The organism is Prevotella sp. SGI.167, from assembly GCF_050313615.1.
Lineage (GTDB): Bacteria > Bacteroidota > Bacteroidia > Bacteroidales > Bacteroidaceae > Prevotella.
The window spans coordinates 1-57,671 of the sequence record NZ_JBNPLT010000019.1 but is presented as its reverse complement, the minus strand read 5'-3'; the positions used below and the strand labels follow the sequence as shown (position 1 = coordinate 57,671).

The following is a 57,671-nucleotide window of genomic DNA, read 5'->3' as shown; positions in this document are numbered from 1 at the left end:
CATTTGATGTACAGGAAATGAAAGTTTCTTTTCGCAAAAAAGCGAGTGTTGGAACGAAAGATATCGAGGCATTAAAGGTGAATATCCAGGATGAAATCGAACGCTATCTTGAGATCGAAGAAATCTTGGGTGATGAAGGTGATTCTTTTGAAGGAATTCCTTGCGAACAAGTGTTGCTGAGCTATAATGATATGGTTAAGTATGCACAATTTGTTCGCAATAAGTGGCAGTTAGGTTCTGACCCTATCGCTAATGTACAGGATATGTTAGAGGCAAATGGGGTTAAGTTCATTACCACAGAAGGACCTGATGGGTTTGATGGCGTGAGTGGAATGATCAATGGGAAATTTCCTGTAATTGTCTTAAACAGTAAAATAGGTACGGCAGAGCGTAAGAGATTTACTGCATTGCATGAGCTTGGACATTTATTGTTTAATGATAAATTCTCAGAGAAATTAAGTACTCGCGAGATAGAAAATATGTGCAATGCTTTCGCAAATGAAATGTTATTGCCTACTTCTGTCATAGCGAAAACACTTGAAGGCAAGAATAAGATATCTCTAAATGAGCTTATCTTTTTGCAGGAAACCTATGGCATATCTATAGATGCTATCATGTATAAGCTCTACCAGAAGGGCATTGTTACGGAGAAAAGATATAAGAGCTTCAGAATCCGTAAAAATGTGGAAAAGGAAACTTTTGGGAAAGATGTTGATAAAGAGCGTTTCCTCGAATTGCAGACGAAAAAGGTTTCTCGTTTCAAGGCAATGGTCTATAGTGCGCTGGCACAGCAATTGATTACGGCTTCTAAAGCAGCTTCTTTGCTGAAGTGTTCAGTTACTACTGTTCGTGATACCGTTAATGTAATATAGCCAATGGAGAAGATAGTCGTAAGTGATACAAATATATTCATAGACTTGATAAGCGTGGATTTGCTTACCGACTTCTTCAAGTTGCCTTGGGAAATCCATACAACAGACATGATTATTCATGAGTTGTTGATTGCCGAGCAGCAAGAGGCTATAAGAGTCTTTGAGGAGGAAGGAAGATTGCTTGTAAAAAAGCATTCTTCGAAAGAAATGGTTGAGCTGGCTGTTATGCGCATGGAAGCTTCAAAAATTTCTAATGCAAGTATTCAGGATTGCTCTGTGTGGAAACTGGCTAAAGATATGGGCTGTTCTCTTTTAACCGGAGATGGTAAACTCCGAAAAATTGTTCAGAAAGATGAAGTGGAAGTTCACGGAATTCTTTATCTGTTCGATAAGTTATTAGACCACGACATCATTGATAGTGAGACTGCCATTGAAAGGATGGAAGCTCTCAAGAATATTAATACTCGTTTGCCAAAAGATGAAATCGATAAGCGAATTCATAGTTGGAAGGCGAAAAAGAAATAGGAGGAATGCTATGGCATAAAAAGAAAGGATAACAAGACGAAAAATCCCTATGTTATTTGGCGATAACATAGGGACATAGAGGTTCAGCTTCCCGATGGTAAAACCTTTAGTCTTACAAAATGCTCGGAAATGCGATTTTTCTTAAAGTGCTGCAAAATTACTAATAATTTGGCAAATCAGCATCCTTTTCCGGAAATCGATAATGTTTTTTGTTTAATTTTAAAAAAAAATAAGATTTCATGAATAAGAAAGATTGTTTTTTGCAGATTTCGTCCAATCCTCCTTCTCTGTTCTCTTCGAAAGAACAGTATCAATTGGACCACACAAATAGAGGGAAAAGTAAGTTGATTGCTCAGTTGTCACAAACTGAGCAGCGTAAATTGACAGTAGATAATATGCATCTATCTGTTGGCATGAAGTTCACATCGGAAAATGAGTTTCCCGTGTTGCAACCTTATAATGGTGATTGTAATTTTGAGATGTGTGCTTATACTAATCGTAAGCAAAGTAATGGTAAAGATACTGCATTACACTTTTTCCTTGATGATTATAAGTTTTGTAAGATTTGGGATAATTTGGAGTTGATAACCAGCAAAATTCAAAAATTTGCGTATGTTTTTGCACCTGATTATTCCCTGTATGTTGATGCGCCTTCTAAACAGATGAACATACAGAACGTATATCGTTCTCGTTTCATTGCAGCTTATTGGCAAAAATGTGGTTTACAGGTTATACCTGTGGCTAGTTGGGGGGATGCGAATTCTCTGAAATACTGTTTTGAGGGACTTCCTGAAAAGAGTATTATTGCCGTTTGTGGCATCGGACATTCGTTTTGTCAGTCAGCTGATATTCTTTGGCATCATGCGGTTAAACAATTGATTGCTCAAAAGCAACCAACAAGGCTTATTGTCTATGGAGGTAAATATCCAGATAATCTCTCATCATTACTTCCAGTTACTTATATACCTGATCATATCACGAAAAATTTTAGAAGCAATGAAAACACAAATTCATGTATTATTGAAGGAAGACAAGAAGCTGTTTAATGGCATGATAGATAACTATCTGTCTAGTCAGGAGCGTGACTTTTTTGAGAAGTTACGTCATAAGCAAGAATCTTGTCCAACTATAGGCAATGATTTGCTTCTTTGGGAGAATGATAATGATGACCATCTCTATATCTATAGATGTATGTATGATGAGTACGTAATTGGGCGAGCAGGACAAACTGAGAAATTTCATTTCATGAGTCTTGCCCAAGCATTGAATGCCAATCTAAAGGATATGGGATTGTTGGATAGTAGTATTACTGTTTTCCAATGGTTGCGGAAGCGTAATTATAACGGGATGCAGTATAATCATAATTTTGATAATTATTGAATGTATGGGAAATCAAAAACTCTATAACTCGACAAATAGATTTTCATCATATTTGTTTGAGGATAGTACAGCTTGGGCTGTTCATGAGATAAATGGCATTATCGGACGGGTTATGGAAATGAATGCAGATCCTGCTGGACAACATGCAGGTCTGCCTATATTTCCTGATTCTTCTGACATGTATTTTTCTACAGATGAAAATGGAGCGGTTATGCAGGCCATTATTAATGTTGGCAATCGAAAAATGTTGATTTTTGATTGGGGGCATATGCATATAAATCCAGATGGAAAGGTTTTTCCTAAGGGAGTTGTTCATGTCCATGTATGCACGATTGATGAAGATGGCCATCTTGTTTTATCTGCCCAAGCTCGTCTGATGACAGAGGCTGAAATTTCAAAATATGGTCCTCTGTTGAAATCATACGATCCAAAAGTAAGGTTTAGACCTTAAATATTTTCTATGAAAGTGCGTGGAAACTAAAAGTTTCTGCGTACTTTTTTAAGTTTCTAGCTTTTTCTTTGAATTATTTCCCATATTTTATGTATCTTTGTGCACTAAATAGATTTCGAAAAGTTTAAAATACAATAGATATGAAACTGATAGACCATGTTCTGAAAATTAGAGGCCTGATACAGCAGGCCATTGACAATAGATTCTCTCGACTGGGATTGCAGGAGGAGGCAATGCCGGTGGAGACGCTGTCGGATGAGCAGCAGCCTAAACGACGTGTGCTCGATACCATCATCGCTACACACCAGGCTGCGATGGGCAATTATGCTGAGGCTCGAAAGGAGGCTATCAAGGAATGTGTCTTTACACTCTTCAACCGACTGGCGGCTGTGAAGGTGATGGAAGACCGTGAACTCTTTCCTGAGGTGATTCGCCGACGTGCAGAACATGGCAATCTGTCTTATTCGCACAAGATGTGGCTCGAAGAGCACCCTGAGGAGAGATCTGCTGAACGAATGGGACTGAAAAACTTCCTGAGAGATAAGTTTGCTGAACTCTTCGATGATTTCGGTATTCCGCTCTTTAAGGCAGACCATCCTTATGCTATCCTGCCTACTGCCGATGAACTCGACGAGATTATCACGGCTTTCAACAGCATCGAACTGGATGAGCAGTGCGGCGAGGATATCTGGAAGGGGGATGATATCCTGGGCTGGATGTATGAGAACTTCAATGCCGTAGAAAAGGTGCAGCTCAAGGAGAGTGGAGAGAAAATAGAATATGATAAGGTTTTTCTCCAGAGTCAGATCTATACTCCTCAGTGGGTAGTCAAGTTCCTGGTAGATAATACCCTGGGCAAGCAATATCTGGAGATGTATCCTGACAGCCGTTTTATGATTGATGAGGAAACCGGCAAGACCAAGTATCTGATAGCCAATGCACCGAAGCAGCAGGTGCGTCATCCTAAGGAGAATGGGGTGCTCGATATCAAACTTATCGACCCTGCCTGCGGTAGTGGTAACTTCCTCATTTATGCCTTCTCCGTGTTCTATGACATGTATGTAGATCAGATGGAGAACTATGGTGCCGACTTCAGTCGCCGTGATATTCCAAAGCTCATCGTAGAGCACAATCTCTATGGTGTAGATTTGGACGAGCGTGCCGTGCAGATTACCCAGATAGCCCTGTTTATCAAGGCAATGCAGCTGAAGGGCCGTCGAGGCAAAATGCCGACATTCTGCAATGTGGTGTCTTCTCATTTCTCCTTGCCTGATTATGAGACGATTGAGGCGACATTTGAAATGGGCGATGCTCATTGGGATGAAAAGCAGCGAGAGGTGATTAAGGATATCTGGAATGACCTCTGCAATGCCCATAAGTTTGGATCGTTGCTCCGATTGAAGGAAAAGATTGAGGCGATGATGCCTAAGCAGGAGCGTAATCTTTTTAATGACTATCAGATTCATGATTTCTTCTCTTTCAAGAACCAGGCGATAGAAATGCTTCGCAAGCAGGTGCAACTGTGGGGTGGAGAGGGCAGCAATGCCTATAGTCTTTCATTGGTGAATGACGCCATGACTTTCCTGGATATTCTTACCACGTCGTTTGATGTCGCCGTGGCTAACCCGCCATATACTGACAGCAGCGATTTCGGTCCGGAACTGAAGGAGTTTGCTGAGGCTAATTATAAAAAGCCGATGAAGTTCAACATCAACCTCTATGCTTGCTTTATCAAGAGATGCTGCGAGTTGACGGATGAATTGGGTAAGGTGGGAATGATTCATCCTATGACGTTTATGTATATCAAAACGTTTGAGGATGTACGCAAGTTTATTCTTAACCAGACTCATATCAATCTCTTTGTAGAATATGGATTGAGTAATCTCTTTGGTAGCGTCATGGTGGATCCTGCTTTCTATGTTCTGGAGAAGGATAAGTCTGAAAAGAATGATTCACTTTTTATCTCTCTTGACCAATATACAAGAACTCCACAAGAAAAGTTTAAGAAGCAATATTGCTTAGAAGCGTTGTCTGATATCGTAGCAGACAATGAGAACAAGCATGTCTATCTCCTTCCGCAAGATAAGTTGAAGGCTATTAAGTCATGGCCTTTTATCTATTGGATTTCTGATGAGTTTAGAGAGAAGTTTGGTTCTGCAAGTCTTGAAGAAATAACCTTTGTACTTCAAGGTTTGGTAACTGGTGACAATATTAGATTTTACCGCTATTGGTGGGAGGTCAATGATATTTCAAAGTGGTTTGATTGTCCTAAAGGTGGACCATATAATAAGTGGTACGGCAATTTTTGGGTAAAGGTTAATTGGGAAGATAATGGTTATGAAATTAAAAACTTCTTTGATGATAAGGGTAAATTACGTTCTCGTCCGCAAAGTGAAAAGTTTTATTTCAAAGAAGGTGTGACATATTGTAGTAGTGGCTCACGTGGATGTTCTTTTAGATATTTGCCTGCAAACCAAATTATCAGTGGTGCTGGACCTGGTATCTTTCCTTCTGAGAAGTATTCTAATATTAATTACTATTTGGGATTTCTTAATACAATATTATCAACCTATTTGTTGGAGAGCTTGAATCCTACGGTAAATGTAACACAGGGAGATATAAAGCGTGTTCCTTTTGCACGTCCAAATGAAAAGAATGAGCAAATGGTAGATGTTTTGGTGCAGAATAATATTGATATCAAAAAGCATCTTTGCACCTATTCTGTCGTAGAGCAGAACTATTCTCACTCACCAATCACCCCAGTCTCATCCCCAGAGTCTGAGCTCACCCGTTACTACAACTATGAGAATGCTCTCTTGACTCAAATCCTCTTGAACGAGGCCATCGTCAACCGTATCGTCTTCGATGTCTATGAGTTGAGTGAGCACGACCGCCAGATGGTATTGGATAAGGAAGGCATTCCTGTGGGTGACCTGAGCGTATCGCAGGCAGCCTTGGAGGCATACAAGGTTTGGTTGAAGGAAGAAAACACCGAGTTCCCAGCCTCAGCAGAAGTTTGGGAGCATCTGGATTCGCTTGCCATCGACAACGAGCAGCCACAAATCACTGATTTCGAAAAGCTCTATCAGAACAATTATGGCTGGGAAGAGTTCTGCAACAGCGACAACCATCGCATGAACCCTATTGAAGTATGGTATCAGTTCCGCCATGCCGGGGTGCTTCCGCCTCAGCGAACCCAAAGCCTCTGCTTTGAGCTGATAACCGACGTAATCCGTGCCATCCTGAAGAAAGATGACGATGGCGTTATCCCACTCTGTGAACGTATGGGTGAGGAGCCATTGGATGTACGCATTGAGCAGGAACTGGTGGAACGAGGCTATAGCGGGGCGCAAATCTCGCAGATAGAGCAGTTGCTCTGCATGAACCTGGGCACCGGTAAGAGTCTGAGAAAGTATCTGTATGAAAAGTTCTTCCAGCAACTCAGCGACCATCTCAACCTCTTTATGTATCTGCCAAAGACACCATTCATCTGGCATCTTACCAGTGGTGACCCGGCAAGCGGTCATTCTGCCATTGACCTCTACGTAAGCATCTACACCTGGAGCCGCGACACCCTCTTCCGCATCAAGAGCGTGTATCTCGCCAACCGGGAGAGCGGTCTTTCCGACCGCCTTGCCGCCATCGACCCAACCACGGCAAACGGCAAGATAGAGGCAGCCGAAATCAAGGAACAGCTGCAGGAACTACATCTGTTTGCCGACAAGATAGATGCCCTCCTTGCCAGCGGCTACGACCCGAAGCTCGACGACGGTGTGGGCAAGAACATAGCCCCACTACAGAAAGCCGGCTTGCTGAGCTACGAGGTGCTCAACAACGGACAGCTGAAGAAATATCTCAATGCAGATTGGTAAAACTAAAAAGAATAAATAACAATGATAGACAAATGGTTCATTGACGATATAAACAAGGCAGCGGCAGGAGAGGGACGAGTCGTAGTGACCGATGCCAGGAAAGAAGGAAAATTCCTCTTGAATTATCTTCCTTCTCAGTTTTTGCTGCTGCCTGTAGCCAGCTCTGACCTGGATGAAATCAAGGCGAAGTATGAGGCAGAGACTCATCATGCTGGCGAGAAAGTGGTGTTTTATACCCAGAGAAGCAAGGGTGAACTGACTTTCCTTCTCGAATATGCCGAGACGCAAGGTTGCATCGTGCTTGATGATATGGAAACTTACATCCGCAAGCATTTGTTTGATGCCATCCAGATCAATACGCAGTTGCCAAAGGCGGAATTGCTGGTGGCTGCCAAGTTGAGTAAGGGAAAAAGCCTGAACTGGTGGAAGGGCATAGTCATGGGGCTGAACAAGCCGATGGAAACCGACAAGCTCCTGATGGATTTGCTGGCCGCACCTGCATCTACTGCCAAGAACATGGACAAGGATGTATGGAAGATATTCACTGCCGAAGTCTTTTCCATGATAGGCAAACCGCAGACGGAACAGCCTGCAGAGGTGCTGGCTCAGACTGTGATGGATGCCATCTTTGATGGTCTGGTCAGCAATCAGATTTCAGCCTCCCTGCTCTCTATCTATCACAGGTGTACCAGTAGGCATGATATGGATGCAATGATGGCAGACTACATCGCCCGATATACCAGGTTGAAGGAGGCTGATCCGCTGAAGGCTCATCCCGACCATCCATTCCTGGCATTAGACCATGCCCTGTTCAAGCGCCTGAGCCATGCCATAGAAAACGGAGAATTTCTGGCGGGCTATACCCAGTATATCGATGCCCGCATCCAGAGCAGACAGGCTGTAAGCTATAAGGCAGCCTGGCTCAAGGATGTAAAGACCATCGTGGAATTCAAGAACGGTGAACTCTACAAGGTGGCTTCCCTACAGGATTTCGCCACTTATTACCGTGCTCATTTTGCGGTACTTGATACGGCTGTGCGCCATCTCTATGCAGCCTGGCTGCACGATGAGAAATGGCTACGCCCTTTCCAGTATCTCTATGAGCAGGCAGAAAAGGAACTCTTGGATAAATGGTTTGCTTTGGCAAAGGATTACCAGCCTTCGCAGCAAGGATTGCTGAAGGAAAAACTCTTGGGTAAGGGCAGAATCGCCATCCTGGTATGCGATGGTCTGCGACTGGAAATCGCCGAAACCATCTATCAGCAAGCCAAATCGAAGAAGTCTAACGACTATGCCTTCGCCATGCTCCCATCCGTTACGGAAAACGGCATGAGTGCCTTGTTTGGCTGTGAAGGCGTGGAACTCTCGGCACAGGCCCGCTATGGCCATCTCAAGACTCAGGTGCCTGATGTTGAGGTGATACAGGCAGACAAACTGAACAGTAGCATCACCGCCCAGCATCTTGTATTGATGTATGGTGATATAGACCAGGTGGGCGAGAAGAAGCAGTTGGCGGCATTGAAGGACATCAATAATTATGAGAAGGAGATAGCCGAAAAAATAGAGAACCTGCTGGATATGGGATATGCCAAGGTGTATGTAACAGCCGACCACGGCTTCGTTATTACGGGCATCCTGGATGAGGCTGACAAGATTCCAGCTCCGCATGGTGACATCCAGAAACTGGATGAGCGATTCTGTCTGGCTAACGATCAGCTGACTCCTTCTTCCGTAAATCTGATAGCCCGACAGGATGATTTCTGCGGATCAGCCTATCAGTATTATGCACAGACCGACAAGCCGTTTGTAACCAAGGGAGCTTACGGCTATGCACATGGTGGCTTTACACCGCAGGAATGCATCATTCCTATCTATGAGTTTGGCAAGGATGCTGGTGTTGAGGCGCTGCAGGTGAATATCGCCAACAAGAAGGAACTGCAGCATGTGGCTGGTCAATACTTCAAGTTGAAGATTCAGGCAGAATCATCTTCTGATGTCTTCAAGCAGGAGCGCCGCATCGAACTGCATCTCTATGAAGGAAGCCAGCAAAAATCGACACAGATTGTTACCATCAAACCGGGGCAACTGCTTGACAATAATGAATTTGAAATGCCATCATCAGGAAACATAAAGGTGGTTCTGGTAGATGCAGCCACCAAGGAGCAGATTGATTTCTGCGAGGTGAAGTCGGCATCATCAAGAGACCTGGATGACTTGTTTTAAAACGTTGCCTGTAAAAGGGCAAAAACATGATAGACAATGATAGAATTAGATAGAAAACTCCTGGATTTGTTCCAAGGCTTTGTGGTAAGAAAAGACATCGTCCGTGCCGTGAAGGTGGGAGCCAACGTACCTGTATTCGTATTGGAATACCTGCTTGCCAACAGTTGCAGTACCGACGATGAGGAAAAAATCAGGGAGGGAGTGGAGAGCGTGAAACGTGTGCTCCAGAAACATTATGTGAATCCGGATGAGGCGAATGTGGTTCAGTCGAAAATCAAGGAGGAAGGTTCCTACAAGGTGATTGACAAGATTTCCGTCCGTCTGGATGCATCGAAAGATAAATATTGGGCAGAACTTTCTAACCTCAATATCCGTGAGGCGAATATCGACGAGAGTCTGGTTATCCAGCACGAGAAGATGATGATGGGTGGCATCTGGGCTATCATCGACATCGACTATGATTCGAGCATGATGATAGGCAACAAGATTTATCCTTTCGTGGTATCCAAGATTCGTCCTATCCAGCTTTCTAATTTCAGCCTCGACCGCATTGTGGAAGCCCGCAGGGAATTTACCAACGAAGAGTGGCTGAACGTGCTGTTGAGAAGTGGAGGCTATGAACCGGAATCGGAGGGAATGACGGAGCGCATGAAGATGCTTCTGCTTTCTCGCTTTATCCCTTTGGTGGAGCCCAATTTCAATATGGCGGAACTGGGTCCACGCAGTTCGGGTAAATCTTTCGTGTTTAAGGAGTTGTCTCCTTATTCCATGCTGGTGAGTGGCGGACAGGGTACTGCTGCCTCTCTGTTTGTGAACAACAGCAATGGTCAGATTGGTGCCATGGGCAAATGGGATGCGGTCTGTTTCGATGAATCTACCGATGAACTGTTTAAGGATAGGGAAGTGGTGCCGCTGATGAAAGACTACATGGAGAGTGGATCGTTCTCGCGTGCCGGTAAGAGTGGCGAGAAATCGGCCAATGCCTCCATCATTCTGAATGGTAACATCAACCAGCCAGTGGAGACGGTGTTGCAGACGAGCCATCTGTTTAGTCCTTTTTCAGACAAGATCAGCGATGATACGGCCTTTCTGGACCGTATCGGTTTCTTCCTGCCGGGATGGGAAATCATGAAGTTTGCTCCAGCCAACTTCACCAACCATATCGGTTTCAGTACTGATTTCTTCAGCGAGATGCTGCATCATCTGCGTAAGGACAACTATACCAATGCGCTGGACGATTATTTCACTTTGGGTTCACAGCTGAGACAGCGTGATACCAAACCGGTGAGAAAGACGGTGTCTGCCCTTATCAAGCTGATGCACCCGGATGGCAACTTCACCAAGGAAGACATCAGCAAGTATCTTAGCTGGGCGATAGAAATGCGCAGAAGAGTAAAGGAACAGTTGAAGCGCATCGGCGGCATGGAGTTTTGGGATACCAATTTCTCTTATATAGACAAGGAGACCCAGGAGGAAACCTTTGTTTCCGTGCCGGAGGAACGTGGCAGCAACCTGATAGAAGATGCACCTTTGGCTCCAGGCACCTGCTATACGGCAACCTGCGATGGTGACAAGGTATCGCTGATTAAGGTTGAGGTGATCACCATGCAGGGCAATGGCAAGTTGACGGTGAGCGGCACTTCTTCTGCTGAGGTGAAGGAAGACATCCGTAACACCTATAACTATATCCGTGCCAACGAGAGCAGTATTCTCTCGCAGAAACATTCGCTGATGCGGCTGGATGTAACGGTGCAGGTGACGGCATTGCTGGGAACCACGCAGGTGGGCGGTATCGGCTCGGCAGTATTTGCCGCCATCGTATCATCGGTATTTGGCAGAAACCTGAAGCCAGCGCTGGGCATCATCGGTAACATTTCTATTGGTGGGGCGATAGTCAGGGCTACCAATTTCTCTGATAGGGTATCATTGCTATCAGAGAATGGAGCCAAGACGGTGCTGGTTCCGATGGATAATCTACAGGAAATGGCCACCCTTCCTGCCACAATTTTGGGTAAGACGGATGTGCCTTTCTATGGCAATGCACAGATGATTATTCAGAAAATCATATAAAAATAGAATAAAAGATATAGATTATGCAATACAAGAATATCATATTCGATTTAGGTAATGTCTTGGTGAAACTCAATCCGGAAGGATGCATCGGGGCTTTCAAGGCGATAGGAATGGGGGAGTTGGCTAATCCGAATCCTCAGAGTGAGGGGATGAAGCTGATGAGCAAACTGGGTGTGGGAATGATTACCACCGAAGCGTTCTGCGATGCAGCCCGCGAGTTGACTGGGACTGATGTGACGAATGAAGAAATCATCGATGCTGCCAACAAGATGCTGGTGGAGATTCCGGATGAGAAAAAGGAGCGACTCCTGCAGTTGAAGAAGGCTGGCTATCGTCTCTTCCTCTTGAGCAATACCATTGATATACATTGGGATTATTGCGTGGATCATCTCTTCCCTTATCAGAACTATGGGATAGAGGATTATTTCGAGCACTGTTTCCTCTCTCAGCGAATGCATCTGGCAAAACCTGATGCCCGCATCTATGAGGAGGTAATCAGGCAGGCGAACATCCATCCCGACGAAACCCTTTTCATCGATGATCTGAAGGAAAACTGCGAGGCTGCCGAGAAGCTGGGCATCCATACCTTCCAGAACGTGAAGTTTGATGATTGGCTTGCACTTCGGTTCTGACGGATATGTCAGAATCGAAGCTTTTATTCGTTAAATAATTTTGTGTTAATTTGCATTTTTTCTGATGAATAATCGCAAGAACTCCACACTTTTTCTAACGAATAATCAACAAATTCCCACACTTTTTCTGACGAATAACTTAGGAAAAGGCTGATTTATTCGCTTTTTCCAACAAAATGTTATACCTTTGTGGGCTAATAATAACTAACTTACAAAATCGAAATGAATTTTTACAAGACATTAGGATTGAAAAACAGCCGTATTGACGTGGCTGATGCCTTGCGAGGATTGGCAGTGGCTGGTATTATTCTCTATCACTCCGTGGAGCATTTCAATATGTATGACGGAAGCCTCGAACATGCTTATACGCTGGGTTGTGATGATTGGATGGCAGATGTGCTGGCATTGCTGCTGTCGGGAAAGATGTATGGCATTTTTGCCCTGCTTTTCGGATTGAGTTTCTTCATCATGAACGATAACCAGCAGCAGCGAGGAAATTGCTTTTCGGGTAGATTCGCCTGGCGAATGTTCCTCCTGGCAATGCTCGGTATTGTGAACACCGCCTTTTTCGATGGCGACATTCTCTTCTCTTATGCCATCTATGGTCTGGTTCTCATCCCATTGAGCTATCTTCCTACCAAATGGCTCTGGTGGGTGGTTGCCTTCCTCTTTATCCAACCGATAGAAATCTATTCCCTCATTACCGGATGGCAGGTAGATGCATCGGCATTGGGAGAGGTGTATGGAAATATGTATCATGGTCATCAGCACGGCAGTTTCCTGGAGAATGCCTATGGAAACCTGCGATACGGACAGGTGGCTACCTATTACTGGTGCATGATGAAGGGAAGACATACGCAGACCATCTGCCTCTTCATACTCGGAATGCTGGTGGGAAGAAAGCGTTGGTTCTACAATGAGAACAACAACCTGGCTTTGTGGAAAAAGGTGCTGGCGGTTTCCATCCTGGTATTGATTGTGGGAGGCATCGCTGATGTGCGCCATATGGAAACATGGAACAGTTGGCTTTATCCTATCTACAACTTCTTCATCCTCTCGTTTGTAGTTTCAGGTTTCGTATTGCTGTGGTACGGTAAGGAATGGTTCAGAAAGGGATTGTCGTTCCTGCGCCAGTTTGGTAAGATGAGTCTGACCAACTACTTCCTCCAGTCTATCATCGGTTGCGGACTGTTTGCTTATTATGGCTTCAATCTCCAGACGAAGCTCGGCATCACCTATGCCTTCTTTGTGGGTATTGCCATGGTGGTAGTACAATGTCTGTTCTCTAACCTCTGGCTCAAGTACTATTCCCATGGTCCTTTCGAGGGAATATGGAAGAAGCTGACCTGGATTAAATTCTAAGTTTTCAAGATGATAAAATAAAAAAGGTGTGTCATGGACTAATGACACACCTTTTTATTTTTTATTGATCCTTTCTGAATATCTTATCCACAACTACGGCAATGGCACCATCGCCCGTTACATTGCAGGCGGTGCCGAAACTGTCCATCGCAATATAGAGGGCTATCATAAGCGCCTGCATATCAGCATTGAAACCCAAAACAGAGGCTAGCGGACCGAGCGCTGCCATCACGGCTCCTCCCGGAACTCCCGGAGCAGCTACCATGCAGATGGCGAGCACGAAGATGAAATTGAGAAAGAGAGGGAGATTGCACGGCATACCATTGATGAGACAGATGGTTAGCGCACAGCAGGTAATCTTCATCATTGAACCCGAGAGATGGATGGTGGCACAGAGCGGAATGGTGAATCCGGCAATGCCATCGGTGACACCGTTTTTCAAGGTCTGCTTCAATGTTACCGGGATAGTGGCTGCCGATGAGGAGGTGCCCAGTGCTGTGAAGTAGGCTGGTAACATATTGAGCAGTAGCTTGAACGGATTCTTATGGGTCAAGCCGCCTGCCAACAGGTATTCGTAAAGTAATATCACGATATGGAGCACGAGAATCACGAGGATAATCTGAGCGAAGACGAGCAGAATATGGTATGCTTCGCCCGAGAAAGTCATGCCCAGGAAAATGCCGAAGATGTAAAGGGGGAGGAGGGGGATGATGACTTTGGCGATGACACCGGAAACGATTTCCTTGAATTCCTGGAATATCTTTTGCATGGTGCGGCTGCCTTTATGGGCAATGCCCAGTCCGGCGATGAACGAGAATACGAGGGCACTCATCACATCTACCATGGCAGGTATCTTGATTTCGAAGAAGGGTTTGAGTTCTTCCACTTTGTCTACTGCCACATGGGCCGAGTTGGCAATCATGTGTGGAAAGAGAGCAGAGCCTGTGCCATAGGCTAGTAGACCTGCCAGGATGGTATCGGCAAAGGCGATGCCCACGGTGGCAAGGAGGAGTTTGCCGGCTCCATGTCCGATATCGGCAATGGCTGGTGTTACGAGACCGATGATAATGAGCGGTATCATGAAGCCAAGAAACTGGCTGAAGATTCCGTTGAAGGTGAGAAACGCTCTGACGGCTGCTTCATTGAAGAAATTGCCGAAGACTACGCCCAGCAGGATGGCAATGATGATTCTTGCCAATAGTGGCATTTTGATTCTTTTCATATCCCTAGTTTTGCTTTTTTGTTTGCAAAGGTACGGCTTTTCTTACTATTTTCCAAGCTTTTGCTCAATAAAAAGCCTATCTCAATAAAAAACATCTCAAAGAAAAAGCTCTTCTCAACAAAAAACGCCCTCCTGCCTCTCAGCAGAAGGACGCCAACCTTTTTTTCTTGTACAATGTATGAATTCAGATACTATCTGTTTTTTACAGATTGTCTTTCTCGATATCCTTGAAGTACTTGTAAGTACTAACCTTCAATTCGTCGGTAGCGCTCTCATCGCAAACGATGATGCCGTGCTTGTGAGTCTGCAAAGCACTGATAGTCCAAGCCTGGGTAACAGGACCCTCGATAGCAGCCTGGAGAGCACGTGCCTTGCTGTGGCCGTTGCAGAGAATCATCACTTCCTTTGCAGCCATAACAGTGCCAACACCTACGGTGAGCGCTGTGCTAGGAACCTTGTTCATATCGCCGTCGAAGAAACGGGAGTTAGCGATACGGGTATCAGTTGTCAAAGTCTTCACACGGGTAAGAGAGTTGAGTGAAGAGAAAGGCTCGTTGAAAGCGATGTGGCCATCAGGACCGATACCTCCGATGAAAAGGTCGATGCCGCCAGCCTCAGCAATCATCTGCTCATAGTGTGCACACTCTTCCTCCAGGTTCTCAGCGTTGCCGTTCAGGATATGGATGTTCTCCTTAGGGCAGTCGATGTGATCGAAGAGGTTGCGAGCCATAAATGAATGGTAGCTCTCTGGGTGAGACTCAGGAAGACCTACGTATTCGTCCATGTTGAAGGTGAGTACATGCTTGAAAGAAACTTCGCCAGCCTTGACAGCCTTGACGATTTCAGCATACATACCCATTGGTGAAGAACCTGTAGGCAAACCCAATACGAATGGTTTCTCTGCTGTTGGGTGGAAAGCCTTGATAGTCTCCACAACGTGACGAGCTGCCCAACGTGACAACTCATCGTAATTCTTTTCGATAATTACGCGCATAATTGCAAAATGTTTTTTGGTTGTTTTTATTTAAATGTTGATTATATTTCCCAAGCCATGGCTGATGCTCCCAAGACGGCAGCCGATGCACCCTTCAGTCCGCTGATAAGGAACTTAGCCTTACCCTGATACAGACTTAGTACGTGCTTTTCGTATGCTTCCTTGATAGGATTCATCAGCAGGTCGCCTGCATTAGCCAGACCTCCGAAGAAGATGAATGCTTCAGGGCTGAGTACGGTAGCAACATTGGCACATGCCTCACCGATCATTTCACCGGTCTGTTTGAAAATCTGCAGAGCGAGCTCGTCCTGCTTCATAGCCTCATTGTAGATATCCAGAGAGGTAAGCTTGTCAAGAGGAATGTTCTTAAGGCTGGAAGTTGTGTCAGGATTGTTGGCAAGCATTTCCTTGGCTGTTCTTACCACTCCTGTTGCAGAGCAGTATGTCTCCAGACATCCACTTCTTCCACATCCGCAAGGACGTCCGTTTACCGGTGTCACAATCATGTGACCCAATTCTCCTGCGAAGCCATCGCATCCGTAGAGCAACTGACCGTTGACAACAATGCCGGAGCCTACACCTGTACCCAGGGTGATTTCTACGAAGTTGTTCATGCCCTGTGCCACACCATACCATTTCTCGCCGAGCGCAGCAGCGTTGGCATCGTTGGTGAGAGCTACTGGAACACCGAGCTTATCCTCGAAGAGCTTTGCCAGAGGTACGATTCCCTTGCCCCAAACCAGGTTGGCAGCGTTCTCTATCGTTCCTCGATAGTAGTTGGCGCTAGGAGCTCCTATTCCCATTGCCTTGATGTTCTCCATGCCACCTGTTTCTTCTACGATAGTCATCACTGCCTGGCATGAAGCAGCGACATACTCTTCTACTGTTGTATAGGCTTGTGTCTTGATAGAGGTAGATGCTTTGATTTCTCCGCTACTGTCAACGATGCCGAACACTGAATTCGTTCCACCCAGATCGAGGGCGATAACAAACGGTTTCTCGTTTTGTTTCATCATGTTTAAATTGTGTAATGAATAGTTGAATAGTTATTTATTTCTTTCTTAAGAATGTCCTTGTAATATTTTGCTTCTTGCCATGAGGCAGGCTCCTATCAGTCCTGCATGGTCTTTTAAGGCAGATGTTACGATTTGTGAGTCTTCACTAACCATATTGAGTGAGAATTTCTTGATACCCATGCAGATAGGCTGGGTAAGATAGTCACCGGTAACCGAGAGGTCGCCTCCGATGACGAGCATTTCCGGATTGAAGGTGTTGATGATTCCTGCGAGATTTGTTCCCAGCTCCACAGCCATTCTCTGCAGTGATTCGATGCTGAGCACGTCTTCCTTCTGGATGGCATCCAGTATGTCCTGGAGGGTGAGTTCCTGGTGCTGTTTCATCACCTTGTCGGTGAGCACGGAGGTTCCTCCTTCCTGCAGCTTCTGGTTCATCTTTCGGAGCAGTGCAGAGCCTGATGTTTCAGTTTCCATGCATCCTGTTTTTCCGCAGTGGCAGATGATGTCATTATTATATATGTGCATGTGACCGATTTCTCCCGAGAAGCCCGACTTGCCCTGGTACAGTTTGCCGTCGATGATGATTCCGATGCCGATGCCCCAGCTCACATTGACGAAGACTACGTTCTTGATTCCCTTGCAAACTCCCTTGAGACTTTCTCCGTATGTCATGCATCGGGTGTCGTTGTCAATACAGAAAGGAAGTCCGAGTTTTTCAGACATTGTCTCAGCCAAAGGTTTTCCTAGGCAGGAGAAGTAATTATAGGCACAGCCTATTTCCGGATTCACTCGTCCTCCAATGCTCATGCAGGCATTCTTGATCTGGCTTTTGTCAATGCCCGATTTTTCAACAAAGCTGTTGATGAATTTAATGAAGGTTTCGAAGCATTCCAAGTTGTCTTTATAGTCAATGTCAATCTTTACCGGGTCTGCAATCATATTGCCGCAGAAGTCGCAGATGCCGAAGGTGAGATTATCTTTTCCGGTATCTATTCCGAGAAAATATCCAGAGGTAGCGATAAGGTCGTATATCTTAGGCGCTCTCTTAGAATAGTTGTCTCTTTTGCCTGTCGTTTGCACCAATCCGATTTCGATGAGTTCGTTCAGTGTCTTGGTGGTATATGGAACGCTGACCCCCAAATTCTTGGAGAGCTCAGCAATAGTTTGCCCACCGTGTTCAATGAATTGGTTGAGGAGGGCAGACTTTGACGCAGACCATTTTTTATGATTGATGATGTCTTTTAACATATAGAGATCTCTTAATTAATTATTTTATGCTGCAAAGTTAAATAAATAAATTCGTTTTATTAATATTTCTAAGTTAATTAATCTAAATATTTAAAAGAAAATGATATTTTAGTCTTTTTCTTGCTGTTTTTACCTTGCTTCCTAGCTACTTTGGATTGATTTCCTGTCTTTTAATAGTTTTTGAACCATACAAGCTCTCTTTTTATATATATAATAAGGTATTATGTAGAAAAAGGATATAATAAATAATTAAACTAATTTATTTAATGATAATAATGAAAATAAGTTTATTGAAATTTGGCAGATAATTAATTTTGTTGTATATTTGCACCCGAATAACAAAACTAACAGTCGAGTAATGAAAAATAAAAAGTTTTATCCTTGGTTGGTTGTAGCTCTCCTTTGGGTAGTGGCTCTCCTCAACTATATGGACCGCCAGATGCTTTCCACCATGCAGGCGGAAATGAAGGCAGACATCGTGGAGTTGCAGCAAGCTGAAGCTTTTGGAGCTTTGATGGCAGTTTTTCTTTGGGTGTATGGTATCGTGAGTCCATTCGCCGGAATCGTGGCAGATAGAATCAGCCGTAAAAAATTAGTAGTAGGCAGCCTCTTCGTCTGGTCTCTTGTGACTTACCTGATGGGTTATGCTTCCAGTTTCAACCAGCTCTACATGCTAAGAGCTTTGATGGGTATCAGTGAAGCCCTCTACATTCCTTCTGCTTTGTCGCTGATTGCCGATTGGCATGAAGGCAAATCCCGCTCTCTCGCCATCGGCGTCCACATGACCGGTTTGTATGTGGGTCAGGCTATCGGAGGATTTGGTGCTACAGTGGCTGCTGCCTTCTCTTGGCACACTACTTTCCACTGGTTCGGAATTCTCGGAATCGCTTATTCTGTAGTGTTGCTCCTTTTGTTGCATGATAAGGATAAGGATGCGGTGAATGTAGCTCCTGTGCAACAGGCAAAACCTGCCAAGGGTGGACTGTTCCAGGGTTTGTCGGTAGTACTTTCTACCTGGGCATTCTGGGTTATCCTCTTCTATTTTGCAGTACCTTCTCTCCCAGGTTGGGCAACCAAGAACTGGCTCCCTACCTTGTTTGCTGAGAATTTGGGCATCCCAATGTCGCAGGCGGGTCCGATGTCAACCATCACCATCGCCGTATCTTCATTGCATGGTGTACTTTTCGGAGGTGTGCTTTCAGACAAGTGGGTACAGAAGAACATCCGTGGCCGTGTCTATACCAGTGCCATCGGTTTGGGTATGACCATTCCTGCGCTCTTCCTCCTCGGCTTCGGTCACAGTTTGGTAGCCATCGTAGGAGCAGGCTTGCTCTTCGGTATCGGTTTCGGTATGTTTGATGCCAACAATATGCCAATCCTCTGCCAGATTATCTCGGCAAAGTACAGAGCCACAGCATACGGTATCATGAATATGGTGGGCGTATTTGCCGGAGCCATGGTTACACAGGTGATGGGTAAGTGCTCTGATGGCGGCAACCTGGGCTTTGCCTTCGCCGTACTCGGCATCGTGGTGATAGCTGCACTGACACTCCAGCTTGTCTGCCTGAAACCAAAGACAGATAATCTGGAATAAATCGAAAGCATCTGCCAACGGCAGATCATTTAGAATAAAGAATTAAGAATCATATAATTAACGTATAAAATATTTTTGATTATGGAAAAAATCATTGGACTCATTGATGCACCGTTCACTCCTTTTTATGCCAACGGTGATGTGAACTTGGAACCTATCGAGGCTTATGCCAAGATGCTTCAGAAAAATGGTCTGAAGGGCGTGTTCATCAACGGCTCTTCTGGTGAGGGTTACATGCTGACCACCGAGGAGAGAATGCTTCTCGCCGAGAGATGGGTAGCGGTGGCTCCAAAGGACTTCAAGATTATCGTTCATGTGGGCAGCTGCTGCCTCCGTGAGAGTCGTCGCCTTGCAGAGCATGCTCAGAAGTTGGGTGTTTGGGGTATCGGTTCAATGGCTCCTCCATTTCCACATATCGGTCGCATCGAGGAACTGGTGAAGTATTGCGAGGAGATTGCTTCTGCAGCACCAGAGCTTCCTTTCTACTACTACCACATTCCTGCATTCAATGGCGCTTACCTGCCAATGCTCGACTTGCTGAAGGCTGTAGATGGACGCATTCCTAACTTCGCTGGTATCAAATATACCTTCGAGAGTCTCTACGAGTATAACCAGTGCCGCCTCTACAAGGATGGCAAGTACGATATGCTCCACGGTCAGGATGAGACCATCCTCCCTAGCTTGGCTCAGGGCGGTGCACAGGGTGGCATCGGCGGAACAACCAACTACAATGGTAAGGAACTGGTTGGTATCATCGATGCTTGGAAGAACGGCGACATCGAGACTGCACGCGAGAAGCAGAACTTCGCTCAGGAGGTTATCAACGTGATCTGCCACTACCGTGGTAACATCGTGGGCGGTAAGCGTATCATGAAGCTGATGGGCTTCGATTTGGGGCCAAACCGTACTCCATTCCGCAACATGACCGATGAGGAAGAGCAGGCAATGAAGAAAGAGTTGGAAGCTATCAACTTCTTCGAGCGTTGCAATAAGTTTTAATTTCAATCATCTCCACTAAATCAATAAGAATGAATATTAAAGAATATATCAAGCAGTGGGCTGAATCCTACAAGAACGACTTAACTCAGAATATCATGCCTTTCTGGATGGAGCATGGATGGGATAAGGTGAACGGTGGTGTCTATACTTGTGTGGATAGAGACGGAAGTCTGATAGACTCCACCAAGTCGGTATGGTTCCAGGGTCGATTCGCCTTTATATGCTCCTATGCATATAATAATGTAGAAAAGAACCCGATGTGGCTGGAGGCTGCGAAGAGCACCCTCGACTTCATCGAGAAGCATTGTTTCGACGAGAATGGAAGAATGTACTTCTCTGTTACAGCCGAGGGCAAGCCATTGCGTATGCGCCGCTACGTATTCTCTGAAACCTTCGCAGCCATTGCGATGTCAGAGTATGCCCTGGCTACAGGCGACCAGAAGTATGCCGAGCGTGCCCTGCAGATTTTCAAGGACACCCAGCGCTTCCTCACCACACCAGGCATCCTGGCTCCAAAGTTCGAGGAATCAGTGCAGTTGCAGAGCCACAGCATCATCATGATTCTCATCAACGTGGGTTCATGCATCCGCAAGGTTATCAACGACCCTAAGCTCACCGAGCAGATTGATGAGTCAATCGCCAAATTGAAGAAGTACTTTATCCACCCGGAGTTCAAGTGTCTTCTGGAGACGGTGGGCATGAACGGTGAATTTGTGGATACCTGTATGGGCCGCACCATCAACCCGGGTCATTGCATCGAGACTTCATGGTTCATCATGGAAGAGGCAAAGCAGAGAGGCTGGGACAAGGAGATAACCGATATGGCGCTGCAGATCTTCGACTGGTCTTGGGACTGGGGCTGGGACAAGCAGTATGGCGGCATCATCAACTTCAGAGACTGCAGGAATCTTCCTTCGCAGGATTATTCACAGGATATGAAGTTCTGGTGGCCACAGACCGAAACCATCATCGCTTCTCTCTATGCTTATCTGGCAACAGGTGATGATGAGTATATATACAAGCATCAGCGCATCAGCGAGTGGACCTACGCCCACTTCCCAGATGCCGAGTTCGGCGAGTGGTATGGTTATCTGCACAGAGACGGAACCGTGGCACAGCCTGCCAAGGGTAATCTCTTCAAGGGACCGTTCCACATTCCGAGAATGATGATCAAGGCATACTCTCTGTGCCAGGAGATTTTGAACAAAGAATAAAAATATGAACAAGAACTTAGATTTGTGTATATCGAATCTGGGCACCGTAAGAAACAATCAGTATCAGATGGCGATCCTGCCATGGGGAGCAACAGAGCCTCATAACCTGCATCTGCCATATCTTACTGATTGTATCTTATCACATAGCATCGCAGTGGATGCTGCCGTACAGCTTGCTGCCGACAAAGGCGTGAATTGCATGGTGCTTCCTCCTGTGGCTATGGGTGCCCAGAATCCCGGACAGCGTGATGTGGCTTTCTGTATCCATTACCGATATGAGACTCAGAAGGCAATTCTGCAGGATATCGTAGAAGCGTTGCAGCATCAGGGAATCAAGAAACTCCTCATCGTGAATGGTCATGGAGGAAACACCTTCAAGAATATGATTCGTGATCTGGCTGTGGATTTTCCTGATTTCATCATAGCTTCCAGTGAGTGGTTCAAGATGAGCAATCCAAAAGATTTCTTCGAACAGCCAGGTGATCATGCTGATGAAGTGGAGACTTCTGTGATGATGCATTATCATCCTGAGTTGGTGAACTTGAAAGAAGCTGGCGAAGGTGCAGCCAGGGGATTCAGAATTCCTGCATTGAATAGCGGAAAGGTCTGGATTCCTCGCAACTGGTCGATGGTATCAACGGATACCGGTATCGGAAATCCAGCTTTGGCTACAGCCGAAAAGGGCAAGATGTTTGCAGAAGCCGTTGTTCGTGAATATGTTGAATTCCTCTATCAGTTCTCTCTGGCAGAAACAGTATCTGATTTGTATTAAATATAAGTAATAGAAAATCTAAATAGTAAAAATATGATTTTTTCAGCAAATATAAGCAAGGCATTGTGTCTTGCTACCATGGGTATTTCCCTGATGATGCCTGCACAGGTTGCTGCTGCAACCCCTGCTATGGCTGTTGAGACACAGGCTGTGAACGCTCAGGGTGGCATCACCGTCTTCTCTAACAAGGATGCACAGTATCGTATTCCTGCCATCGTGGAGTGCAAGTCGGGTAAGTTGATTGCGTTTACCGATCATCGTTATCATAATAAGGATATTGGAGGTGGCCGTCATCTCGACATCGTGATGAAGACCAGTATGGACAAGGGCGCTACCTGGAGCTCTCCAGAGCAGATGGTGGCAAAGGGTGGAAATGGTATTGCTACCAGTTTCGACTGCGCCCATGGCGATGCGGCTGTCGTAGTAGATAAGAAGAGCGGCAGAATCCTCCTGATGTGTGCATCGGGCGGCATCGGCTATTGGGAGTCAAAGCGTGGCAATCTCCTGATGATGGGTAGATACTATAGCGACGACGAGGGTAAGACATGGTATGGCGAGGAAGTGACCAAGCAGATTTACGACCTCATCCCAGAAGTGGAATCAGCCTTCTTTACCAGTGGTAGAATCTGTCAGAGTAAGCAGATCAAGGTAGGCAAGTATTATCGTGTCTATACCGTGTTGTGTACCCGCAGCGGTAACCGCATTCTCTATAGCGATGACTTCGGTCAGACTTGGAGTGTTTTGGGCAAGAATGTAGCTGAGGCTGCTCCTCACGGAGATGAGGCTAAGATCGAGGAATTGCCAAACGGCAATGTATTGCTCAGCAGTCGTGCGATGGGCGGACGCCACATCAACATCTATACTTATGAGGATAAGAAGACTGCCACAGGCTCTTGGGGCAAGGTAATAGCTTCTGATGCCAAGAATATGGGTGTTGCTGCCCATAAGAACTCTTGCAATGGCGAGGTTCTCATAGTGGATGCCAAGAAGAATGGCAAGAAGGTAAAGCTGTTGCTTCAGAGTGTTCCGGTAGGTCCAGGCCGTAACAACGTAGGTATCTACTACAAGGCATTGGAGACTCCTGCTGATTACGCTACCCCAGAGGCGATTGCCAAGAACTGGGAAGGCTGCTATCAGCTGAGCAATACCACTTCAGCCTATTCTACCATGGTTCAGGGCAAGGATGGCAGCATCTTCTTCCTCCTGGAGGAGAATGCTTTCAGAAAAGATCCTAAAACCCAACCTGATGACTATTACGACATTCGATTTATGAAATTGAACGTTGGCCAAATAACGAACAATAGATACAAATAATAATATTAACTAATTATCAACTTATAAACATGAACTCAGATTTGAAGCAATTAGTCATGGCCGTATCTTTGGGATGCATGGGCGCTTCGCCAGCATTCGCAGGTACTAACAGCTTGGCAATGAGTGCCACGCAGCAGACCTCTACCTGTACAGGTGTGGTAGTTGATGACTTTGGAGAGACCGTAATCGGTGCTTCAGTACTCGTGAAGGGTACATCCAATGGTGTTGTTACCGACTTGGACGGTAAGTTCTCTTTGAGCAACGTGAAGAAGGGCGACATCATCGTCATCTCTTATATCGGATTCGATACTCAGGAGATCAAGTTCGAGGGTCAGCCTCTCAACGTAACAATGAGCGAAAACAAGCAGGTGCTTGCCGAGGTAGTGGTTACAGGTTACGGTGGTCAGCAGAAGCGTGCCACATTGACCACTGCTATCTCAAAGATGGATAATAAGGTATTGGAGAAGGCTGCTGTCAGCAACGTAGGTAATGCGTTGCAGGGTACAGTAACAGGTCTCCGCGTTATCAGCGAGTCTGGTCAGCCAGGTGCAAGCCCTAACATCACCCTGCGTGGTGGTGCTTCTATCACGGGTGGTCATAATGGTGCCCTCATCGTTGTGGATGGTATTATCCGTGAGAGCTTGAGCGACATCAACCCTTCAGACATCGAGTCAATCCAGGTTTTGAAGGACGCAGCTTCTACCGCTATCTACGGTGCTCGTGCTAACGGTGGTGTAATTTTGGTTCAGACCAAGAATGGTCAGGCTGGTAAGACCACAGTTAACTACAAGGCTAAGCTCGGTATGAACTTCTCCCGTCAGGGTTACGATTTCCTCAATGCACATGATTACATCTACTACAACCGCTTGGGTTACAAGCGTTATACCAATAATGCTCCAAGTGCCGCTTCTGTAGATAACCAGATGGGTTATGGTATAGGTAACAAGTTGTTCGATATCCGTTATCTCAATGATGATACCAAGCATCTCCAGAGCGAGGGCTGGCAGTTAATGGACGACCCATACTACGAGGGCAAGCAGATTCTCTATAAGGATTACAGCGGTCAGATGGAAGATGCAACCTTCCACGATGTAGCGCTTACACAGGATCACTACCTGAGCCTTTCTGGCGGTAACGACAAGGGTACCTTCTCTGCAAGTCTCGGTTACTACAACGAGGATGGTGCTGTCAAGGGTACAGGTTACAAGCGTTTCAATGGTGCTTTCAACGGTTCTTACTGGGTACTTCCTTTCCTGAATGTAAAGGCTGGTACTACCTATAGCTGGGCTAAGCAGCCTTCTCTGTGGATTGGTACATACGAGTTCTTCTATCGTTCCCGTTCACAGCGTCCTACCTGGAATCCATATTTGGAGGATGGCACTCCAGCTTCAGGTTGGGGTACAGGTGACGGTAACCCAGAGTACTACCGTTCTCGCCTCACAAGCACAGACGGTACACGTAAGCAGACCTACAACTTGGGCTTCGATTTGAACATCATCCCTAAGAAGTTGGTCTTCACAGGAAACTCTTCATTGTATCACTACGATTACCAGTACGAGAGCTTCAACAAGTCTTACCAGCAGCAGAACCAGGGTTCTCCTAATACAACCCGCGAGGCTTCTGCCAACATTACACGCTTCACTCAGATTCAGTTGAGCGGTACCTTGAACTATCACGATACCTTCTTCGAGAATCACAATGTAGATGTGATGGTGGGTGGTGAGTACTTCGACTACCAGTACTTCAATTTCAATGCCAAAACCAGGAACTCTCCATTCGATAGCATCCATACATTGAATGTAGGTGCCGACCGCACTGCTACAAGCAGCAGCAAGACAGGCTATCGCATCGAGTCTCTCTTCGGTCGTGTGAACTATGACTTCAAGCAGAAGTATCTCTTCTCTTTCACCTATCGTTACGACGGTATCTCTAAGTTGAAGGACAACCGTTGGGGTTTCTTCCCAGGTGTATCTGCAGGTTGGAACATCATGGAGGAGGATTTCTGGAAGAACTCTAAGATTTCCAGCGTCATCAGCAACTTGAAGCCACGTGTAAGTTACGGTATCAATGGTAACGTAAACGGTATAGGTAACTTCGATATCTATGGTCTTTACAAGAAGTATGGCAACTATGGCGGTCAGACTGGTTACTATAACTCAACCCTTACCAACACTGCGTTGAAGTGGGAGCAGAGTAAGTCGTTCGAGGCAGGTCTCGATATCGGTTTCTTCAACAACCGTCTGGGCTTTATCCTCGACTACTATAACCGTACAACCGACAACTTGCTTACTGATATCAGTTTGCCAGGTTACACCGGTTTCTCTAGCATGAAGACCAACCTGGGTAAGCTCCGCAACTCTGGTTTTGAGATGGAGGTACGTGCCAACATCATCAACAGCAAGGACTTCAAGTGGGATGTTACAGCTAACCTCACTTCTGTAGCCAACAAGGTTCTCCAGTTGCCAAGCAGCGATAAGCCAAACAACCAGATTGGTGGTTACGAGGTAGCAGCAGGCAAGGTAGATGCCAACGGCAAGACCCCAACCAAGTGGATTGGTGGATACCGTGAAGGTGGCAAGTTGGGCGACCTGGTAGGTTACCAGCAGCAGCATATCTTCAGAGATTGGGACGATGTAAAGGCAAATGCCAACGAGCGTGTTGACGACATCGCACATCTTTATGGTCCAGGTTTGGCAGACCAGATCAACCCTGCAACCGGTAAGACTTATAAGGAGTCTAATGGCTGGAAGCCAATCGAGCCAGGAGACGTATGCTGGGAAGACGTGAATGGTGATGGCCATATCAGTCAGCTCGACCGCGTGGTAGTAGGTAATATCTTCCCTAATGTGACTGGTGGTTTCACCACAACATTCGGTTACAAGAACGTATCTCTCTATGCACGTTTCGACTACTCATTGGGACACACCATCTACAACGACCTCAAGGCTCGTTCTTTGGGACAGTATCAGGGTTCGTTCAACCTCATCGACAAGGTAAAGGATACATGGTCTGAGACCAACCGCGATGCAGACCTTCCAGTATTTACATACGCTGACCAGTTGAACAAGATGAATATCACCCGTGAGAACAATGGTTACACCGCAGTCAACGGTAACAGCTCCCGTTTCTACGAGAAGGGCGACTACCTGGCACTGCGCGAGATTACTCTCAACTGGAACTTGCCAAAGACATGGATCAGCAGAGTAGGCATGCAGAATGCTTCCCTCTATGTAACAGGTCAGAACCTGTTCTACATCACTGGTTATGATGGAGCTTCTCCAGAGCCAGCAGCGTATAATGGCTATGGTGCAGGTATTGACAACGGTCGTTACCCTACACCACGCACATTACTCTTCGGTTTATCAGTAACATTCTAAAATTCGACGAAAAATGAAAAAGTTTTTGAAATATTTTGCAGCTGGCTGCATGGTCTTCTCAATGACTAGCTGTCTTGATGTAGAACCACAAAGTGAGATTACTGATGCTGGCTACTGGAAGGAAGAAGGCCAGTTCAGTTCTGCCAATACCGGTCTCCAGGCAATGTTCCGCGACCGCACTTTCAACCTTTACCTTTGGGGTGAGATGCGTACTAATCTCTATGGTGGCAGTCCTTTCTCTGGTGAGGCAAGTAGTGGATATGAGTTCATGTGGAACAACCTCTTGAGCCAGGCAAGTCCAGCCATCAGCAACTATGGCGGCTGCTACGGACTTATCAACCAGCTCAACCTGATGATTGCCAAGACTGAGAACACCGACCTCATCAAGGAAGCGGCCAAGAAGAACTATCTGGGTTCTGCATACGGTATGCGTGCCTTCATATACTTCCAGCTGTTGAGAACCTATGGCGACGTCATCGTAGTGACCGACTATACCAAGGGTAGTGATATCAGCATCGGTAACATGGGTAAGGCTGCTTCTCCTGCAGCAGAGGTAATGGCTCAGATCAAGAAGGACATCGAGGCTTCTGAGAAGGCTTATGGCGACAATTACAAGTTTGCCAGCGGCAGAAACTACTGGTCTCTGGCTGCTACCAAGATGCTCAAGGGTGAGGCTTATCTCTGGAGCGGTAAGCAGATGGGCGGCGGCAACGCTGATTATCAGACTGCCAAGGCTGCTTATGAGGATGTGAAGAAGGCTGACGTTGCTTTGCAGAACGACTTCACCCAGGTATTTGCTTTTAACAACAAGAAGAACAAGGAGATTATCTACGCTGTTTATTACGGCAAGGATGAGAAGACGATGTGGAATGATAGCTTCCGCTTGACTTTGGTGATGGGTTCTATGTTCTTCAAGAACTACTATGAGGCTGATGGTACTTCTCTGGCTGAGTCTGCCATGGGTAATATGGACGGTGTAATGCGTATATCTCTCAACAAGGATATGTGGAAGGAGCTTTATCGTGACGGTGATACCCGTAAGGCTGGTAGCTTGAAGGATATCTATGCCAAGAACGAGGATGGGTCGCTCAAGTATGTTGGCAACATCCAGTATAAGTTCCAGGGTACCTTGCCGGAGGGTTACAACCAGCGCCAGTGGCTCGATGATTACCCAATCTATCGCTATGCTGACTGTCTCTTGGGCTTGGCTGAGGCTAAGGCTTTGCTGGGCGAGGATCCTGCTGCTGAGATCAACGAGGTAAGAAAGCGTGCTTACGGCGAGGAGTACTTCAATGCTCATGAGGCTGAGGTGGCTTATCCTAACGATACTGACGCTTCTTTCTATGCCAACAACTCTTTCGTAGGCAGCGATGCTGATGTCATCGAGGCAGTATTGAAGGAGAGATGCCGTGAGTTCCTCTTCGAGGGTAAGCGTTGGTACGACCTCCGTCTGATGGGTACAGAGTATGTTACCAAATATACTTCTGCTCAGGCAAGCAAATTGTTGTGGCCTATTGACGAGAATACTCTTGGCTTGAACAGCCAGTTGCACCAGACTCCTGGTTACGAACAATAAGGGTATATGGAAGTGTCGATAAGACACATCATCTTGTTTGATTATAAAAGTGAGAAGAGAGGGATTCGTTCCCTCTCTTCTTTACAATTTTTTCTCTCTTGAATCAACTTTGTAAATCATCATATATCATCAACAAAATCAACCTAAATAAAATATGAATCGACTCTTGCTTTTTGTGCTATCTATATTTTGGTGCATGGCTGGCATCTCTGCCAATCATCCTTCTTCATTGTTGCCTCTGCCTCAGAAGTATCAGTTCAACGGCAAGAAATCCAGCGGCGAGTTGACAGTGGAGGAAAAATATGTGAGCCAGATTGAAGGAGCTAAATTCCAGGAAGAGGCTTACCATCTATTGATTACCAAGAAAGGCATCCTTCTGGAGGCTACCACCCCAAAGGGTATGTATTGGGGACGACAGACGCTGGAACAGCTGAAAACCACTAAGAATAAAAAGATATATTTGCCACAGTGTGAAATCACCGACTGGCCTGCCTTCCGCATCCGCGGCTTCATGCACGACGTGGGCAGAAGCTATATTCCTGTAGAGGAACTGAAGCGTGAAATTAGTCTGCTGAGCAGATACAAAATCAATGTTTTCCATTGGCATCTCACAGAAAACCAGGCATGGCGCCTGGAATGCAAGAAATATCCGCAGCTCAATGCTCCAGAGAATATGGAGCGTGAGAAAGGAAAGTATTATACATTAGAAGAGGCCCGACAACTCGTGGAATTCTGCAAGCAGCACCAGGTGCTCCTGATTCCGGAAATCGATATGCCGGGACACAGTGCTGCCTTTGAGCGTACCTTCAAGACTGATATGCAGAGCGAGAAGGGCACTCAGATTCTGAAAGACATCATCGATGAGGTATGCGCTACGTTTGATGTACCTTATCTCCATATAGGAACCGACGAGGTTCAGTTCACCAATCCGGATTTCGTTCCGATGATGGTGAAATACATCCGCGACAAGGGCAAGAAGGTTATTTCCTATAACCCTGGCTGGAACTACAAGCCGGGCGAAATCGACATGACGCAGCTCTGGAGCTATCGTGGAAAGGCACAGAAGGGCATCCCTGCCATCGACTGCCGCTACCACTATGCCAACCATTTCGATACCTACGCCGACCTGGTGGCGATGTTCAACAGCCGCATCTACAACCAGCCTGAGGGAAGCGACGATCTGGCTGGCAGTATCGTAGCCTTTTGGAACGACCGATACATTGACAATACACCTCAGTTGTTGGCAGAAAACAACTTCTATCCTTATATGCTCACCCTGGCAGAGCGTGCCTGGCGTGGAGGCGGCAACTGCTATTTTGATGGCAAGGGCACCCTGCTGTGGGAAGACGAGCCGGAGCAGTTGGCTGCTTTCAAGGAATTCGAAGACCGCCTGTTGTGGCAGAAGAATACCTGGCTGAAGGAGGTTCCATTCCCATACGTCCGTCAGACCCAGAGTGAATGGCAGATTACCGATGCCTTCCCTAACGGAGGCGATTTGAACAAGGTCTTCCCTCCAGAGGAGAAAGAAGATTCCGTATATCAGTATGAGGGTAACACCTATCACAGCCGCAAGATTATCGGCAACGGTATCTATCTCCGTCATGTCTGGGGTACATTGGTTCCTGGTTTCTATGCCAATCCGCAGGAAAACCATACCGCTTACGCTACCCGGTGGATTTATTCTCCAAAGGAAAGAAAGACCCAGCTGATGCTGGAATTCCAGAACTACAGTCGTTCGGAAAGCGATTTGGCTCCCCGTCAGGGTACCTGGGATTACAAGTGCAGTCGTGCCTGGCTCAATGGAAAGGAAATTATGCCTCCTGTTTGGGAGAATACGAATACCGAACGCTCTAACGAGATTACGCTGAAGAATGAGAACTACATGTCTCGTCCGGCGATAGATATCACCCTGAAGAAGGGTTGGAACAAGCTGATGCTGAAGCTTCCTGTGGGCAAGTTCTCTTCTAAGGAGACCCGCCTCGTGAAGTGGATGTTTACGGTAGCACTTGTAGATGAATAAAAAAGAAAGAAAGGTTATGTTGTATGATAAATTAATTTTTCCAAAAAGAACATTGACAGTCATTTTGCTGTCGATGCTCTCAATGGGCTTCCTCTCAGTAACGGCAGCCCGAAAGAAACCTGTACAGAAAATCAAGGTGGCTTGCATAGGCAACAGCATCACCTATGGTACGGGTATCCAGGACAGAGAGCATTTCTCCTATCCCGTACAACTGCAGAAGATGCTGGGTGACAAATACCTGGTAGGTAACTTCGGAAAGCCGGGCGCCACCCTGCTGAACCACGGGCACCGTCCTTATATGCAGCAGGAGGAGTACAGGCAGGCAATGGCATTCAAGAGCGACATCGCCGTCATCCACCTGGGCATCAACGATACCGACCCGAGAAACTGGCCTAACTATCGTGACGAGTTCGTGAAAGATTATCTTTCGTTGATGGACTCTCTGCGTTCTGCCAATCCAAAGGTAAGATTTATCCTGGCTTGCATGACGCCGATAGTTCATCGTCATCCCCGATTCATTTCGGGCACCAAACAATGGCATGATGAAATACAGGAAGCCATCAAGGTGGTGGCTCGGGTGAGTGGGGCAGAACTCATCGATTTCCATGCGCCTCTCTATCCATATCCTAACCTGTTGTCGGATGCCATTCATCCGAATGCAGAAGGTGCAGGTATCCTGGCTAAGACCGTTTATGGTGGAATCACCGGAAACTATGGCGGCTTGAAACTGTCTGATCTCTATACAGATTATATGGTGTTGCAGCGCAACACACCGCTTGATATTCATGGAACAGCTAATACCGGTGAACAGGTAGTGGTGAGCATTGCCGGTCAGAAGGTTTCTGCCATTGCCAATAACCGTGGCGAATGGAATGTCACCTTGCAGCCATTGGCGGTAGGTACGGATTATACGCTCACCATCCAGGCGGACAAGCAGAAAAAGGAGTTCCGTCATGTGGCTGTAGGCGAGGTGTGGCTGTGCTCAGGTCAGTCGAACATGGCGTTCCGGCTCAACCAGGCTGCCACTGGCAAGCGTGATATCGCCCAGGCTAATGACCCCGACCTGCGACTCTTCGACATGAAGGGAAGATGGGAAACTTACGATGTGGCATGGCCGGCATCCTGCCTGGATTCGCTGAACCATCTGCAGTATTACAGGAATACCACCTGGAAGGGTGCTACCCCAGAAACTGTAGCCCAGTTTTCTGCCGTGGCTTATTACTACGGCAAGATGCTGCGCGACAGTCTGAAGGTGCCTGTGGGATTGATTTGCAATGCCATCGGAGGTGCTCCTACTGAGGCTTGGGTAGATAGAAACACTCTGGAGACCCAGTTTCCGGCAATTCTGCGCAACTGGTTGCAGAACGACTTTATCCAGGATTGGGTAAGAGGTAGAGCAGCCCGGAATCTGACCAATGATGCCACCCGTCTGGGCCGTCATCCTTATGAGCCATGTTATCTTTATGAAAGTGGTATCTTGCCTTTGCAGCAATATCCTATCAAGGGTGTTATCTGGTATCAGGGTGAATCGAATGCACATAATATGTATGCTCATGAACAACTCTTCCGTCTCTTGGTAGATAGTTGGCGTAGCAACTGGAAGAACCCTGAAATGCCATTCTATTTTGTGCAGTTGTCGAGTCTGAACCGTCCTTCATGGACCTGGTTCCGAGACAGTCAGCTCAGATTGATGAAGTCTATCCCAAATACCGGAATGGCTGTTTCTTCTGATCAGGGTGATTCTCTTGATGTGCATCCTACCCATAAGCAGCCTGTTGGCGAACGTCTGGGCCGCTGGGCATTGAACCAGACTTACGGACATGCAGTTACTCCTTCGGGGCCTATATATAATAATGTGGTAAAAGAGGGGAATCATCTAGTAGTGTCCTTTACTTATGGCGATGGCCTCCGCACATCGGACGGCAAGTCTCCTTCCTGCTTCGAGATTGCTGAGGAGGATGGTTTGTTCTATCCTGCCCTGGTAAAGATAGAAGGCAGCAAGGTAAGATTGAGTTCTCCGGAGGTCAAGGCTCCAAGATATGTAAGATATGCATGGCAACCTTTCACCCGTGCCAATTTGGTCAATAAGGAAGGATTACCGGCATCTACATTCAGAGGAGAGGTCAAATAGCCAACTCAATAATCACTGTTAATAGCATCAGAATATGAAATGTATTAATTCGCTTTTAGCATTATCTATCATTATTATAATAAATAGTTGTAGTACAATGAAATCAAATTTAAAGACACAATTTACAAATATCAGTTCAATGTCTGGCTTCCCTTCTGGGGAGGCTGGATATGAACTCGGTGTTTCTGCTTGTTATGCAGGTTTCATCGGCGACTACCTGGTAGTGGCTGGTGGATGTAATTTCCCGGAGCCAGGAAAGAAAAAGTATTATTCCAGCATCTATGCTGCAAAGGTTACTGGTAATGAGGAAACTTTGCAGTGGGAGATGATAGGCAATCTGCCTGAGCCTGCTGCCTATGGTGGTGTGGTTGCCTCTGGTGATAGCTTGATTCTGGTAGGTGGATGTAATACGGAGCATAGTTTGCGAACCGTTTTGAGCATCCATCTGGACCAGGAAAACGGCAAACCTATATTGAAGTCTTTGCCAGACCTGCCTTGTACGGTGGATAATATGGGAGTATGCCTCCTGGATACTCGTCTCTTCGTGGTGGGTGGTAATCAGGACGGGCGACCATCTGCTTCCGTCCTGACAATGGAAATCGGAAAGGATGAGAAGTGGACCCCGGAAACAGAGTTGATTGGAGAACCTCGAGTTCAGCCGGTATGTGCAGCCTACAACGGCGAACTCTTTGTTTGGGGCGGATTCTATGAGAATGGCAAATCCAGTATTGTGGCTACATCCGGATTGCGCTATCAGCTGATGAGTAAGAGCTGGACTTCGCTTCCTGCACCTGTCAACTTGCAGGGTAAGGAACTCACGCTTACTGGAGCCACAGCCATACTAGAGGTTTCAGCCAAAGGAAATGCTCAGATTGTCTGTGCCGGTGGTGTGAACAGAGAAATCTTCAGGGATGCTATCAGCGGTACCTATTCGATGGTAGCCAAGACGGATTATCTGAAAAAGGATATTTCATGGTATAAGTTCAATAATAGTCTCTTGATTTATAACTTGAAGACAGAACAATGGGAAATCCCATCCCCTGAAAACGCTCTTTTGGCTAGAGCGGGTGCCCAAGTTGCTTTGCGAGGACATACCTTATATTATATAGGTGGTGAATTGAAGCCTGGACTTCGTTCACCTGGTATTGTGAAGGTAGATTTACGTTAATAATGATTCGACCTGTATGTTTTCAGTGCCTGTTGAGGCTTCTGACCATACAGGTCTTTTTTGTTTTGTGTTTGTGATGGCAAAATGAAAGTGAAGATGTGTGATTTGCTTTCATTTTGTGTTTTAATTTTTAATTTGTTTTATCAAATAGTAAGTAAATGAAAATAAATAAAACAAAAAGTAAGTAATATGAAGTTTGTTTAAGCAAAATGTCGTACCTTTGCACTCGTAAACAAACAAAATGTAATTTAAAGAATAGGAGAGATTAATATGAAAAAGATCGAAGCTATCATCCGTAAGACTAAGTTTGAGGATGTAAAGGAAGCATTGCTTGCCGCCGACATCGAGTGGTTCTCTTACTACGATGTAAGAGGAGAGGGCAAGATGAGACAGGCTCGTATCTATCGTGGTGTCATGTATGATACCAGTAGTATTGAGCGAGTGTTGCTGAATGTTGTCGTGCGCGACAAAAACGTAGAGAAAACGATTAATGCCATCCAGGAGGCAGCCCGTACCGGCGAGATTGGTGATGGTCGAATTTTTGTAATTCCTGTAGAGGATACCGTGAGAATCCGTACAGGTGAAAGAGGCGACATCGCACTTTATAATGCGGAGCAGGAGAAGTGATACTTTGAACTTGGAACATGGAACATTGAACTTTATGATATGCCTTTTAGGTCTTGTCTTGATACTAATCATAAAGTTCAAAGCTCAAAGTTCAAAGTTCAACGGAAAAAAAGTTCAAAGTTTAAAGTTTAAAGTAAAGAGATTATGAGTGTACAGGATTTAGGAATTTCAGTAGATACCGTATGGATGCTCTTGGCAGCCATGTTGGTCTTTTTCATGCAGCCGGGATTTGCCCTCTGCGAGGCGGGCTTTACCCGTAGTAAAAACACCGCGAACATCTTGTTTAAGAACTTTGTCGATTTCATGGTCGGTTCCGTTCTTTTCTGGTTCGTTGGTTTTGGATTTATGTTTGGTAGCGATGGCGCCGGATTCATCGGCATGCCTAACTTCGGCGATTTGTCTTTCTATACGAATGCAGCCGGTCTTCCTACAGAAGGCTTCCTGATGTTTGAGACAGTTTTCTGCGCTACTAGTGCTACCATCGTTTCTGGTGCTATGGCAGAACGTACCAAGTTCTCCATGTATTGCATCTATTCTTTCTTCATCTCATTGATCATCTACCCAGTAGAGGGTCACTGGACATGGGGTGGCGGTTGGCTTTGCAACGCTGATGCTGGTTCATTCATGATGGAGACATTCGGTGCTGCCTTCCATGATTTCGCAGGTTCTGCTATCGTACATAGTGTTGGTGGTGTACTTGCTTTGGTGGGTGCTATCTGCTTAGGCCCTCGTTTGGGTAAGTATCGCAATGGCAAGAGTACTGCTATCCCTGGTCACAACCTGATGGCTGCTGCCCTGGGTGTATTTATCCTCTGGTTCGGATGGTTCGGATTCAACCCTGGTTCTCAGCTTGCTGCTTCTGGTGAGGTTAACCGTGTTGCTATCAGCCACGTATTCCTGACAACCAACCTGGCTGCAGTTTGTGGTGGTCTCGGTACTATGTTCACCTCTTGGATCAAGTATGGCAAACCTTCATTCTCATTGACATTGAACGGTATTCTGGCTGGTTTGGTAGCCATTACTGCTGGTTGCGACTTGGTTAGTCCATTGGGTTCTGCCATTATCGGTCTCTTGGCTGGTATCATTCTGGTATTCTCTATTGAGTTCATCGATACCAAGCTTCATGTTGATGACCCTGTAGGTGCAAGTTCAGTTCATGGTGTATGTGGTATCTTCGGTACCGTGATGACAGGTCTCTTCGCCCTTGATGGTGGTGCCTTCTATGGTGGCGGTTTTGGTTTCTTCGGCGCACAGTGCTTCGGTATCCTCTGCATCGACCTTTGGGCAGCTGCTACAGGTATCATCCTCTTCTGGGGTATCAAGAAGATAGCTGGCCTCCGTGTTGATAAGCGAATCGAGGAAGAAGGTCTGGATATCTACGAGCATGGTGAGAGCTGCTACAACTAATGGCACTTTCATATAGACGTAAGAGAGATAATAGACAAAAGTTTTGGTGAGCAAAATTATTATTATTAATTTTGCAGCCGAAACTTTTAAAAGAAAAATGTATCACATAAAAAGAGAGAATATGAAGCATTTAGATATGAAGAAGATAGGTGCGTTGGCACTCGGTTTGATGGCATTTGCTCCTGCTGCTATGGCACAGGACAAGGTGGAAACATCTATGGGTGCTGATATCGTGAGCCAGTACTACTGGCGTGGTCAGGATTTGGGAGCAATTTCTTTGCAGCCTACTCTTGGCATTGGATATAAAGGCTTGTCTCTTACAGCATGGGGAAGTGTTGGTATTTCTCAGCCAGAAGATACCAAAGAGTTCGATCTTACCATGGCATACGAGACTGGAGGTTTCCATATCGGTGTAACTGATTACTGGTTCAATTCTCCTAATGAGAAGTATTTTGCTTATTCTGCTCATGAGACTTCTCATGTATTCGAGGCAAATGTAGGTTATGATTTCGGTCCGCTTGCCTTGAACTGGTATACCAACTTTGCAGGCAATGATGGAGTCAACAAGGATGGCGACCGTGCCTATTCTTCATACGTTGAGGCTACAGCTCCATTCAAGTTAGGTGGCTGTGATTGGGAGGCAAGTGTAGGTGCTGTTCCGTTTGCTACATCCTTCTATGGTGAAGCCAATGGTTTCGCTGTTACTCATGTAGGTGTGAAAGCAACCAAGGATTTGAAGATTACAGATTCTTTCTCTGTTCCAGTCTTCACTCAGGTGGCTGCTAACCCTAGCACCGAGAAAGCCTTCCTGGTAGTAGGTTTCACCTTGCAACCATAATATATAGTTTTTTAGTTTTATAAATAACAAAAGAGGGTGTGTCATAAGTTCATGACACACCCTCATTTGTCTCTTCTGTCCGTACTTGAATTACATGCGAAACTTCTGTTGGGAAAATATCTCTGAGATATAAAATATTATCTCTGTGAGATAAAACTATATCTCTGAGAGATAAAACTATATCTCTGAGAGATAAAATAATAGCGTGTTGAAAAATCTTGATTCTTTGGAAAAAGAGGAAAAATAAAAAAATAAGACATGAAAACTGAAGGAACTGAAGGCAAAGTTTTTTGGAGTGTTAAAATAGGGCTAGAAAGTAAGAAGAATGGACAAAAATGTTGGCTGAAGGACTGAAGGCACTTTTTTAAAATAATAATTTCATGTCAAAAACTGCATTTTAAAACTTGGCTAAATATATTGCAATTACCTAATAATCATATAATTACATATTTTTTTACTCTACGCTGCATATAAAAATGATTTTTAATTTCAGATTTCAGTTTTTTTTGTGACCCTTCCTTCACAACCTTCAGTTTTTCAGAGGGTATCCTTTACTTGTAATTCTTTACAAATTCAAAAATCCTAAATCTGCGTTATCTGTGAAAACTGTGGGACGATTAATGAAACGAAAAAGAGGATGTGCCATGGACTCATGACACATCCTCCTCTCTCTCTATATATAATAAGGTGTATTATAAGTTGTTCAGCAAGTCTGCCTTGCCATCGTTGATCAGCTTAATCACTAATTCTCCAAACAGCGTGTTCTGCCATGCAAACCAAGGACGGGTAAACTTTGATGCATCATCCTTGTGGAATGACTCGTGGATGAAGCCCATGCCCGCATCCGTGTTCAGCAACATCTTCATGCAGAAACGAATCTCGTCGTCGCTCTGTGCCGTGAAACACTTCATCATGATAGACATAGGCCATGGCATGTCGTATCCGATGTGAGGACCACCGATGCCCTCGCCAGCCTTGCCACGGAAGAAGCAAGGATTGTCCTCGCTCCATACAAAACGGCGGGTGTTCTGATAGATAGGGTCGTTCATCGGCACATCACCCATATAGCCCATACCCAACAGGGATGGCACATTGGAATCATCCATCAGAAGCTGATTGCCGAAACCATCTACCTCGTAGGCATAAATCTTGCCGTATTTAGGATGGTTGTAGATGGCATACTTCTGCAAGGCTCCCTGAACCTCATCGGCAAGACTGCTGCAATCCTTGGCAATCTTCAGAGCCGCTTCCTTCTTTGCCGCATCCTTCTCTGCCACATGCTTCAGAATTTCGGCAGCCTTGTTCATAGATGATACTGCCATGAAATTGGAAGGAATCAGGAATGGAAGAATCGTGGCATCATCCGATGGACGGAACATGGAGGCAATCAATCCCACTGGTTTCACCGGAGCACCGAAACCGTCCCAGCCGATGGTATCGAAGGCACGGTCGGAAACACGGGTAAAGTGATATGCCTTGGCGGTTACCTTGCGCTGCTGCTCATGGAAAGTCTTCAGAATGTTCTCTACTGCCTGCATCCATACTTCGCCAAAGATGGAGTCATCGCCTGTCACCTTCCAGTACTCATAAGCCAGGCGAATAGGGTAGCAGAAGGAGTCTATCTCATACTTGCGCTCGAATACATCCGGCTGCATCTTGGTGCGGTCTTTCACCCATCCGGCACCCGTAGGACCATCGTTGAAGGCATTGGCATAGCGGTCGATGTTGATGCATTTCAGCTGGCGCAGAATCACGCCCTTCAGCATCTTCTTCAACTTCTCGTCCTTGTTGGCGAGGGCTACGTAAGGCCAAACCTGTGCTCCCGAGTCGCGGAGCCACATAGCTGGGATGTCGCCTGTATATACAAATGTATCATCGTCACCGTTTTCTAGCACACGGTAATGGACGGTGCTCTCCAGGGTGTTAGGATAGCAGTTGGCAAACATCCAAGCCAACTTTGGGTTCTTCTTCAGCAGTTTCTGTACTTCCTTGATCTTCTTCTCCACGGCGGTGGAGGTGAAGAGGCGGTCCTCTACTGGCGGACGCTTAGATTCGTACTTGCCATCCACCGGTGTCACCACCTTGGTATAGCGTGCGTGGACATCCACCTTGGCGTTCTCCTGAGCCATCGCTGTCATGGAGGCAAGAAGAGCCATTGCTAAAATAGTCTTTCTCATTTTCTTATCTTTTGTTAGTTAGTTCATATTATGGTCGGTCGGCAGGACGTGTTCCCCACTTGGATGGCTGGCTGCCCATCTGGAGTTCCAGGGTGCCACCCTTCATGATGTCGTTATACATGATGTACGACTTGGTGTATGGCTTGCCGTTCAGCTTGGCATGCTGGATATACATGTTCTCCTTGCTGTTGTCCTTGCAGATGATGCTGAAGGTCTTGCCCTTGCCTATGTTCAGCGATGCCTTGTCGAAGATAGGACTGCCGATGATATACTTGCCGCCGGCTGGCTCTACCTGATAGAGACCTAAGGAAGAAAGAATGTACCATGCCGACATCTGACCCACGTCTTCATTGCCGCTCAATCCGTCGAAATCGTCCTTATACATCTCGTCCATGGTCTGGCGCAGCAGGCGGGCTCCCTTCCAAGGCTGGCCCACATAGTTGTACATGTAGAGCACCTGGTGGCTAGGCTCATTGCCGTGAGCATACTGACCGATGAGACCTGAGATATCAGGAGATGCATTATCGCCCATGTTTCCGGTGACGATGAAGAGCGAATCGAGCTTGGTTACAAACTTCTGCTCGTTGCCGAAGAGCTTTACGAGTCCGTGAACATCATGTGGCACCAGCCAGGTGTATTGCCATGCATTTCCTTCGGTGTAGTCATCGTCACGATGTTCGGCAGAGAATGGGTCGAATGGAGTACGGAACTTGCCGTCGGAACCGATGCCGCGCATGAATCCGGTTTCCTTGTCGAAGTATTTGCTGTAAGATTTAGATCTCTTCTCGAAATATTTGGCATCTTCCTTCTTGCCTAACATGCGAGCCACCTTTGCCACGCAGGCATCAGCCAGAGCATATTCCAGACCCTTTGCCACGGTTTCCTTGGTCTTTTCCTTGTCGTAAGGCAGATAACCGTATTTCTTGAGCAGACCCAGACCACGGTCTTCGCGCAGAGCCGATTGCTTCAGTGCCTCGTAAGCGCCTTCCTTATCCTTTACATAGCCCTTCAATACCATGTCGGCAAGCACAGGAATGCCTGGGTTGCCCACCATGCAGTTGGTTTCGTTACCCATCAGATGCCATACTGGCAACTGGCCCTGCTGGCGATAGATGTTGATGAAGGTGCTTGCCATATCTGGCAGCATATCGGTGTGAATCATCGTCATCAGCGGATGAGCCGCACGATAGGTATCCCAGAGTGAGAGGGTGGTGTAGTTGGTAAAGTTGCCGTCATGCACCTTGCCGTCGGCACCACGATACTGTCCGTTGATATCTGAGAACACGGATGGAGCGGTCATGCTGTGATACATCGCAGTGTAGAAGATGCGGCGGGATACGGAGTCGTTGGTCTCGATGTTCACCTTAGCCAATTCCTTGTTCCATGCTTCGTCAGCGTCAGCCACCACCTGTCGGAAATCCCAGCCTGGAATCTCCTTCTGCAAATTCTGTTTGGCGTTCTCGGCGCTTACAGCCGACATGCCCGTCTTGACCAGCAATGGTTTGGTAACATCTGCTGCAGTAATCAACCATCTTCCGGTTCCCAATGGCTTCACGGTGACAGGCTGTGAGAATTCAGCGAAGAAGAATGCCTTCTGGTCGTTTGCCCAACCCTTGGAGAAGCGATGACCTGCCATAGTGGTAGATGTAATCTTGTCTACGTTGTACTCCTTTGCCGCATCCCATCCGATGCCCTGCTTCAGGTCGAGCACCAGCTGTGCCTGCTGTGCATCTGCACCGAAGGTGTAGCGCTGGAATCCGGCACGCTGGGTGGCAGTGAGCTCTACCCATACGTTAGGCTGCTGCAGTTTTACGGCATAATAGCCCGGGCGCACATTCTCGTTGGCATGACTGAAGAGGATTTCCTTCTGGTTGGCATCGGTTACAGGCAGGAATGCCACGTCGCCCAGGTCACCGATACCGGTACCGCTGAGGTGTTGGTGACCGAAACCGATGAGTACGGAGTCTGAGTGATGATAACCGGAACACCAGTCCCAGCCACGGGATGGTTCGGTAGGACCCAGCTGTACATATCCGAACGGAACGTTAGCTCCGAGGAATACGTGACCGTGACCACCCGTTCCGATTCTAGGGTTGACAAACTGTGTGAGATTGCTTGATTTTGCCTGTTGAGCAAAGGATGCCTGTGTGAAGCCACCAGCTATCACGCAAGTCATCATGAATAGGTTTATAAGTTTCTTTCTCATATTGTTATAGTAACATCTACGGAATAATTGAATAAATTAGGTTATTTGTAATAAAACTAATAATACTGCAAAGATACGAAAAAAATGGGAAAAACGGCACAATCCTATATATTTTTTAACTAAACTTTCATCGTATTGATATGGATTGCAGTATGATGTTTGTCCCTACGCCCTGCCCTTTCAGAGCGTAGGGATTTCTGTTGAATTAATGCTTTTATCTTATTTTTCTCTCTTTGTGTTATTCTGTAATGATTGGCGTGATTTACGCTTTCAAAATAAAAGATTAAATAGGTAGTTATGTGTAAAAATGTAATTGAGTTTCTTTTCTTAAGACAAAAGGTAACGAAAATCTTTTGTATATTATCAAAAAGTAGTAATTTTGCACCCGAAACTTAGCAAAATGATATTGAAAGCGAGTTTCTGATAAGAATTAGAGTTATAAATAACCGTAAAAGAAAGGAAAAGATATTATGTGTGGAATCGTATCTATCTTCAATATTCAGGAGCAAACTCCTGAATTGCGACAGCAAGCGCTTCGTATGAGCCAGAAGATCCGTCACCGCGGACCAGACTGGAGCGGCATCTATTGTGGTGGTTCTGCTATCCTGGCACATGAGCGTCTGAGTATTGTTGACCCGGAAAGTGGTCGCCAACCTTTGTTTGCACCAGACAAAAAACAGGTGCTTGCCGTAAACGGTGAGATTTATAATCATCAGAATATCCGTGCCCGTTTTGCTGGCAAATACCAGTATCAGACCGGTTCCGACTGCGAGGTGATTCTTTCTCTCTATCGTGAGATGCGAGCAGATTCCGACTTTGATACCTTAATATATAAAGGTGAGGATGCGCTCCACGCCCGTATCTCCAAGATGCTTGAAGAGCTGAACGGTATCTTTGCCTTCGCTCTTTACGATGCAGAGCGTGATGAGTTCCTCATCGCCCGAGACCCAATCGGTGTGATTCCTCTTTATATCGGTTATGATAAAGATGGAAAGGTGCTGGTGGCAAGTGAGTTGAAGGCATTGGAAGGTCAGTGCGACCACTATGAGCCATTCCTCCCAGGTCATTATTATTATAGCAAGAATCCTGGCATGAAGCGTTACTATACCCGCGAGTGGTTTGAGTATGCTGCCATGCAGAAAAAATATCAGATTGATGATGCCAAGAAAGCTGAAGAGCAGTTGAAGGGTGCTGAACCTCAGGAGAAAGCTGCGGTAAAGGAAATCCACGATGCACTCGAAGCTTCTGTCAAGCGCCAGTTGATGAGCGATGTACCATACGGTGTACTTCTCAGTGGTGGTCTTGATTCTTCAGTCATCTCTGCCGTAGCCGAGAAATTCTCTTCTACCCGTGTAGAGAACGGTGGCGAGACCAAGGCCTACTGGCCACGTCTGCACTCCTTCGCCGTAGGTTTGAAGGGTGCGCCTGATTTGGCAAAGGCACGACTGGTAGCCGGGCACATCGGAACCGTGCATCACGAAATCAACTACACCATCCAAGAAGGATTGGATGCCATCCGTGATGTCATCTACTTCATCGAGACCTACGATGTAACCACCGTGCGTGCCTCTACCCCGATGTATCTGCTGGCGAGAGTCATCCGCAGCATGGGTATCAAGATGGTGCTTTCGGGCGAGGGTGCCGACGAGGTGTTCGGAGGCTATCTCTACTTCCACAAGGCACCGGATGCCAAGGCTTTCCATGAGGAAACCGTACGCAAGCTCGGCAAACTCTATCTCTACGATTGCCTGAGAGCCAACAAGAGTCTGGCTGCATGGGGCATCGAGGGCCGTGTGCCTTTCCTCGACAAGGAGTTCCTGGATGTAGCGATGGGCATGAACCCGGTATTGAAGATGTGTCCGAACAAGACCATCGAGAAGAAGGTGGTTCGTGAGGCATTCGCCGATCTGCTTCCTGAAGAAGTGGCATGGCGACAGAAGGAGCAGTTCTCCGATGGAGTGGGCTATTCATGGATTGACACCCTGAAGCAGATTACCGCTTCTGCCGTAAGCGATGAGCAGATGGCGCATGCTGCCGAGCGATTCCCTATCAATCCTCCACAGAACAAGGAGGAGTACTATTATCGCTCTATATTCGCCGAGCATTTCCCAAGCGACAGTGCTGCCAAGAGCGTGCCTAGCGTTCCTAGCGTGGCATGTTCTACAGCCGAAGCCCTTGCCTGGGATGCTTCTTTCAAGAATCAGAACGACCCTAGCGGCAGAGCCGTTGCGGGAGTCCATCAAGAAGCTTATAAGAAGTAAAGTGAATTATCAGGAAGATTTATTCGAGATTATTTTTTAAAGTCAAGAATTAGAGAATTTTTTCTCAGTCTTGAAATTCTCATTGTTATCTTTATGAGAAGCAAGAATGAAAATTCTCTAATTCTTGATAAAAAGAATAGTCTTGATAAAATGAGTATTAAGTTATAGAAATAACCGATATAAAACGAACAAGAAATGGAAAAAGGATTGTACAGTTCTGCCTATGAGCACGATGCGTGTGGCGTAGGTATGGTGGTGAATATCCACGGTAACAAGAGTCATGAGCTGGTCGATAATGCCTTGAAGGTACTCGAAAACATGCGCCATCGTGGTGCCGAGGGTGCCGATAACAAGACGGGTGACGGTGCCGGTATCATGCTCCAGATTCCACATGAGTTTATTCTTCTTCAGGGTATCCCTGTGCCTGAGAAGGGAAAATACGGAACGGGTCTCGTCTTCTTGCCTAAGGACGAGAAGAAACAGCAGGATATCCTCTCTATCATGATCGAGGAAATTGAGCGCGAGGGATTGCAGCTGATGCACCTGCGCAATGTGCCTACCAACCCAGACTGTCTGGGTGAGGCTGCATTGAGCAACGAACCTGCCATCAAACAGGTGTTCATCACGGGTGTTACCGATGATAAGGTGCCTGTCTTCGAGCGCACCCTCTATCTCATCCGTAAGCGTATCGAGAAACGAATCAGCGATCCTGATTTCTATATCTGTTCGTTGTCTAATTCGAACATCGTATATAAGGGTATGTTGAGCAGCCTCCAGCTGCGTCAGTACTATCCTGATTTGACCAATAATTATTTTACAAGCGGTTTGGCATTGGTTCACTCCCGCTTCTCTACCAACACCTTCCCAACATGGAGTCTGGCTCAGCCATTCCGTCTCCTTGCACACAATGGTGAGATCAACACCATCCGTGGTAACCGTGCCTGGATGAAGGCTCGTGAGAGTGTGTTGGGCAGTGAGGCTTTGGGCGATATCCGTGAGATTTCTCCTATCGTTCAGCCTGATATGAGTGATTCGGCAAGTCTCGACAATGTATTCGAGTTCTTCGTAATGAGCGGTCTGTCATTGCCTCATGCCATGGCTGTGATGGTACCTGAGAGTTTCAACGACAAGAACCCTATCTCTGAGGATCTGAAGGCTTTCTATGAGTACCACTCTATCCTGATGGAGCCATGGGATGGTCCTGCCGCCCTGCTCTTCAGCGATGGCCGTTATGCCGGTGGTATGCTCGATAGAAACGGTCTGCGCCCTGCACGCTACACCATCACCAAGAACGATATGATGGTTGTGGCTTCTGAGGTGGGCGTGATGGATTTCGACCCAACCGAGATTGCCGAGAAGGGCCGTCTGCAGCCTGGTAAGATTCTCCTGATTGATACCCAGGAAGGCAAGATTTACTATGATGGCGAAATCAAGGAGCGCCTGGCTGAGCAGCATCCTTACCGCCAGTGGCTGAACACCAACCGTATTGAACTGGAAAAGCTGCGTAGCGGACGAAAAGTGGAAAACGCTGTAGAAAACCTCACTCGCAAGGAATTGGAGTTCGGTTTTGGCGAGGAAGACATCGATGGTACCATCATCCCGATGGCTACTAAGGGTCAGGAGCCTACTGCATCCATGGGTAATGATACTCCGCTTGCCGTGCTTTCAGACCAGCCACAGATTTTCTTCAACTACTTCCGTCAGCAGTTTGCTCAGGTTACCAACCCTGCTATCGACTCTATCCGTGAGAACCTCGTGATGAGTCTTACCGAGTATATCGGTAGAGTAGGTTCCGGCATTCTGAACCCAGACGAGAGCAACTGCAAGATGGTTCGTCTGCCACATCCTATCTTGACCAATACCCAGCTGGATATCCTTCAGAATATCCGCTACAAGGGATTCAATACGGTGAAACTCCACATGCTCTTCGAAACCGCCAAGGGCGAAGAAGGACTGCATGAAGCTCTGGATGAGCTCTGCAAGCAGGCTGCCCAGAGCGTGGATGATGGTTACAACTACATCATCTTGAGCGACCGTGGCGTGGATGAGACCCATGCCGCCATTCCATCTCTGCTCGCCGTGAGTGCCGTACATCATTATCTGATTGATGCCGGCAAGCGTGTGCAGACTGCCCTCATCGTTGAGAGCGGTGAGATTCGTGAGGTAATGCATGCAGCCCTGTTGTTGGGTTACGGTGCATCAGCCCTCTGTCCATACCTGACATACGCCATCCTCGACGACCTGGTAAAGAAGGGAAAGATTCAGGAGGATTACCATACAGCCGAGCAGAACTACATCAAGGCTGTGAAGAAGGGCTTGTTCAAGATTATGGCTAAGATGGGTATCTCTACCATCCGAAGCTATCGTGGTGCCAAAATCTTCGAGAGCATCGGCTTGAGCGAGAGTCTGCTGAAGAGCTACTTCGGAACAGAGGTGAGCACCATCGGCGGTATCGGACTCGAAACCATCGCCCGTGATGCCATCCGCCTGCACGACAAGGCATTCGAGACCAAGAAACTCGACTTCCTGCCAAGTATGGGACAGTTCCACTATCGCAAGGATGGTATCAAGCACGCTTGGAACCCAGAGACCATCGCCACCCTGCAGCTCGCAACCCGCAAGGGCGATTACGATCTCTTCAAGAAATATACACATCTCGTTGACGATAAGCAGGAGCCTATCTTCATCCGCGACTTCTTCAGCTTCCGCAAGAATCCTATCTCTATAGATAAGGTGGAGCCAGTAGAGGAAATCGTGAAGCACTTCGTTACCGGTGCGATGAGTTTCGGTGCCCTCTCTAAGGAGGCTCACGAGGCAATGGCACTCGCCATGAACGCCCTGGGCGCTCGAAGCAATACCGGTGAAGGTGGTGAGGATAACGAGCGATTCCATTCTACACAGGATGGCATCAGCCTCTCCAGCAAGACCAAGCAGGTGGCTTCCGGTCGATTTGGTGTGACAACAGAATATTTGGTAAATGCAGAGGAAATCCAGATCAAGGTGGCACAGGGTGCTAAACCGGGTGAGGGTGGTCAGTTGCCTGGCTTCAAGGTCAACGAGGTCATCGCCAAGACCCGTCACTCTATCCCTGGCATCAGCCTGATTTCTCCTCCACCTCATCACGATATCTACAGTATCGAGGATTTGGCTCAGCTCATCTTCGACCTCAAGAATGTGAACCCTAAGGCGGCTATCTCCGTGAAGTTGGTAGCTGAGAGTGGTGTGGGTACCATCGCTGCCGGTGTGGCTAAGGCGAAGGCTGACCTCATCGTTATCTCTGGTGCTGAGGGTGGTACAGGTGCCAGCCCTGCATCTAGTATGCGTTTCGCAGGTATCTCTCCTGAAATTGGACTTTCTGAAACCCAGCAGACTCTTGTGAAGAATGGTCTTCGTGGTCAGGTTCGTCTGCAGGTAGATGGTCAGTTGAAGAGCGGTCGTGACATCATCCTGATGGCTTTGCTCGGTGCTGAGGAATTCAGTTTCGGTACGGCAGCCCTCATCGTTTTGGGTTGTGTCATGATGCGTAAGTGTAATCTGAATACCTGTCCTATGGGTGTTGCTACACAGGATCCTAAGCTCCGTGCGCACTTCCGTGGCAGCTACAAGTACCTCATCAACTACTTCCGCTTCCTCGCCGAGGAGGTTCGTGAGTATCTAGCTGAGATGGGTTATACCTCATTGAACGATATCATCGGTCATACCGAGCTCATCGTCCGCAAGAAGGATGAGGAGATTGTTCCTACCGAGGGTGCTGATGCCGTAGAGCCAGAGGTGGCCAAGAGCATCGAGGAGAAGGCAGACTTGCTCGATTTCTCTCGCTTGCTGCATCGTGAGACAGGTCATTGCTCACTCTATCATACTACTGAGCAGATTCATGACCTCGACAATGTACTCGACCAGCAGATTATCCGTGGTGCACAGCGTGCCATCGAGAACCAGGAAGAAGTGAACCTCGACTTCGCCATCAAGAATACTGACCGTGCTGCCGGTGCGATGCTGAGCGGTATGATTGCCGAGAAATATGGTGAGGCTGGTCTTCCTGACAAGACCGTAAACGTGAAGTTCAAGGGTTCTGCAGGTCAGAGCTTCGGTGCCTTCCTGGTCAAGGGAGTGGATTTCAAACTCGAGGGTGAGACCAATGACTATTTTGCCAAGGGACTTTCAGGAGGTCGTATTTCCATCCTTCCTCCTATCCGCAGCAACTTCTCTGCCGAGGATAATATCATCGCCGGTAACACCGGTCTGTATGGTGCCACAAGTGGTGAGTTGTATATCAATGGTAAGGTAGGCGAGCGCTTTGGTGTTCGTAACTCCGGTGCCATCGCCGTGATTGAGGGTGCTGGTGACCACTGCTGCGAGTATATGACGGGCGGTAGAGTAGTAGTTCTCGGTGAAACCGGCCGTAACTTCGCCGCTGGTATGAGTGGTGGTGTTGCCTACGTATGGGATAAGAACCACAACTTCGATTACTTCTGTAACATGGATATGGTGGAGATCAACCTCGTGGAGGATAGCACCTATCGCAAGGAGTTGCACGAGCTGATCCGTCAGCATTATCTCTACACCGGCAGTAAGCTCGCCCGAACCATGCTCGATGACTGGAACCACTACGTAGAGGATTTCATCCAGGTAGTGCCAATCGAGTACAAGCGAGTTCTCCAGGAGGAACAGGTAAAGAAGTTGCAGCAGAAGATTGCGGATATGCAGCGAGACTATTAATAAAAGGTAAAAAGGTAAAAGGGTAAAAAGAACCTTATCCCCTTTCCTTTGCCTTAAGTCCGGTAAAATGCGAGTAACAAATAAATTAATAATAAAGGTAACATAAGGTTTAAGTAAATAGCAACAAGCAGCAAGCAAGAATGTTCTTTTTACCTTTTTACCTTTTTACCCTTTTACTTTTAAAAAGATGGGAAATCCAAAAGCATTTTTGACTATACCTCGCAAGGAAGCAGGTTATAGACCAATTCACGATAGAATCCTCGACTTCAGCGAGGTAGAACAGACATTGAATAGCAACGACCGCCGACAGCAGGCTTCCCGTTGCATGGATTGTGGCGTGCCTTTCTGCCACTGGGCTTGTCCGCTGGGCAACAAGGCACCGGAGTGGAACGATGCCCTCTACAAGGGCGACTGGGAGTTGGCTTACCGTCTCCTCAATTCCACCAACGACTTCCCAGAGTTCACAGGACGCATCTGTCCTGCACTCTGTGAGAAGGCTTGTATCCTGAATCTCATGGATCATGAGCCAACCACTAACCGTGAGGATGAGTGCGCCATCGTGGAGCACGCCTTCTCTGAGGATTATGTGCATGTTGAGATTCCTGAGCGTAATGGCAAGACGGTGGCTGTCATCGGTGCCGGTCCTGCGGGACTGGTAGCTGCCAACCAGTTGAACCATAAGGGATATAAGGTAACTGTATTTGAGGCACGTGAGAACGCAGGTGGCTTGTTGCGTTATGGTATTCCTAACTTCAAGCTCAACAAAAGCATCATCGACCGCCGTCTCCGTCTTCTCGAAGAGGAGGGAATTGAATTCAAGTATAACCAGCAGATTGATGTTACCAAGTTGCCAGAAGGCTTCGATGCCTATGTGGTATCTACCGGTACGCCGACAGCCCGCGACCTGAAGATTCCTGGACGAGAGCTGAAGGGTGTTTATTTCGCCCTCGAACTGCTTTCTCAACAGAACCGTATCCTTGCTGGTATGGAGTTCTCTAAGGATGAGCTGGTTAACTGCAAGGGCAAGGATGTATTGGTAATCGGTGGTGGTGATACGGGTTCCGACTGTATCGGTACCGCTCATCGCCAGGGTTGCAAGAGTGTAACCCAGATCGAGATTATGCCTAAGCCGGTAGAGGGTCCTGAGGATCCTAAGAATCCTTGGCCAAACTGGCCTCGCACCCTGAAGACCACCTCCAGTCATGAGGAAGGTTGTACCCGTCGCTGGAACATCAACTCTCTGGAGTTCCTGGGAAAGAACGGAAAGCTGACAGGTGTGAAGGTTCAGCCTATCGACTGGAAGCCAAACCCTGAGGGTGGTCGTCCGTTGATGGTAGAGGCTGGTGAGCCGGAGATTATCAAGGCAGAGGCTGTATTCCTGGCAATGGGCTTCCTGAAACCTCAGCAGCCAGAGTTTGCTGAGAATGTCTTCGTGGCAGGTGATGCAGCCAGCGGTGCCTCTTTGGTAGTACGTGCCATGGCAAGCGGCAGAAAGATTGCTGCCCAGGTTGACAAGTTCTTAAACAAGTAATTTCCGGATATTCACGAAGTAAGCTTCATTGGCAAACGCAAGTATTTGCAATGATCATCGTAAGTACTTGCATTGAGATGAATCAAATAAATCGGTTATTTATAACTATAAGTAGGGGAGACGGACCTTGTGATGAGGTTTGCCTCCCTTTTTCTCGTCCTCCCTTTTCCTCGTTTCCCTTTCTTCGTCCTCCTTTCCTCGTCCTCCTTTCCCCCCTTTCGCCCCCGTTCCAGGAGATTCCATCGCCTGTTCCCCCGAGCATAAATCGTTCAAAAAGGAGTATTTTCCGATAAAACTATAGCTCTGTAGCCTTCTTGATTTGGTAGTCTCAAATAAAAAGTGTAATTTTGCACCCAATAATTCGACTAATAATAATTAAACTAAGAAGATCAAGAAATGAAGAAGAAATTATCAAACGTTCTCTTGGCGTTGGCTGCCTTCATGCCAATGACCGCACAGAATCTTGTAAAGGGAGATTATGGCTATCTCTACTGTCACATGAGTGATAAGGGTGAATGGACAGCCTATGCTGTTTCTCGTGATGGCTACAACTATCAGGATATCAACGAGGGTAAACCTATCTTCGACCCAGAGGAGCATGCCCGTATCGAAGGCGGTACCCGCGATGCTTACATCACCCGTACCCATGACGGCAAAGGCTATATTATGGTTACTACTGATATGTGCGTTCGTAAGAGCCACAAATGGGACAATTATGGCATTGACCTCCTGAAGAGTAAGGACCTGATTCATTGGACCAGCGTTACCTTCGATTATCGTAAGGGTATGCAGAACTTCTGCGATGCTGCCACTGCTCAGTCTCCTTATAAAGACTGGAGTACTATCAACCGTGTCTGGGCACCTCAGATTTTTTGGGATTCTGATTATCGCTGGGAAAATGGTGAGAAGGGTGGATACATGATTTACTATTCTATGCTCAACCGTGCAGAGGAAAAGTACGACCGCATGTACTACAGCTATGCTGATAAGACTTTCACCAAGATTACCACTCCAAAGTTGCTCTTCGACTGGGGATATGCTACCATCGATGCTGATATCAACTATCTCAAGAGCGATGGTCTCTTCCACATGCTTATCAAGAAAGAGGGAGGAAAGCCGGGTATTTATACCGCTACAAGCGAGTATTTGAATCATGGTTGGGGTGAGCCTGTAGAGAATGATTATGTCAGCTTCGAGGGCCGCAAGAATTGCGAGGGCAGCTCTGCCTTCCAGTTGATGGGTGATGATACCTGGCGAGTGGCTTATATCCAGTATAGCGACAACCCTAAGCACTATCGCATCTGTAAGGCTGATAAGTATCTCCGCAATTTCTCTGACCCTGTGGATATCAAGGGCGTAACAGGTCCTCAGCATGGTAGTTTTATGCGAATTACCAAGAAGGAATATCTGAATCTGCTGAAATGGGATAAGAAATTGAAAGAGCAGAAGTAAAAGAATATTAAGATATTTTTCATATCATCAATAAAAAACGCTAGAGTTTACGATTGTGAAACTCTAGCGTTTTTATGCTTTTATTGATATGATTCTTTATTTTAAAAACTGATTCTGCGGCTTAATCTCAATTCTAATACAGGATAAACCTTGAATCCTTTGAAGAACTTCACGTAGTCGCCTACCTTGCCCGGAATATTGTATACATCCTTTGCAAGGTTGACTCCTGGTTCAATCGTTTCGTTCTTGATAGCTTCCGTATAGTCCTCATTAGGTGAGAAAGTGACCTTGTGGATATCATTGGTTGTGATTCTTGGTGTGCCTCCCCAGAATAAAATACCGGCATCAAAAGAGATGTGGTAGATGTCATTGTCCCTGAAGAGTCGTCCACCGTAACCAAAGCCAAGATAGGGCTTGAAACTGTTTACACGGATGGTAGCTGAAACATTGTTGTTGGCATCTGGCTCCAGGCGGAAGATCGAGCCGTCTGTACGATTTCCCAAGCGAACACCCATTCTTCCGTAGCTCATAAACTTGTCGTACAATTCCTTACCTGCATAGAGATACTGGTCACCAATGTTCATGTAAGGAATGAAATTCTCGTAGGATGACTTCACGCGCTCATAGAGGTTGTTATACATGCTTACTGCTACTAGCGAGGTACCATCATAGATGGCATTCTCTGCCTTGGCTATTTTGGATGGTCCCCAATAGAAACCTGCTGTAATGTGCCAGTTCCTGTCTTGGAAAGGATGAACGTCCACCAACAGTTTGAAGTTGTTCATGGTGGGTGTTCCTGCCATGTCGATATCGCTGTCAACTCTGGTTCCTGTATATTCTTCCAGCATATTCGCCAGGTTGTTGAACTTTGCGGTTTCTTCTTCCTGAGATAACTTTTCATCACCCACTTGTACGCCAAAGTTCATGGTGACATGTGTGCGGGGCATCCAGGAATAACCGGTACGCAGGGTGACCATATCATTCACAGGTACAGCCACGTCGAAACCTATACCTGTTGTACCTGTAGTGATGGAGGCGTCTATGTTCTTGATCCATTTCTCTGCAGTTTGCTCCTTGCCAAGGTTCTCTGCGTTCTGCGCCATTGTCGTGAGAGATGGCAGCAATCCTACTGCCAAAGCTATCGAATATTTCTTCATAAATTATTGATTACATTAAATGAGGGTGCAAAGTTATGCAAAAAGCCCCAAAGTGGCAAGTATTTGGGGCTTTTTTGTTTCTTAAAGGGCTATTTTCTTGCCATTGACGATATATATTCCTTTTGGAAGGTCATCGATGGACTCTGCATTCTTCTTTACCAGTACTCCTGTCAACGAATAAACGGTGTATGTCGTCTTGCCAGGAGTGGTGCTGATGGTAGTGATTCCAGTAGCATATTCTGCTTCAGTCAGCAGGTTAAACTCCTTAGGGGCACTGTTTGATACAGGAAGATACCAGCTGTTGGCTGGAATTGCCAATGTGGTGAGATTATCTCCATTGGCATCTTCTTCTTTCCGCATGACGGTAGGGAGTTTATTGGTAGCTGCTGTTAACGACAACTTGCCTTCTGAATTGATATTCAGGGTGCGCATTTTTGTTGCGTCAAACTTGACAGAGTTAAATTTGCCACTCCATGGGTTGCCTACGCAGAAGTATACTCCTTTCAGCTTGTTGTCTTTAGGAGTTGCAGTCGAGCTGACAACAGGAGTGATTTGATTCTTGCTGATATCGGTAGAGGTGCATTCGATGATTACAGGAGTCTCGGCTGGAATAGTTCCTGTTAACTCTTGATAGGCTGCATTGCCCTTACCTTCATCAAACTTTGTGATGTAATAAGCCTTCATTCCCTGACTTAGGGTGTAGGCGAAACCGGTAAAGAGGGCTGCGTAATGCTTGTTGCCTACAGTTACGGTTGGTTTTACTCCCAGATAGTTGTCACTGTTGTTGATCGGAGTAACAATCCAGTTACTCTGTTTACCATTGGTAACTACCCAACTTTTGTCTTTAGAACTTTCTTTATCAGCCAACAATGCTTTTTGCCCCTTGAGTTCTTGCCAGGCTGTGTAATATTCACCTCTTGGGGTGATATAGATGTAGTAGTTTATCAATTCTTTGATGCTTGTACCTTGCGCTCCGATGTTGTAGCTTTCACCTCCTTTAGGATCCAGATAGAAGATACTTCCCGGGTCGCAGGAAATCTCATCCCAAAGAGCGTTGGTAAGCAAAGCGCTGCAGTCAGCGCTGGTACTTTGGTAATCGATACCTTTACTATCATTATCACTCAGTGACATCCATCTGGCTGAACTTGCATTTTTTATTCTGTAGAAACCGCTACCTGTAATCTGAGCTTGGGTGCTGAACATTACAGAACTGGCAAGCAGAAACATGTATATTCTCTTTTTCATTCTTGTTAGCTTTCTTGAAATTAGAAAATAACCGATCTCCATTGCTTACATGATAAGTATGAAGACCGGTTATAATTATTGCTTATTAATGATTATCTGATGGCTAATTACTTAGCAATACAGATTGTTACACGGTTCATGGCATTCTTTTCGAATGGCTGAACGCGTGAACCCATAGACTTCTTGATCATGCGGTTCTTAGCAACACCCTTAGCTGCAAGTGTGTTGTAAACAGTCTGAGCACGGCGAGCAGCAATCTTATCGTTGATTGCTGCGCTACCTGTTCCCTTGTCTGCATAACCTGTCAAAGTAATCTTTGCGTCTGGGTTCTCCTGCATGTAAGTAACAATCTCAGAAATCTTGTTTCTCTGAGACTTTGCGATGGTAGAGTTGCCGATTGTGAAGAAAATATCACGACGGAAGTTCTCTTCTGCAACCTCCTTAACCTCTTCCTTAACAGGAGCAACAACTGGCTTCTCGATGATGCGCTCGATAATCTTCTCTACTGGCTTTGGAGCAGGAACTACCTTAGTAGTATAGGTCTTGCCGAGAGCAATCTTAGCACCTACCAATGCGTTGAAATACCAGTCTGGGTTACCAGCCTTCTTTGAGTTGAAACGGTCGCTCAATGTGTTGGCTGAAAGTTCAACACCAATCTTTACTTTTTCGCTTACGCGGAAATCTACGTTAGCACCCAAACGTGCAGCGAAATGAGCTTTTGAACCATCCCAGAGATACTCCAATGGAGCATGTACGCCAACTGATGTAGCGTTGCTGACAGTCTTGTTAGCAAGGATAGCCTTCTGAGCGTCTGCTGCCTCGTCGTTACCCCAAGCGATGTTGGCACCGATACCTCCGAATACACCGAAATCTACTACGCGGTTAGGGTCGAAACCACAGAAGAGGTTAGAAAGGTTGAATGTAGCGTCAACCATAGGAGCTACATAGTTCCACTTCCACTTGTAGGTAGTGTTCTGAACCTTCTGACCAGCCTTGCTCTGCCATGTGTTGAGAGAAAGACGGGCACCTACAACCTTGTTGAAGTTGTAACCTAAACCAAGCTGAGCATTTGGTGACAACAATTTATCGAAAGAAATCTCACCCAAAGTGTACTGACCACCAACCTGTGCCTGTACATACCAGTGTGGATTGAAGACATTTACAGTCTTATCAGCTTCCTGGGCTGATGCACTGATGCAACCCATAGCTACTACACCTGACAGTAATATATTCTTGATTTTCATAATCTTTTCTTATTAATTTAATTGCCTATTATCGAATGTTTTATTACTTAACTGTAACGTAGAAGTTCTTCTCTACTACCTTACCAGAGTAATCGATAGCCTTGTAAACGATGGTATAGTTACCTGCCTTAGAAGCATTGAATACTACCTTCTGGATCTGACCGTTGAAAGCAGACTTTGTTGCCTTACCGTTTACCAGAATCTCAGCACCAGCCTCCTTAACGTACAACTGCTTCTTGTAAGCAGGAGCCAAAAGTTCAGCAGTGTAAGAAGTAGCAACCAATGGAGTTGCACCAACACCTACGAAACTTGTTGCGAAGTGACTACCTGTGCTGACGAAGTTCCATGAACCATTATCAGCCTTGAACATGATGGCTGGCTGCAAGTACTTGTTGACGTTCTTGATAACACCCTCTACCTTCTTGATCAAGTTGTTTACCGTAGCAACATTCTGGTCATACTTACCTGCTAATGTGTTAGCCCAATCGAGAGCTGTCTTCACAGGACCCAATGTTGTTGACAAGTTTTTGTTGAGGTCTGCGATAAGATCCTTCATGGTATCATCCTTCACCTTGATCTGATAGATGTATGTTTCCAAAGTTGTGCTGCCAGATGCGCTACCAGCCTCACCGTTAACTTCAATTGAGATGTCCTGGCTAGCTTTTTCCCAGCTTACGATATAAGCGTTCTTGATGGTGTTAAGCTTCTTGCCGTCAGAAATCTGGATGATGTCGAGATCTGTGCCATTAGCAACAATCTTTACACCAGGTACAGCTACTACTGTAGCAACCTCGATTGTCTTACCTGTTGATGGGTCGATAATGTTATTGAAGTCAAGACCACTGATACCTTTCAGCTTCTCTGACAAATTAGTTGGCAACATGAAACGGTCGAGGCTGAGGTTGTCGAGCTTGCTGTTGTTTGCCAAGAAATCGAAACTCAATGGCTTAACAGCAAATGCAGCCAGTTTGATCTCAGATGTAACAACCTTCTCTACTTCATTGCCATTCTGATCCTTCTGCTTCCAAGAAGCCTGGACACCGTATGCTGTCAACTGGTTGTTGAGGTTGCTATACAAAGCAGAAGCAAGACCAGAGAGGTTCAAGCTTGTTGACTTAGGATCCTGCAACTTAGCAAGTACATTCTTTGCAGCTTCCTTCAACTGCCCCTTGTTCATATCCAAACCGTCGTTCTGAGGATCTGTGCACTCAACAGGGATTGCATAGAAGCCATTAGCTGATGTAGCACGGGTGATACCATACTTCAGCACCTTGTCTGTAACAACTGGTGCGCCCAACTTGAAGCCTGGAGCGTCGTTGCCCTGACTGTCAACCAATCTGAATGTGATATTAGATGGGTCTACGTTTGCTGGGTTGATATTGATGTAGATGTTACCTGCGTCAGACTTGATAAGCTTGCCGCCTTTTACCTCAAAATCCTCATCACCTGAAGCTGGAACGCCCCAGTATGCAGAAAGGATATTAGCCTGTGAACCCAGGAATGCGGCATTCTCGTAACCTGTAACAGGGCAATCTGTTGCCTGGATTACGATGCCTGAAACGTTGTTATTCAAGATAGCATAGATAGCATCAAGCTGTTCACTCATGGTCGTCAACTGATCATTGATAATATCTATGGCATCCTTCAAAGTGCTGATGTCGCCCTCACCAGCCAATTTGCCATAGAGCTTTTCGTTGAGTTCATCAAGCTTTTTCTGCAACTCATCAACCTCTTTAGATTTAGTCTTGAGCTCAGCGATATCCTGAATAGCCTGGTTCAACTTTGCAAGTTCAGTAGGAAGCTGACCGTTAATTTTGTTAACTGCTTCCTCCAATGCTGTAGCTCTATCTCCAAGCGCACCAATTGATTCATTAAGTTGTGTGTTGAGTTTTTGGAACTTCTCAGTCCAAGTTCCGTTCAAGTTCTCGATAGCAGCCTTATTTGCAGCAACCTGTGCTTCAAGTGCATCAATCTTGTCCTTGTTGGTTGCAACATCGCTCTTCAGGTCGTCGATGTTTGCCTGCAACTGCTGGTTTGCCAACTTCAAAGCGTCAAGCTGCTTTGCAACTGCATCTGCAATAGAAATGCTAGCGTTATAAGCATTGTCGCTTTCGTGGTCTGTACAAGACACAAAAGTGCTAGCTCCACCCATCAAGAGGGCAGAGAAGAGCAAAATACTAGTTAATTGTCTTTTCATTTTTTATTAAAAATTTAATTAAACTTATGTTGTCTAACTCTAAATATGTCGTTCATGACCCTCTTATACAATAGCATTTAGTTGCTTTGTTGTTTTAGGTCACGCTTTGACATTACATTCTTAGCTCGTTATTTTTTTCTTATTAAATTGTATATATACCGCTGCAAAGTTATAGTTTTTTTTTCAATTGGAAAGATTTTCAAGCACTTAATTGCGGAAAATGTGCTATTTTTTATATTTTTTAAGCATTCAAGCCGCCCATGTCTGCTATTTTATGGCGAGTTGCCTGTTAATAGGTAAAATTATGTTTTAGAATAGTTGATTTAGTTCAATTCGTATCCTGGCATCATTTAAATCAATTTGTCTATATACCTATTATAAAAATATACGTGTTAAAGTATAGGTGTATAATGAAGTTATTCTTGGTGGCTTCATTCCCCTTTTCAAATACGGTGTGTACAAGCACATGTTTTGCGTAATATAAAAAGAGGTGTAATACGGATAAGGCATGTTTTAAGTATTTATGAGTGTTAAAATATATCTGTTTATCGAACTTTTTTGCCGAAGAATTTGGT

Annotated in this window: 37 protein-coding genes (1 of these 37 running past the window's edge); 27 read left to right on the top strand and 10 right to left on the bottom strand. The window is 46.2% G+C overall.

The window, feature by feature from the left end; translation table 11 throughout:
• The 10 genes from ACQRBJ_RS10665 to ACQRBJ_RS10620 form a co-directional block, all read left to right on the top strand.
• Positions 1–872: the 3' portion of a helix-turn-helix domain-containing protein gene (locus ACQRBJ_RS10665; protein ID WP_445303596.1), read on the top strand. The gene continues 217 nt to the left of window position 1, outside the view; the window shows 872 of its 1,089 coding nt (coding positions 218–1,089); its start codon lies off the left edge, out of view; it ends in the stop codon at positions 870–872.
• 3 nt (positions 873–875) lie between these two features.
• On the top strand, positions 876–1,397 hold the full coding sequence (locus ACQRBJ_RS10660) for a hypothetical protein (protein ID WP_445303595.1): 522 nt from the start codon (positions 876–878) through the stop codon (positions 1,395–1,397).
• A 239-nt stretch (positions 1,398–1,636) separates the two neighbouring features.
• Positions 1,637–2,443, top strand: a complete 807-nt coding sequence (locus ACQRBJ_RS10655; RefSeq protein WP_445303594.1) for a DUF4417 domain-containing protein — start codon at positions 1,637–1,639, stop codon at positions 2,441–2,443.
• A complete protein-coding gene (locus ACQRBJ_RS10650; RefSeq protein ID WP_445303593.1) occupies positions 2,394–2,777 on the top strand; it encodes a hypothetical protein in 384 nt (127 codons plus the stop codon). Before ACQRBJ_RS10655 ends, ACQRBJ_RS10650 begins: the two co-directional genes overlap by 50 nt.
• Before the next feature lie 4 nt (positions 2,778–2,781).
• Positions 2,782–3,228, top strand: coding sequence for a hypothetical protein (locus tag ACQRBJ_RS10645; RefSeq protein WP_445303592.1), 447 nt, complete (start codon positions 2,782–2,784; stop codon positions 3,226–3,228).
• 140 nt (positions 3,229–3,368) lie between these two features.
• A complete protein-coding gene (gene pglX, locus ACQRBJ_RS10640) occupies positions 3,369–7,100 on the top strand; it encodes a BREX-1 system adenine-specific DNA-methyltransferase PglX (RefSeq protein ID WP_445303591.1) in 3,732 nt (1,243 codons plus the stop codon).
• Between the two features lie 21 nt (positions 7,101–7,121).
• Positions 7,122–9,323, top strand: a complete 2,202-nt coding sequence (locus ACQRBJ_RS10635) for a PglZ domain-containing protein (protein WP_445303590.1) — start codon at positions 7,122–7,124, stop codon at positions 9,321–9,323.
• A 36-nt stretch (positions 9,324–9,359) separates the two neighbouring features.
• Entirely contained in the window at positions 9,360–11,393 is a 2,034-nt protein-coding gene (gene brxL, locus ACQRBJ_RS10630; RefSeq protein ID WP_445303589.1) for a protease Lon-related BREX system protein BrxL, read from the top strand.
• Positions 11,394–11,416: 23 nt separating this feature from the next.
• Positions 11,417–12,028: an HAD family hydrolase gene (locus ACQRBJ_RS10625; RefSeq protein WP_445303588.1), complete on the top strand. Its 612-nt coding sequence runs from the start codon at positions 11,417–11,419 to the stop codon at positions 12,026–12,028.
• Between the two features lie 222 nt (positions 12,029–12,250).
• Positions 12,251–13,390, top strand: coding sequence for a DUF418 domain-containing protein (locus ACQRBJ_RS10620; RefSeq protein WP_445303587.1), 1,140 nt, complete (start codon positions 12,251–12,253; stop codon positions 13,388–13,390).
• 61 nt (positions 13,391–13,451) lie between these two features.
• On the opposite strand, the gene ACQRBJ_RS10615 is transcribed toward ACQRBJ_RS10620, so the two are convergent.
• The 4 genes from ACQRBJ_RS10615 to ACQRBJ_RS10600 all read right to left on the bottom strand — a co-directional run bounded on the left by ACQRBJ_RS10615 (position 13,452) and on the right by ACQRBJ_RS10600 (position 17,870).
• The gene (locus ACQRBJ_RS10615) at positions 13,452–14,612 is read right to left on the bottom strand and encodes a dicarboxylate/amino acid:cation symporter (RefSeq protein ID WP_441937168.1); all 1,161 of its coding nucleotides are present in this window, start codon (positions 14,610–14,612) and stop codon (positions 13,452–13,454) included.
• A gap of 202 nt (positions 14,613–14,814) precedes the next feature.
• A complete protein-coding gene (gene nagB, locus ACQRBJ_RS10610; protein ID WP_153122475.1) occupies positions 14,815–15,606 on the bottom strand; it encodes a glucosamine-6-phosphate deaminase in 792 nt (263 codons plus the stop codon).
• Positions 15,607–15,647: 41 nt separating this feature from the next.
• Entirely contained in the window at positions 15,648–16,619 is a 972-nt protein-coding gene (locus ACQRBJ_RS10605; protein WP_420377616.1) for an ROK family protein, read from the bottom strand.
• Positions 16,620–16,667: 48 nt separating this feature from the next.
• A complete protein-coding gene (locus ACQRBJ_RS10600; RefSeq protein WP_445303586.1) occupies positions 16,668–17,870 on the bottom strand; it encodes an ROK family transcriptional regulator in 1,203 nt (400 codons plus the stop codon).
• 358 nt (positions 17,871–18,228) lie between these two features.
• Between ACQRBJ_RS10600 and ACQRBJ_RS10595 the strand changes: the two genes are divergently transcribed.
• From ACQRBJ_RS10595 to ACQRBJ_RS10535, 13 genes are all read left to right on the top strand, one after another.
• A complete protein-coding gene (locus tag ACQRBJ_RS10595) occupies positions 18,229–19,464 on the top strand; it encodes an MFS transporter (protein ID WP_294969454.1) in 1,236 nt (411 codons plus the stop codon).
• Between the two features lie 81 nt (positions 19,465–19,545).
• Complete coding sequence (locus tag ACQRBJ_RS10590; protein ID WP_294969457.1) at positions 19,546–20,463, top strand: dihydrodipicolinate synthase family protein; 918 nt, start codon at positions 19,546–19,548, stop codon at positions 20,461–20,463.
• A gap of 29 nt (positions 20,464–20,492) precedes the next feature.
• Positions 20,493–21,677 carry an AGE family epimerase/isomerase gene (locus tag ACQRBJ_RS10585; RefSeq protein ID WP_294969460.1) on the top strand — a complete coding sequence of 395 codons (1,185 nt, stop codon included), beginning with the start codon at positions 20,493–20,495 and terminating at the stop codon, positions 21,675–21,677.
• 4 nt (positions 21,678–21,681) lie between these two features.
• Positions 21,682–22,449 carry a creatininase family protein gene (locus ACQRBJ_RS10580; protein WP_294969463.1) on the top strand — a complete coding sequence of 256 codons (768 nt, stop codon included), beginning with the start codon at positions 21,682–21,684 and terminating at the stop codon, positions 22,447–22,449.
• A 33-nt stretch (positions 22,450–22,482) separates the two neighbouring features.
• Positions 22,483–23,763 carry a sialidase family protein gene (locus tag ACQRBJ_RS10575; protein WP_294969465.1) on the top strand — a complete coding sequence of 427 codons (1,281 nt, stop codon included), beginning with the start codon at positions 22,483–22,485 and terminating at the stop codon, positions 23,761–23,763.
• A gap of 77 nt (positions 23,764–23,840) precedes the next feature.
• Positions 23,841–27,140, top strand: coding sequence for a SusC/RagA family TonB-linked outer membrane protein (locus tag ACQRBJ_RS10570; RefSeq protein WP_445303603.1), 3,300 nt, complete (start codon positions 23,841–23,843; stop codon positions 27,138–27,140).
• A gap of 13 nt (positions 27,141–27,153) precedes the next feature.
• Positions 27,154–28,716 carry a SusD family outer membrane lipoprotein NanU gene (gene nanU, locus ACQRBJ_RS10565; RefSeq protein WP_445303585.1) on the top strand — a complete coding sequence of 521 codons (1,563 nt, stop codon included), beginning with the start codon at positions 27,154–27,156 and terminating at the stop codon, positions 28,714–28,716.
• Positions 28,717–28,870: 154 nt separating this feature from the next.
• Complete coding sequence (locus ACQRBJ_RS10560; RefSeq protein WP_445303584.1) at positions 28,871–30,736, top strand: family 20 glycosylhydrolase; 1,866 nt, start codon at positions 28,871–28,873, stop codon at positions 30,734–30,736.
• Positions 30,737–30,788: 52 nt separating this feature from the next.
• Entirely contained in the window at positions 30,789–32,867 is a 2,079-nt protein-coding gene (locus tag ACQRBJ_RS10555) for a GDSL-type esterase/lipase family protein (protein ID WP_445303583.1), read from the top strand.
• A 97-nt stretch (positions 32,868–32,964) separates the two neighbouring features.
• A complete protein-coding gene (locus ACQRBJ_RS10550) occupies positions 32,965–34,035 on the top strand; it encodes a cyclically-permuted mutarotase family protein (RefSeq protein ID WP_445303582.1) in 1,071 nt (356 codons plus the stop codon).
• Between the two features lie 270 nt (positions 34,036–34,305).
• Positions 34,306–34,662: a P-II family nitrogen regulator gene (locus ACQRBJ_RS10545; protein ID WP_006848366.1), complete on the top strand. Its 357-nt coding sequence runs from the start codon at positions 34,306–34,308 to the stop codon at positions 34,660–34,662.
• A 144-nt stretch (positions 34,663–34,806) separates the two neighbouring features.
• Positions 34,807–36,069 carry an ammonium transporter gene (locus ACQRBJ_RS10540; RefSeq protein ID WP_441933082.1) on the top strand — a complete coding sequence of 421 codons (1,263 nt, stop codon included), beginning with the start codon at positions 34,807–34,809 and terminating at the stop codon, positions 36,067–36,069.
• Between the two features lie 121 nt (positions 36,070–36,190).
• Complete coding sequence (locus ACQRBJ_RS10535; RefSeq protein WP_445303581.1) at positions 36,191–36,907, top strand: hypothetical protein; 717 nt, start codon at positions 36,191–36,193, stop codon at positions 36,905–36,907.
• 692 nt (positions 36,908–37,599) lie between these two features.
• On the opposite strand, the gene ACQRBJ_RS10530 is transcribed toward ACQRBJ_RS10535, so the two are convergent.
• The gene (locus ACQRBJ_RS10530; protein ID WP_294969484.1) at positions 37,600–39,084 is read right to left on the bottom strand and encodes a glycoside hydrolase family 125 protein; all 1,485 of its coding nucleotides are present in this window, start codon (positions 39,082–39,084) and stop codon (positions 37,600–37,602) included.
• A gap of 28 nt (positions 39,085–39,112) precedes the next feature.
• Positions 39,113–41,290, bottom strand: a complete 2,178-nt coding sequence (locus ACQRBJ_RS10525) for a GH92 family glycosyl hydrolase (protein ID WP_295345992.1) — start codon at positions 41,288–41,290, stop codon at positions 39,113–39,115.
• 470 nt (positions 41,291–41,760) lie between these two features.
• Between ACQRBJ_RS10525 and asnB the strand changes: the two genes are divergently transcribed.
• The 4 genes from asnB to ACQRBJ_RS10505 all read left to right on the top strand — a co-directional run bounded on the left by asnB (position 41,761) and on the right by ACQRBJ_RS10505 (position 51,253).
• Positions 41,761–43,551, top strand: a complete 1,791-nt coding sequence (gene asnB, locus ACQRBJ_RS10520) for an asparagine synthase B (protein ID WP_445303580.1) — start codon at positions 41,761–41,763, stop codon at positions 43,549–43,551.
• 195 nt (positions 43,552–43,746) lie between these two features.
• The gene (gene gltB / locus ACQRBJ_RS10515; RefSeq protein WP_445303579.1) at positions 43,747–48,270 is read left to right on the top strand and encodes a glutamate synthase large subunit; all 4,524 of its coding nucleotides are present in this window, start codon (positions 43,747–43,749) and stop codon (positions 48,268–48,270) included.
• Between the two features lie 187 nt (positions 48,271–48,457).
• Complete coding sequence (locus ACQRBJ_RS10510) at positions 48,458–49,801, top strand: glutamate synthase subunit beta (RefSeq protein ID WP_294969493.1); 1,344 nt, start codon at positions 48,458–48,460, stop codon at positions 49,799–49,801.
• Between the two features lie 396 nt (positions 49,802–50,197).
• On the top strand, positions 50,198–51,253 hold the full coding sequence (locus ACQRBJ_RS10505; RefSeq protein WP_445303578.1) for a glycoside hydrolase family 43 protein: 1,056 nt from the start codon (positions 50,198–50,200) through the stop codon (positions 51,251–51,253).
• 101 nt (positions 51,254–51,354) lie between these two features.
• Here the strand turns inward: ACQRBJ_RS10505 and ACQRBJ_RS10500 are convergent, their stop codons facing one another.
• The 4 genes from ACQRBJ_RS10500 to ACQRBJ_RS10485 form a co-directional block, all read right to left on the bottom strand.
• The gene (locus tag ACQRBJ_RS10500) at positions 51,355–52,410 is read right to left on the bottom strand and encodes a hypothetical protein (RefSeq protein WP_441937191.1); all 1,056 of its coding nucleotides are present in this window, start codon (positions 52,408–52,410) and stop codon (positions 51,355–51,357) included.
• Between the two features lie 81 nt (positions 52,411–52,491).
• On the bottom strand, positions 52,492–53,655 hold the full coding sequence (locus tag ACQRBJ_RS10495) for a T9SS type A sorting domain-containing protein (protein ID WP_445303577.1): 1,164 nt from the start codon (positions 53,653–53,655) through the stop codon (positions 52,492–52,494).
• Between the two features lie 107 nt (positions 53,656–53,762).
• Positions 53,763–54,899: an OmpA family protein gene (locus ACQRBJ_RS10490; protein ID WP_445303576.1), complete on the bottom strand. Its 1,137-nt coding sequence runs from the start codon at positions 54,897–54,899 to the stop codon at positions 53,763–53,765.
• A gap of 43 nt (positions 54,900–54,942) precedes the next feature.
• Positions 54,943–57,096 carry a hypothetical protein gene (locus ACQRBJ_RS10485; RefSeq protein WP_445303575.1) on the bottom strand — a complete coding sequence of 718 codons (2,154 nt, stop codon included), beginning with the start codon at positions 57,094–57,096 and terminating at the stop codon, positions 54,943–54,945.
• Positions 57,097–57,671: the final 575 nt, after the last annotated feature.

What these genes read in the sequence shown, in the direction of transcription:
- ACQRBJ_RS10595 (WP_294969454.1), top strand. Translation starts at nt 18,229, where the DNA reads ATGAAAAATAAAAAGTTTTATCCTTGGTTGGTTGTAGCTCTCCTTTGG.
- ACQRBJ_RS10545 (WP_006848366.1), top strand. Translation starts at nt 34,306, where the DNA reads ATGAAAAAGATCGAAGCTATCATCCGTAAGACTAAGTTTGAGGATGTA.
- ACQRBJ_RS10585 (WP_294969460.1), top strand. Translation starts at nt 20,493, where the DNA reads ATGAATATTAAAGAATATATCAAGCAGTGGGCTGAATCCTACAAGAAC.
- gltB (WP_445303579.1), top strand. Translation starts at nt 43,747, where the DNA reads ATGGAAAAAGGATTGTACAGTTCTGCCTATGAGCACGATGCGTGTGGC.
- ACQRBJ_RS10625 (WP_445303588.1), top strand. Translation starts at nt 11,417, where the DNA reads ATGCAATACAAGAATATCATATTCGATTTAGGTAATGTCTTGGTGAAA.
- ACQRBJ_RS10540 (WP_441933082.1), top strand. Translation starts at nt 34,807, where the DNA reads ATGAGTGTACAGGATTTAGGAATTTCAGTAGATACCGTATGGATGCTC.
- ACQRBJ_RS10615 (WP_441937168.1), bottom strand. Translation starts at nt 14,612, where the DNA reads ATGAAAAGAATCAAAATGCCACTATTGGCAAGAATCATCATTGCCATC.
- ACQRBJ_RS10495 (WP_445303577.1), bottom strand. Translation starts at nt 53,655, where the DNA reads ATGAAAAAGAGAATATACATGTTTCTGCTTGCCAGTTCTGTAATGTTC.
- ACQRBJ_RS10660 (WP_445303595.1), top strand. Translation starts at nt 876, where the DNA reads ATGGAGAAGATAGTCGTAAGTGATACAAATATATTCATAGACTTGATA.
- ACQRBJ_RS10600 (WP_445303586.1), bottom strand. Translation starts at nt 17,870, where the DNA reads ATGTTAAAAGACATCATCAATCATAAAAAATGGTCTGCGTCAAAGTCT.
- ACQRBJ_RS10490 (WP_445303576.1), bottom strand. Translation starts at nt 54,899, where the DNA reads ATGAAAATCAAGAATATATTACTGTCAGGTGTAGTAGCTATGGGTTGC.
- brxL (WP_445303589.1), top strand. Translation starts at nt 9,360, where the DNA reads ATGATAGAATTAGATAGAAAACTCCTGGATTTGTTCCAAGGCTTTGTG.
- nanU (WP_445303585.1), top strand. Translation starts at nt 27,154, where the DNA reads ATGAAAAAGTTTTTGAAATATTTTGCAGCTGGCTGCATGGTCTTCTCA.
- ACQRBJ_RS10530 (WP_294969484.1), bottom strand. Translation starts at nt 39,084, where the DNA reads ATGAGAAAGACTATTTTAGCAATGGCTCTTCTTGCCTCCATGACAGCG.
- ACQRBJ_RS10550 (WP_445303582.1), top strand. Translation starts at nt 32,965, where the DNA reads ATGAAATCAAATTTAAAGACACAATTTACAAATATCAGTTCAATGTCT.
- ACQRBJ_RS10500 (WP_441937191.1), bottom strand. Translation starts at nt 52,410, where the DNA reads ATGAAGAAATATTCGATAGCTTTGGCAGTAGGATTGCTGCCATCTCTC.
- ACQRBJ_RS10655 (WP_445303594.1), top strand. Translation starts at nt 1,637, where the DNA reads ATGAATAAGAAAGATTGTTTTTTGCAGATTTCGTCCAATCCTCCTTCT.
- ACQRBJ_RS10590 (WP_294969457.1), top strand. Translation starts at nt 19,546, where the DNA reads ATGGAAAAAATCATTGGACTCATTGATGCACCGTTCACTCCTTTTTAT.
- ACQRBJ_RS10650 (WP_445303593.1), top strand. Translation starts at nt 2,394, where the DNA reads ATGAAAACACAAATTCATGTATTATTGAAGGAAGACAAGAAGCTGTTT.
- ACQRBJ_RS10535 (WP_445303581.1), top strand. Translation starts at nt 36,191, where the DNA reads ATGAAGCATTTAGATATGAAGAAGATAGGTGCGTTGGCACTCGGTTTG.
- ACQRBJ_RS10560 (WP_445303584.1), top strand. Translation starts at nt 28,871, where the DNA reads ATGAATCGACTCTTGCTTTTTGTGCTATCTATATTTTGGTGCATGGCT.
- pglX (WP_445303591.1), top strand. Translation starts at nt 3,369, where the DNA reads ATGAAACTGATAGACCATGTTCTGAAAATTAGAGGCCTGATACAGCAG.
- ACQRBJ_RS10620 (WP_445303587.1), top strand. Translation starts at nt 12,251, where the DNA reads ATGAATTTTTACAAGACATTAGGATTGAAAAACAGCCGTATTGACGTG.
- ACQRBJ_RS10570 (WP_445303603.1), top strand. Translation starts at nt 23,841, where the DNA reads ATGGGCGCTTCGCCAGCATTCGCAGGTACTAACAGCTTGGCAATGAGT.
- nagB (WP_153122475.1), bottom strand. Translation starts at nt 15,606, where the DNA reads ATGCGCGTAATTATCGAAAAGAATTACGATGAGTTGTCACGTTGGGCA.
- ACQRBJ_RS10575 (WP_294969465.1), top strand. Translation starts at nt 22,483, where the DNA reads ATGATTTTTTCAGCAAATATAAGCAAGGCATTGTGTCTTGCTACCATG.
- ACQRBJ_RS10505 (WP_445303578.1), top strand. Translation starts at nt 50,198, where the DNA reads ATGAAGAAGAAATTATCAAACGTTCTCTTGGCGTTGGCTGCCTTCATG.
- ACQRBJ_RS10605 (WP_420377616.1), bottom strand. Translation starts at nt 16,619, where the DNA reads ATGAAACAAAACGAGAAACCGTTTGTTATCGCCCTCGATCTGGGTGGA.
- ACQRBJ_RS10580 (WP_294969463.1), top strand. Translation starts at nt 21,682, where the DNA reads ATGAACAAGAACTTAGATTTGTGTATATCGAATCTGGGCACCGTAAGA.
- ACQRBJ_RS10510 (WP_294969493.1), top strand. Translation starts at nt 48,458, where the DNA reads ATGGGAAATCCAAAAGCATTTTTGACTATACCTCGCAAGGAAGCAGGT.
- asnB (WP_445303580.1), top strand. Translation starts at nt 41,761, where the DNA reads ATGTGTGGAATCGTATCTATCTTCAATATTCAGGAGCAAACTCCTGAA.
- ACQRBJ_RS10635 (WP_445303590.1), top strand. Translation starts at nt 7,122, where the DNA reads ATGATAGACAAATGGTTCATTGACGATATAAACAAGGCAGCGGCAGGA.
- ACQRBJ_RS10485 (WP_445303575.1), bottom strand. Translation starts at nt 57,096, where the DNA reads ATGAAAAGACAATTAACTAGTATTTTGCTCTTCTCTGCCCTCTTGATG.
- ACQRBJ_RS10645 (WP_445303592.1), top strand. Translation starts at nt 2,782, where the DNA reads ATGGGAAATCAAAAACTCTATAACTCGACAAATAGATTTTCATCATAT.
- ACQRBJ_RS10525 (WP_295345992.1), bottom strand. Translation starts at nt 41,290, where the DNA reads ATGAGAAAGAAACTTATAAACCTATTCATGATGACTTGCGTGATAGCT.